Here is a 54,372-nt window from a genome sequence, read left to right as displayed (position 1 = left end):
CGCGGTGGGCATGGCGAGCAACGCGTCCCGGCCCGCCGTGCAGGCGATGATGGCGGACATCGTCCGGCCCGAGGACCGGGTCAGAGCCTTCTCGCTCAACTACTGGGCGATAAACCTGGGGTTCGCGATCTCGTCGGCGGGCGCCGGGTTCATCGCCTCGTACAGCTATCGGGCCGGGTTCCTCATCGAGGCCGCCATGACGATGGCCTGCGCGATCGTCGTCTTCGCGAAGCTGCCGGAGTCGCGGCCCGTCCGGACGGCGCTGGAGAAGGCGGCGGAGCCGGAGGTGGGCCTCGGGACCGTGCTGCGGGACGGCCGGTTCATGGGCGTGGTCGGGCTGTCCTTCCTCGTCGCGCTGATCTTCCAGCAGGGGTCCGTGGGGCTGCCGATCGCGATGGGCGACGCGGGGTTCACGCCCGCCGACTACGGCGTCGCCATCGCCGTGAACGGCGTGTTGATCGTGGCGTTGCAGATCCCCGTCACGCGGTTCATCGAACACCGGGACCCGCGGCGGCTGTTGGTGATCTCCTCGGTTCTCGCCGGGTACGGCTTCGGGCTCACCGCGTTCGCCGGGTCGGTCGGGATCTTCGCGCTGACGGTGTGCGTGTGGACGCTCGCCGAGATCGTCAACGCGCCGACCCAGACGGGTCTGGTCGTGCGGCTCTCCCCCACCCACGGACGCGGCCGCTACCAGGGCATGTACACGATGTCGTGGTCCGTGGCCGCGCTGGTCGCTCCGCTGATGGCCGGCTCCATGATCGACCGGTTCGGGGCGGAGTGGCTGTGGGGGACGTGCGCGGTGCTCGGGACGGGGGCGGCGCTGGGGTACTGGGGCCTGATGCGGAACCTGCCGGAGGAGACGCCGTTCGGGGAGACCACCCCGGGCCCCGCCCTGGATGACCCCGGTGCTGCTCTCGGCACCTCTGAAGTCATCGCCGTAGAGAACGTTGCGCCTCGTGCAGATTCCGCGGCCGCACCACGTCCGTAGTGCCGTACAGCTCCAGGCGCGAGTGCAGGTCGCCGGTGAAGTCGGGAACGTCGGTCTGGTCGAACTCGCGGACCGTGTTGAGGCCGACCGTCGCGCTGTGCGGCGCGAGTCCGTCGATCTTCATCAGGCCCGCGCGTTCATTGGTGACGCGGATGTTCCAGTGCGTGAAGCGGGCTCCGAAGAGGGGGCCCGCGCTCGCGTCGCCGCCGTGCCGGCCGTTGTTGTCGACGGTGATGTCCGTACGTACGTTCGCGAAGGGCATTCCGCGGTGGCTGTCGAACGTACCCATCTCCATGTGGCCGCGTGACCAGACGTTGTAGGAGGAGAGGCCTTCGACGTTGATGCCGTGCAGCTGGGTGCCGGGCGGGGCCGGGGTCGTGCGGGCATCGATGCGGAAGTCCTCGATGAGGTTGTCGTGCGAGCCCTCCCGGCAGAAGTACGGGTGGTGGGAGCCGCGGCCCGTCACGCGCGTGCGGCGCAGCGTGCAGGCGGATGCGCCGACGAGCCCGAAGCCGTTGTCCACGTGGCGTACGACGATGTCGTCGGCCCAACAGTCGTACGCGCACTGGAACGTCACGCCGTTGTAGCCCTTGTCCAGGAGGTGCGGGGACTGCGGGGCCTCTGTCGCTTCGAGGGTGAGGGCCTCGACGCCGGAGCCCGTCAGCGCGGTGACATGGGTGGTGAGACGGGGGTCCCACTCCGGGCGTACGTCGAGGGGGAGCGGGCGTTCGAAGGTGACCCGGCGCTTGTCGGGGGCAAGGGCCGCGATCCGTACGGGCCACTCGTAGGGGACGTACGAGGTGAGCTTCGTCTTGTCGTCCCAGGTGTACGACTTCGCGCCCGCGCCGTCGCCCGCCATGTGCTCCAGGAGGGTGTGCTCCGGGTCATCCGCGAGGCGGAGGAGGACGAGGTCTCCTTTGCGGAGGCGGGAGGTGTCGGCGACCGTCACCGACCAGGAGCCGCGCAGGGCGGGGCGGACGGTGGTGAGGGTCTCCCATTCGTCGCGCTTGTTGCCGGTCCAGCCCTCGAAGGGCCAGTCCCTGGCCTTGATCGCGGACGTGAGTGACTCCCAACGCCGCTGCGGGCAGAGCCAGATCAGGCCGCCGGCCCAGGACCAGCTGGACTTGTCGCCGCCGTAGCGGGAGCCGTAGGGGCCGATCAGCTCGGTGAGGTTCTTCGTGGCGAGGAGGGTGGTGCGGGTGCTGCCGGCGCCGCGGAGGGTGACGTTGTCGTGGGTGATGCGGATGAGGTCTTCCAGGCGGTAGGTGCCCGGCTGGAGCAGCACGGTGCCGCCCCCTCTTCGGCCCGCCTCGGCCAGGGCCCGGTTGATCGCCGGCGCGGCGTCGAACTTGCCGTCCGGGCGGGCTCCGTAGCGGCGGGCGTCGATGAGGGGACGCCGCTTGGGGGTGGGTTTCCTTCCCGTGCGGCAACCTGCCCGGCCGATGTAGGGGATCTGGGGGTGGGTGTAGGGGCTCGCGATGAACTCACGCCAGAGGGCCGGGGTTTGGCGGTCGGGGGAGGTGGCGTGGGCTGTGGGGACGGTGGCGTGGGCTGTGGGGACGGTGGCGTGAGCTGTGGGGACGGCGGCGTGGGCTGTGCCGGTGCTGGTGCCGGTGCCGGTCGCGGCGGCAGTCACGACCGCGATCGCGCCGCCGAGCAGGGCTCGCCTGGTGAGGGACGCAGGGGCCACGCGTGGGACCTCGGAGGGAATGTGTGCGGCCACGCGTGGGACCTCGCGCGGATCGTGTGCGACCTCGCGGGGTGCGTGTGCGGTGGCCACTCCGTGCGGGGCGTGAACGTCAAGGGCGGCGCGCGATTCATGGACGGCGTGCGCATCGCGGGCGGCGTGCGCATCGCGGGCGGCGTGCGCATCGCGGGCGGCGCGCGCATCGCGGGCGGCGCGCGCATCGCGGGCGGCGCGCACATCGCGAGCGGCGTGCACCCCGTACGCCTCCTGGAGCGCCTCCCGCACGCACGCCTCGTGAGCACCCTCGCGCCCTTCGTGCTCCCCTCGTCCCGCGTTCGCCACATCCGCCACGCCCGCCACCTCTCGGCCACATATCTGAACGATGTCTATGTCCGCGATGGCGGGGAGCATGCCATGGCGTGGCGTCGGGCGGAAGGGGGCGGGGCGGTGCGGTCAGCGGAGGTGGGCGGGATGTATCGCCCGCGCCCGCCCCGAGGTGGTCGACGGTCTGTACGCGCTCGCCGGCCCCGTCAGCGGGCGCCCTCACCCGCCCCCGCCGACCGGGTCAGATGCGTGAACGCGTCGAGGTTGCGCGTCGACTCGCCCCGGGCGACCCGCCATTCGTACTCCTTGCGGATCGCCGACGCGAAGCCCAGTTCGAGGAGCGTGTTGAAGGAGTCGTCGGAGGCCGAGAGGACCGAGCCGAGGAGGCGGTCCAGTTCGGCGGGGGTGACGGCGGAGAGCGGCAGCTTGCCGGCGAGGTAGATGTCGCCGAGGGAGTCAATCGCGTAACTGACGCCGTAGAGGCGGAGGTTCCGCTCGAGGAGCCAGCGGTGCACCGCTTCGTGGTTCTCGTCCGGGTGGCGGATCACGAAGGCGTTCAGGGAGAGGGAGTGGTTGCCGACCCGCAGTGACAGCGTCGTGGAGAGCTTCCGGGTGCCGGGCAGCTTCACCACGTACGAGCCGGGCTCGACGGTCTCCCACTCGAGCTCGGCGTCGTCCAGGGTCCGCTCGATGATCGCCGCAGTGTCCGCCTGATCAGCCATGGTGCGAGCGTACGTGACGGCGGGACGTGCGGAAATCGTGCATCGCCGCGGTGTAGACGTCCGCCGTGGCGGACGCCGCCGTGTCCCAGCCGAAGGACTGCGCGTGCCGGGCCGCGGCCTCGCCCATGCTGTCCACAAGGTGTGGACGGTCGGCGAAATCGCGCAGCACGCGCGCGTAGAGGGCCGGTTCGTGACCGGGGATCAGGAATCCGGTCTCCCCGTCGCGCACGGCGACGGGCAGGCCGCCGACCGCGGCCGCGAGGACCGGCGTGCCCGCCGCCTGCGCCTCGATGGCGACGAGGCCGAAGGACTCGCTGTACGAGGGCATCACAAGGACCGACGCAGCCCTGAACCAGTCCGCCAACTGCTCCTGGCCGACCGGCGGCTGGAAGCGGACGACATCCGCGATCCCCAGCTTCGCGGCCAGTTTCTGCAGCCCCTCGGGCTTCGCGAGGCCGCTGCCGCTCGGGCCGCCGACGATGGGCACGACGATGTTCGCGCGCAGCGCGGGACGCTCGTCCAGGAGCACGGCGACCGCGCGGAGCAGCAGGTCCGGGGCCTTGAGGGGCTGGATGCGGCCCGCGAAGACCGGCACGAGGGCGTTCTGCGGCAGGCCCAGACGGTGCCGGGCGGCGGCGCGTCCGTCGGCGGGGCGGAACCGTTCGAGGTTGACGCCGGGGTGGACGACGGCGACCTTCCCGGGCTCGGCTTCGTAGTGACGTACGAGCTCGTCGGCCTCTTCGGAGGTGTTGGCGATGAGACGGTCGGCGGCGCGGACGATCTGCGTCTCGCCGATGACGCGGGCGGCGGGCTCGGGGGTGTCACCCTCGGCGAGTGCCGCGTTCTTGACCTTGGCCATGGTGTGCATGGCGTGGACGAGGGGGACGCCCCAGCGTTCGGCCGCGAGCCAGCCGACGTGGCCCGAGAGCCAGTAGTGGGAGTGGACGAGGTCGTAGTAGCCGGGCCGGTGGCCCGCCCAGGCCTGCATCACGCCATGGGTGAAGGCGCAGAGCTGGGCCGGCAGCTCTTCCTTGGCGAGCCCTTCGTAGGGACCCGCGTCCACGTGCCGGACAAGGACGCCGGGCGCCAGTTCCACGGAGGGCGGGAGTCCGCCGGTGGTGGCGCGCGTGAAGATCTCGACCTCGATGTTGATCGCGGCGAGGCGCTTGGCGAGCTCCACGATGTAGACGTTCATGCCGCCCGCGTCGCCCGTGCCGGGCTGGTGCAGCGGCGAGGTGTGCACGCTCAGCATCGCCACGCGGCGCGGACGCCGCTGGGTGCCGGGGATACGGAGCCGTGGGGGTGCCGCCGGGGAGCGACGCCCGAGCCTGGACACGTACTGGCTCACGTGGCGGTCCTCCTTGCGTACGGGCATGACTACGGGCATGACTACGGGCATGACTACGAGGAGGGCGTACGTACCTCCAGAGGCACAACACCGGAGTCGGCTGCTCCATTTCCGCCTGGCCCCCACGCGACCGGTTTTTACCAAAGCATTACGCTGCGTCCTCAACTCCGCGTGCTCGACCGTCGTCCCCGCATACCCTTGGTCCATGGCCCCACGCACCTCTTCCCGCCCCGTGGGAACGGTGACGCGCGGGACCACGAACCCGAACCGGCTGCGCCGCATGGACCGCTGGATCGCCGCCGTCCACGGCGCCGCGCTGCGCCGCTCCCCGGACCCCGTCGCCGTCGACCTCGGTTACGGCGCCTCCCCCTGGACCGCCGTCGAGCTGCTGCTCAGGCTGCGTACCGTCGCGCCACGCGCGCGGGTGGTCGGTATCGAGATCGATCCGGCACGGGTCGCGGCCGCCGCCCCGTACGAGCGCGAGGGGCTCACCTTCCGGCACGGCGGCTTCGAGGTCCCGCTGCCGGAGCCGGCGGGCACGGGGCCCGTCCTGATCCGGGCGGCAAACGTCCTGCGGCAGTACGACGAGGAACAGGTCGCCGCGGTCTGGGAGCGGCTCCGGGGCCACCTCTCCCCCGGCGGGCTGCTCGTCGAGGGGACCTGCGACGAGATCGGGCGGCGGCACGTGTGGGTCGCGCTCGGGCCCGAGGGGCCGCGCACGGTGACCTTTGCGACGCGGCTCGGCTCCCTGGAGCAGCCCTCCGACCTCGCCGAGCGGCTGCCGAAGGCGCTGATCCACCGGAACGTGCAGGGTGAGCCGGTGCACGCGTTCCTGCGGGACTTCGACCGTGCCTGGGCGGCCGCAGCGCCGTACGCCTCGTACGGGGCGCGCCAGCGGTGGATCAGGGCGGTGCGGGATCTGTCCGCCGACTGGCCGGTGACCGACGGGACTTCGCGGTGGCGGCAGGGGGAAGTGACGGTCCGCTGGGAGGCGTTGGCGCCTCGATCGGGGTGAACCCTGAGGTCCCCCCAGGTCACCCCCCAGGTCACTCTGACGCCACCCGGACGTCACCCGGACGTCACCCGGAGATGCTCCGGTACACGGACCAGCGGGGAACGATCTCCGCGTGCCGCACGTCACATGGGGCGTGTGGGGGATCGGAGTTGCTGCCGGGCTCTGTCGGATCGGGCGTCGGCATGGCACCATCCCGTTGGCGACCGTAAGTTACTGGCGGTAAATCAGTTTTGGGGGTGGCGGAGCGTGACCGGGAAGCGATACTCGACGGCGACGGCCGTGGCGCTGATCTGCGCGGCGACGGTGCTGGCCGCACCGGGGACGGCCTTCGCGAGTCCGGCGAAGCCCTCCAGTCCCACGAAGCCCACCGATCCGGCCCCCCGGACGGACAAGTCCCTCGAACAGGTCCGCAAGGACATCGACGAGCTCTACCACGACGCGGGCGTGGCGACGGATGCGTACAACGCGGCCGAGGAGAAGGCCGACAAGCAGTCCGAGCAGATCGTGAAGCTGGCGAAGGACATCTCCAAGGGCCAGGCGAAGCTGAAGAAGCTCAAGGCCCGCGCGGGCGCGGCGGCCCGCGCGCAGTACCGCGATGGCGGCATGCCGGACGAGGCCCAGCTCATGCTCAGCGACGACCCGGGCCAGTTCCTGGACGGCGCCGGACGCATGCGGCAGGGCCAGAAGGCGGCCAAGGGCATGCTGACCGAGCTGGAGCGGACGCAGGAGGACCTGCGGATATACGCGGAGGACGCCACCGCCCGCTGGAAGAAGCTGGAAGCCAACCGCAAGGCGAAGGCCGCCTCGAAGAAGAAGATAAAGAAGAAGATCGCGGCCGCCGAGAAGCTCAAGTCGACGCTGGAGACGAAGGAGCGGGAGCGGCTGCGCAAGCTGGAGGAGGCGGCCGCCCTCAAGAAGCAGTCCGCGTGGGTGAGTTCGGGTGCCCTGAAGGACGTCGACGGCAAGGCGTCGCCCCAGGGCAGGAAGGCCATCGAGTTCGCCACCGCCCAGATCGGCAAGCCATACGTGTGGGGCGCCGAGGGCCCGGGTTCGTACGACTGCTCGGGGCTCACCTCGAAGGCCTGGTCGTCCGCCGGGCGCGGCATACCGCGGACCTCGCAGGAGCAGTGGAAGCAGCTGCCGCGCGTCGACGTCAAGAACATGCGCCCCGGAGACCTGATCATCTACCACTCGGACGCGAGCCACGTCGGGATGTATCTGGGCGACGGCGCGATCGTGCACGCACCGCGTCCGGGCCGGGACGTGACGATCGCGGGCGCGGGCTCGATGAAGATCCTCGGGGTCGTGCGCCCGGACAAGTAGGCGGGCGCGGCGGCGGGCGTGGTGGGCGTCGGGTCATGTGACCCAGCGCACCCGGCGCCCGGTTGCTCAACCCTCCCGGCGTGATGTTCGTCATCCCTGGCGGGACCCCGCCGTGCCCAAGTGCGTTCCTGGATGCGGCATATGACGGTGGCCGTTTGCCGCGCGCCATTCCGCTGGAGGCACGGCTACCGCTATCGTCCCGTCGGTGCCGCGTCGACCTGCGTGGCGCCATGCCCTCGGGGGGAGGGAAGGAAGCAAACGATGCCCGTACCCATACCGCGGCAGAGAGCGATCCCGGCCGCGGAAGGCGGTCAGGCTCATGCGGCGCCCCCGCACGACACGACGGCGCCCGCCCACGCCCCGACAGCGAACAACAACAGCAATAACAGCAACAGCGGCGGCAACGGCCACAGCGCCGGCACCGGCACCGGCACCGGGCTGAGCCTGTTGGTGATCGAGGACGACCCGGCGGGCTCGCTGAGCGTTCCCGAGCTCCTCGACTCCGCGGGCAAGCCCATCCGTATCCGTACCGCCCGCAACCTCACCGAGGCCGAGCGGCTGCTCACGGACGACGTGCACTGCATCCTGCTCGACCTCGCCCTGCCCGCGCCCGGCGCAGCCGAGGCGGACGAGGACGAGCTCGTCGCCCTCAAGCACGTGCTGCGCCTCGCGCCCCGGCACGCCGTCCTCGCGCTCACCGCGAACGACGACTCCGAGCGCGGCGCCGAGGCCGTCCGCGTCGGCGCCCAGGACTACCTCTTCCGCGAGGAGCTGGACGGACGACTGCTGAGCCGCGCCATCCGGTACGCGGTGGAGCGCAAGCGCGCCGACGCCGCTCAGCGCCAGCTGACCGAGTCCCGCCTGCGCGCACAGGAGAACGCCCGCCTGGAGCGTGGCCTGCTGCCCACGCCGCTCCTGGAGGGCTCACCGCTGCGCTTCGCCGCCCGCTACCGGCCCGGCCGCTCCCGCGCGCTACTCGGCGGCGACTTCTACGACACCGTGCGCACCCCCGACGGCTCCGTGCACGTCATGATCGGCGACGTCTGCGGCCACGGCCCCGACGAGGCGGCGCTCGGCGTGGAGCTGCGGATCGCCTGGCGCGCGCTGACCTTCGCGGGGCTCTGCGGTGACGAGCTGCTCTCCACGCTCCAGAAGGTCCTCGAGCACGAGCGCTCGGACGACGAGATCTTCGCGACGCTCTGCACGGTCGACATCGCCCCGGACGGCCGCAGGGCCGGTCTCTGCCTCGCCGGGCATCCGTCGCCGCTGATCGCGCGCGAGGGGCGCCCCGCGGAACTCCTCCCGTACGAGGACGGCGGCCCGGCGCTCGGACTGCTGCCGCGCGCCCGCTGGCCGCGCCGTCAGGTGGAGCTCGGCGGCAAATGGAGTCTGATGCTCTACACGGACGGCCTGATCGAGGGCCGGATCGGCGAGGGCAACCAGCGTCTGGGGCAGGACGGCATGGTGGAGATGATCCGCCGCCAGATCGCCGCGGGACTCCAGGGCGACGGGCTGCTGGAGGCCGCCGTGAACGAGGTGCGCGATCTCAACGGCGGGGACCTGACGGACGACGTGGCGGTGCTGCTCCTGGACCGGGCGCCCGGTCCGCGGTGACGGCGCCGTAGGAGCTGTCGGCCCCCACGCCGTCAGGAGAGCTACCGGCCGCCGTTGTACGGGCCGTACGGGCCGTCGCTGCTTGAGCCGCCGCGACGGCCGCCGCGGCCACCGCCGGTGATCTGCTGGATCGCCGGGCGCACGTCGACCATGTACACGATCGTGGCGACGAGGCCGATGATCGGCAGGAACGACAGGATCGGGAAGAGCAGGTTCACCACGAAGGCGAGGCCGAGGATGATCAGCCAGAACGGCTTGGTCTTCTTGTCCGCCGCACGGTAGGCGTCCTCGCGCCGGATGGCGGCGTCGATGAGCGCGAATCCGCTGAAGACGATCAGGGCCAGCGACAGCAGCCACATGAAGTTCGCGAACCCTTGCATCAGCACAACGTCCACCACCAGTCTCGGCTCATCGATTACGCGGCCACCGTACCCGCTACCCCGTCAACGGGGCGGGCACGCGGTGAGTGCCCGCCCCTTACACACGCCGAAGGCGTGTCGAAGCCCTACTTGGCAGGCGGCGTGGTCTTCTTCGCCGTCGTCTTGCGGGCCGGGGCCTTCTTCGCGACCGGCTTCTTCGCCGGGGCGGGGGCCGCGCTCCTGGGCTCGGCGACCACAGCCGCACCGGGCGCGGAGGCCTCCGTCGCCGTGGACTCCGTGCCGTCGTCGGGCTCGACCGTCTCGGCCAGGTCGAGGATCTCCTCGGCGGCCTCACCGCGCCACGACTTCACGGCCTGCTCGCCGTGCTCGGCGACCTCGTCGTACTTCTCGCGCGCCTTGACCGCGAGCTCGGCGGCCACGCCGACACCGCGCAGCGCGAAGTCCTGAGCGGTCTCGCCGAGCTTCTTCAGGTCGGTGTCGAGCGTGCCGAGCACCTCGGTGACCTTGGCCTGGAGGGTCTCCTGCGCCTCCTTGGCGCGGGCGGCGGCCTTGTCCTGGACGGTCTTGGGGTCGGTGTTGCGCACCGCGTCGATACGCGTCGGTGCTTCGGCGATCAGCTGCTCGACGAGACCCGGGACCTTCTTCGCCTGCTGGAAGGCGAGGTCCGCGGACCCGGCGACGAAGTACGCGGGGGTGGGGTTGCTGAGGGTCTTGCGCAGGTCATCGGTGATGGCCATGACGATTGGTCCTCCCGGATTCGCGTCGGCTTGTCAGCCTGGTCAGCTGTGCTTGGCTTGTCAGCTCGAGGGTGGGTGCTCTGGGTGCTCTGGGTGCTCTGGGCCGGCATCACTGTCGTCGTCCGCGTACGACGCCGCGTCGAAGCCGTTCTCCTTGCGGAACGACTCGTAGATCTGCAACAGCACCTGTTTCTGGCGCTCGTTGAGGGACGGGTCGGCGAGGATGACGGCGCGCGTCTCCAGCTCGTCCCGCTCCTTCTCGTCGAGGATCCCGGCCCGCACGTACAGCGTCTCGGCGGAGATCCGCAGGGCCTTGGCGACCTGCTGCAGAACCTCGGCGCTCGGCTTGCGCAGGCCGCGCTCGATCTGGCTCAGATACGGATTGGACACTCCGGCGGCGTCGGCGAGCTGCCGCAACGACAGCTGCGCGGAGCGCCGCTGCTCGCGCAGATACTCGCCGAGATTGCCGACGTTGAGTGATGCCATGCCTCGATGGTGCAGCACCCTTGCTAACTATTGCAAGCGCCCGCTTGCAAAAGTGCGCCACGCCACGTCGTTTCTCTCGCCCGCCACTTGTCCTGTTTGTCGTGTCTCTGTGTAGCTGAGGCAGTCTCGGTCGTCGTGAGGCATCTGGTTGCACGTCTCGCTCAATCTCGGGCATCTGGTGCGGTGTCTCGGTCAACCTGAGGCAGCGGCCCCTTCCGCTCTCTACGGTCGTTGGAGCTGTTCAGCGCACCGAGTTGAGGGTGGCTGGTGGAGGCGGAGGACTTCTGGCTTGAGTACGTCGACGCCGGGGGTGAACTGCGTGGCGGGCCGCTTGAGGTGATGTGGCCGGTCCGATTCGAGTCGGCTGGGCAGGTGCGGGTTTTCCCGTCGTACCGGGGGCAGCGCAACTTCCCGGGTTGGTATTGGGCTGCGACCAGCACGGAATTGGTGGGTTACGAGTCGTGGGTGGAGCTGAGCCACCTGATGCGGCTGGATGCTGAGCCGGAGGTGTGCGGGCTGATCTCGCAGCCGTTTCGGTTGTCGTGGCGGTGTGACGGCCGGAGTCGGCGGATCAGTCACACGCCGGATTACTTCGTGCGCCGCCGGGACGGCAGGGTCGTGGTGCTGGATGTGCGTCCGGATGAGCTGGTCGAGCCGGAGGACGCGGCGAAGTTCGCGGCCACGGCGGTGGCCTGCGCTCGGGTCGGCTGGGATTACGAGCGGGTCGGGGTACTCGGCCCGGTGCTGGCGGCGAATCTGCGCTGGCTGTCGGGTTACCGGCATCCGAGGGTGCGGCGTGGGCCGGTGGCGGATCGTCTGCGAGGAGTGTTTGTCCAGCATCAGGGCCTGCTCGCGGGGGCCCGGACGGTCGGAGACCCGATCGCAGTACTGCCGGTGCTCTTCCATCTGCTGTGGTGCCGGGAGCTGGCCGTGGATCTGGTCGGTGAGCGGTTGTCGGCGGCGACGGTGGTGGGACTGGCGCCTGCGGCTACGGGGGAGGTGGGGAGCGATGCCGACGCGTCCGCGGCTTCTGTCGCTGGGTGACCGGGTCCGCTACGAAGGGTGCGAGCACAGCGTCGTCGCGTTGCATGGAACGGCGGTGCGACTGGTCGACGATGCCCAGGCCGCGAGCGTGGTGCTGCTGGGTCACTTGCTGGCCTCTGAGGGATTTGCCGTGCTCGGCACGGGCCCGTCCCGCCCGCCGCTGCCGGAGGAGGGGGTACTGGAAGGACTGCCCGAGGAGGAAGCGGAACGGGTCCGGTGGTGGCAGCGGCACTTGACCGAGCTGATGACTGGCCGCCCGGATGCTGATCCCGGCAAGCCGGTGAAGGCCGAGTACGACCCGGAAGTGCGCTCGGTGCGCCAGCGGGAGCTGGCCAAACTCGCCGAGCTGCGGGAGGCCGGTGAGGAGGTGGCCCTGAGCACCTTGCAGAGGCTGCGCACCCGTTTCGAGTGCGAGGGGGTCGCGGGGCTGGTGGACCGGCGCCTGGTCAGGCCCGTCACGGGGACGGGCAGGGCCGATCCGCGGGTGGTGGCGGCGATCGAAAAGGTCGTGAACGGCCGAACTGATGAGGCGACGGTGTCCGCGCAGGTGCTGCGGCGCCAGGTCGAACGCCTGCTGGCGGACGAGCACGGCGCCGGGACGGTGGCGATGCCGTCGCGGGCCGCGTTCTACCGGCTGCTTCAGGCTGTCTCGACGGGACGGCATCTGCTGGGCTCGGCCCGCACCCGCCGCTCGCTGGGCAAACAGCCGAAGCGGATGTTCGGACAGCTCACGGCAGCACGGCCGGGCGAGGTGATGGAGATCGACTCCACGCCGCTGGACGTGATGGTCGTCCACGACGACGGGACGGTGGACCGCTGCGAACTGACCGGGCTGGTGGACCTGGCGACCAGGACGCTGGCGGCAGTGGTGCTGCGGCCGTCGACGAAGGCGGTCGACGCCGCACTGCTGCTGGCACGGGCGATGACACCGGAACCGGTCCGGCCCGGCTGGCCGGACGCACTGCGCATGTTCCGGTCGGTGTTGCCCTACACCTCGCTGCTGCCGCTGGACGAGCGGCTGGCCCAGGCCGCCGCGAAGCCGGTGATCGTCCCAGAGACAGTGGTCAGCGACCGTGGGAAGGCATACTTCTCGGACAACTTCCGCAACGCCTGCCGTCACTTGGGGATCTCGTTCCAGCCCGCTCACCCCGACACTCCGACCGACAAGCCGCACATCGAGCGGACGCTGGGCTCGGTTTCGACGATGTTCGCCCAGTACGTTGCCGGTTACACCGGCCGCAGCGCCGAGATGCGGGGCAAGGACCCTGCCGCGCAAGCGGCCTGGTCCATCCACGAACTCCAGGAACTCTTGCAGGAGTGGGCCGTCGCCGTCTGGCAGACGAGGCCGCACGACGGTCTGCGGGACCCGCTGATGCCGGACCGTCCGCTGAGTCCGAACGAGAAGTACGCCGCGCTGGTCGCGGCGGCCGGATACGTGCCGGTCGCCCTGGTCCAGGAGGAGTACATCCAGCTCATGCCCCGCGAGCGACGGGTCATAGGCCCCGGCGGGGTGCGGATCAACAACCGCACCTACGACGCCCGCGCGCTTGGGCCCTACCGGCGCCAGCCCTCCGGCGCCGGTCCGGACGGCAGGCTCTGGGAGGTCCACTACGACCCCTACGACATCTCCCGCGTCTGGGTACGCAACCACCGCGAAGGCGGCTGGATCACCGCGACCTGGCGCCACCTGCGCACCTCGCCCGTCCCCATGGGTGAGCTGATCTTCGACCGGGCCCACCAGGTACTGGCCGAACGTGAACAGCGCAGGCCGGACGAGGAAGCCGTCGCCCGCGCCGCGGTCGAGCTGCTGGACCGGGCAACCGACGGCCCCGACGACCATCCCGTCCGGCGGCAGAAGGGGAAAACCCGAGCAGACGAGCGGCGCGACCGCAAAGCGGCAGCCCGCACCCGGGCAACCAGCACCGCTGCCTGGCCCCGGCCCGAACCGCCCGGACGCGAGGAGCCGCTGCCGGACGAAACGGTCCGCGATTCCGAAGAATCCGAGGAGACCGAGGAGTTGGCCAAGGTGGTGCCGCTGGGCATCTTCGACGCACGCGAGGAGGCGAAGCGATGGTGGTGAACCCTTCCGACGACGGCATGACACCCACAGACGAGGAGCGCATCGAGCCGCCGACGACACTGGCCGGGTGGCGGCACTTCATCGACAGGGACGCGGCCACCTTCCAACTCGCCTCCGTCCGAAGCTGGGAGGTGATGGACGACCGGGTCCGCAACTCCTACAACGAGCGGCGCATCGACTACCACTCCGAACTGCAAGTCGTGCGGACGTCCACGGTCAACGAAGTCGCCCACCAGAGAAGACTGCTTACGCTGCTCAACCGCCGGAAGCACGGCGCCCGGAGGGGCCTGATCATCTCGGGTGAACGCACCACAGGGAAGACCACCGCTCTGCGGCAGCTCGGCAGACTGCACGAGTTGCGAACCCGGCAGCGCTACCCGGACAGCAGGCGGGTCCCGTCGTCTACGTCACCGCCCCGCCCAAGGGATCACCCCGCAAACTCGCCATCGAGTTAGCCCGGTTCCTCGGGCTGCCAGCGATCTCTCCCCGGCACAACACGGTCGACATCACCAGCGCCGTCTGCCAGGTTCTCATCGAGGCCCGCACCGACCTGGTCCTGGTCGACGAGATCCACCTGATGAACCTGGCGACCACCGCCGGTGAAGAACTGTCCGACCACCTCAAGTACTTCACGGAGCACCTGCCCGCGACCTTCGTCTATGCGGGCATCGACGTCGAGCACTCCGGACTGTTCACCGGTATCCGCGGCGACCAGATCGCCGGCCGCTGCACACTCCTGCACACCGGACCCTTCCCGCTCAACTCCCAATGGGAGGCGCTGGTGGTGACGATGGAGGCCACGCTCCGGCTTCACCACCACACGGCCGACATCCTCGCCAGCCTGCACCCCTACCTCCACCAGCGCACCGGAGGCATGATCGGAAGTCTCTCCCACCTGATCCGGGCCGCCGCGATCTCCGCAATTCTCGACGGCAGCGAACGCATCACCCGCCGCCGGCTCGACGGCATCCACGTCGACCACGCCAGTGAAAGGGCCTTCCGGGGCGAAGCCCGACGCGGCAGGGCAGCCGGATGAACGGCCGCCAGAGAGGTCCTGCTCCCGTCACCTCACTGCCCTTCACTCCCGTCCTGCTCCGTCCGCTGCCCCATACGGTCACCCCGTTCGCGAACGAGACGCTCAACTCCTACCGTCGGCGCCTGGCTGCCGCGAACCAGACCGAGTTCCGCACCATGCGCAACCCGTCACGCTGGCTCCAGTGCCCGCTCAACGAACTGGAGCGGCTGGAGCTCATCAGCGGCCAGCCCCGCACCACACTGCTCTGGGCGCTGCCAGAACTGCGGCACCAGGCTCCTGACATCGTCCCGCCACCCGAGACCTTCATCGTCAACCACCGGCCCGCCTGCGACCTCTGCGCCTGGCGCTCCGGCAGCAACGGCCAGCCCATCCACGTCTACATCCGAGGGTTCCATGACAACGTCTGCATCCGCCATCAGCGCTGGCTGAGCTACGGACACCCGAACGACTCCAAACAGATCGACCTGTCACAGGCTCCGGAAATCGTGCAGGCTCAGATTCTGCTGGACCGGCTCGAACGCCGACACGGCGCCTCCATTCTTTTTGAGTGTTACCGCCGGTGCGAAAAGTTCTGGACGGAAGTAGACAATCGGGCACTGGTGCACCGAGACAGAGAAGCCGTGCTCCAGCGCATCTACCGACCCAGCAACGGGGCTCTCCCGGACCGTTTCGCAGTCCATCGAACACCACGGCTCAAACGAGCCGCCAACTATCCTCAAGCCGCCAGGTTCACGAAGCTGATCATTTCCCTGGCACAGCGGCCGGAGGTCGAACGCAGAGTCGGACACCTCTCCGGCACCACCCAGATCGAGTTCGAGCAAGCCTTCCACCTGGACGACCGCCCCCGAGGCATCACACTCCCCTGGCTCCGCAACGGCCTTGTCGGCTTGGTGGAAGTCGTCGCAGATCTGACTCACGACGGTGAACACGAAGACGCCTCATCTTGACTGACCATCACGAAGCATCCGCATCGTGATCCATGAGGGACATCCCGGATGCCAGAGCGCGGGCAACGTCGGCGAAGTACTGCTCGTCGGCACCAGGGGCAAGACCGAGGGGGACTCCCTGGCTGAGGCCGACGAACAGTGCCCTGAGCGCCGTGGTCAGACGTTGTGCCTGATGCGACGTCACAACGCTTCCGTTGTGCGACCTTCCGGTGAACAGCGCGATCAGATGGTTCTCCTGCGCCCGGATGGACGTGGCGAGCTGGGACCCCAGCTTTGGGTCATGCAGGGCCATGTCCAGCAAGGTGATCTGAAGCGACAGGCGGGGCAACGCGTCCGGCGCGTCACAACTGCGCCGGTAGTACCGGGCAAAGGCGTCGACCGCCTCAAGCAGATCAAGTCCAGCGGGAACCGCCTGCTCGATCTCCTCGTAGTACGGCCGCAGGTAGTCGGCGACCAGGGCAACCACCAGGCCGTTCTTGCTCCCGAACAGTGAGTAGACGGCACCGGTGGTCAGGTCGGCACGCTCGGCGATCTCCTCAACCTTGGCCCGGTACCCGTCGCGGGAAACGACCTGGAACGCAGCGTCCAGCAAGGCCCGGCGGTTACGTTCCTTGGCCTCCGCTCTCGTCATTCTCATAGTTTGATTATTACCGTAATCTCGTTACGGAACCAATCGGGAAGACCTTCAAGGAGGACGCTCATGGCCCAGGTCGTGGCACCGCGCGTGACCCGCCAGACGGTGGGAGCCATCGCCGATGGCGCCTTCAAGGTGTTGCTCGCCGCTGTCTACATCGCTGGCGCTGCCCCGCTCGGCCGGTTACTCGGCACGCCGGCCTGGCTGATGGTCGTCTCAGGCGTGGCTCTGCTGATCGGCGGCGGCATCGAGATCGGATACACGCGCAGCCGGTCGATGCGCACTTACACGCAGCTCATGATCGCCTATGACAGCGGCTGGGGGTTGGCGGCCCTGGCTGGCCTCCTGATGGCGTGGCAGGGCAGCAGCGCCGGAGGTGAAGTCTGGATGGGATACCAGACAGCCGCCCCCATCATGTTCGCCGCACTGCTGGTCGCCGCCGCCCCTATGCAGATGACCTCGGACACTCAGCGCGACACCTCGGATTGAGCGAGACAGCCAAGCCGCCACCGTCTCACTCAAACTGAGGCACCCCCGGTCAGACACTCACGCTGCCTCACCTTGAGCGAGACCGGACATGTCCTGTCTCTGTGATGTCCGTGCAGTCTCAGTCACCTCCGGGCAAGTGAGCTGACGTCTCAGTCATCTCCGGGCATTTGGTGGGGTGTCTCGGTCTTCTCCGGGTACGTCATCGCTGCTCTCCGTACGGTCGTCGTGTCTGGTCGACGACGTACCGGAGACCTGGGTGGATGCGAGCGTGTTGTCGGCGGAGGACTTCGAGCTGGAGTACGTCAGCGCCGCCGGAGTCCGTGAGCGTGGTGCGCTAGGGCAGTTGTGGCCGGTGACGTTCGAGTCGGTACGGCCCGAGCGCCGATTCCCGGCTTTCCGGGGGCAGGGCAACTGGTGCGGTTGGTACTGGTCGGCGACCTGCGGCGGGCACGTGGGCTACGAGTCGTGGCTGGAGCGAGACCGGCTGGTGCTGCTCGACTTCGATCCGTCGGTGACGGGCATGGCCTCGCAGCCGTTCCGACTGTCGTGGACGGGATCGGAGGGGAAGCGGATCCGGCACACGCCGGACTTCTTCGCACGTCGCGCGGACGGCACTGCCCTGGTTGTTGATGTCCGCCCCGATGACCGGATCGAGCCGCTCGATGCGGTGAAGTTCACCGCGACGGCGATGGCGTGTTCGCTGGTGGGCTGGGATTTCACTCGGGTGGGGGTGCCGGATGCGGTGCTGATGGCGAACGTCCGCTGGCTGGCGGGGTATCGGCATCCGCGAGTGCACCGCGCCGGGGTCGCAGCCCGGCTGATGACGGTTTTCACCGAGGGCGGCGGACTGCTGCACGGGGTTCGCCGCGTGGGCGATCCGATCGCGGTGCTTCCGGTGCTGTTTCACCTGCTCTGGCGGCAGGCCCTGACTACGGACCTGGAGGCCGGATTGTTGGCCGCTGACACGGAGGTCCGGCTCGGCACAGTGCGGGAAGGGGGCCAGGATGCCGTTGCGTCCACGGCTGTCGAACCGGTGACCTGGTCCGCTTCGACGGCCGCTTCCAGACGGTGGCGGCGCTAGAGGGGACTGCGGTCCGGCTGGTCGACGAGGCACAGTCGGCGAGCGTGGTGATGCTCGCCCATCTGCTGGCCGATGAGGACTTCGAGGTGCTCACACCGGGACCGGTGCGCACAGTGGTTCCGGCGGCCGGGGTGCTGGAGGGACTTCCCGCCAAGGCGGTTGAGCGGGCCGAGTGGTGGCAGCGGCACCTGGTGGAGATGCTGACCGGCTGCCCAGCCGAGGACCCGCACGGACCGATGCGAGGCGAGTACGACCCGGCCACCCGCTCCTTACGGCAGCGGGAGTTGGCCAAGGTCACCGAACTGGAAGCGGCGGGGACGACAGTGTCGTTGACCGTGCTGCAAGACATGCGGGCCCGGTTCGAGCGGGAGGGTGTACTCGGTCTGGTCGATCCGCGGCTGCGGTCCGTCCCGGACGGCACGGGCCGCGCCGACAGGCGGGTGGTGGCAGCTCTGCGGAAGGTCGTGGAGGAGCAGACTGCCCGGTCCACGGTTCCTGCACAGGTGCTGCGGCGCCGGATGGAACGCCGCCTGGAGGGCGAGCACGGGGCCGGGGTGGTGCCGTTGCCGTCACGGGCGACGTTCTACCGGCTGCTCAAGGCGGTCTCCTCCGGCCGGCACACGCTGGGCTCGGCCCGCACCCGCCGCTCGCTGGCCAAGCAGCCCGACGGCATGTTCGGCCAGCTGACCGCGTCCCGGCCGGGCGAGGCGATGGAGATCGACTCAACTCCGCTGGATGTGCTGGTCGTTCACGATGACGGCACGGTGGACACCGTGGAGCTGACTGGCATCGTCGACATCGCGACCCGCACGTTGTCCGCTGCGGTGCTGCGGCCCTCGACGAAGGCGGTGGACGCCGCCCTGCTGCTGGCGAGGGCGATGACGCCGGAGCCGATGCGTCCGGGCTGGTCGGACGCGCTGCGAATGTCCCGCTCGGTGCTGCCGCACGCCTCCCTCACAGCGCTGGACGAACGGCTTGCCCAGGCAGCGGCGATCCCGGTGATCACACCGGAGATGATCGTCTGTGACCGGGGCAAGGCTTACATCTCCAACACGTTCCGCTCGGCCTGCCAGTCGCTGGGCATCTCCTTCCAGCCCGCCCACCCCGAAACCCCGACGGACAAGCCGCACATCGAGACGACGCTGGGCTCGGTGGCCACGATGTTCGTCTCGCACCTGGCCGGCATAAGGGCCGCAGCGCCGAACACCGCGGCACCGATCCCGCAGCACAGGCGGTCTGGTCGATCCACCAGCTCCAGGAACTGCTCCAGGAATGGATCGTGATCTGGCAGAACCGTCCGCACGACGGCTTGCGCGACCCGCTGATGCCGGGCAAAGCACTGAGCCCGAACGAGAAGTACGCGGCCCTGGTCGCCGCGGCCGGGCACGTCTTGGTTGCCCTCACTTCGGAGGAGTACATCGAGCTGCTGCCCCGCTGCCGCCGGACGATCAACTCCTACGGCATCCGGCTGGGCCACCGCACCTACGACAGCGTGGAGCTGACTCCGTTCCGCCGCCAGCCGTCCGGCACCGGAACAGACGGGAAGGGGTGGGAGGTCCACTATGACCCTTACGACATCTCGCGCATCTGGGTACGCAATCACCGTGAGGACGGTTGGATCACCGCGATCTGGCGTCATCTGCGCACCGCTCCGATGCCGATGGGTGAACTGGCCTGGGACCACGCTCGTCGCGTTCTTGCCGAGCGGGGTGCCGATCCGGTGACCGAGGGGGAGATCGCGCAGGCTGCGGTCGCGCTCCTGGACCGGGCCGCTGACGGTCCCCAGAGCACAGCGGGCAAGCCCTCTGGTCGCACCCGCAAGGACCGCAAGGTCGCCGCCCGCACTCGCTCGACCAGCGTTCCTTCATGGCCTCGGCCAACTCCTGCCGAGCCTGTTGAGCCACCGCCTTCTGTCGCGGAGGAACCGGATGGAGACGAGGGTGTCCTCGCCGATGTCGTCCCGCTCGGAATCTTCGACGCCCGCAAGGAGGCTGAGAAGTGGTGGTGAACACACCGGAGCCGGACACGGCCGGCACCGCAGGCCTGTTGGAGACACGTCGTGATCCCACCACGCAGCTCACCGGCTGGCGCCAGTTCGTCGAGGCCGACCAGGCGGCCTTCGAGTTGCTGCCCGAAAGCCGGTGGCGTTCGCTGGGCCCTGCCGATCAGGAGCTCTACGACGATGCTCGCGTCCTCTATCACTCCGAGCTTCAGGTCGTACGCACTGCGGCGGTCCGGGAGATCGCCCACCTAGGACGCCTGTTGACCCTGCTCAACCAGCGTGAATCCGGCGCCCGGCGGGGTTTGATCGTCTCCGGCCAGCAGACGACGGGCAAGACCACCGCTCTCAAGCAGCTCGGCCGCCTCCACGAACTGCGCGTCCGGCAGCGCTACCCGGACAGCGACCGGATCCCCGTCGTCTATCTGACCGCCCCACCCAAAGGGTCACCTCGCAAGCTCGCCATCGAGTTCGCCCGCTTCCTCGGCCTGCCCTCCGTCTCAGCCCGGCACAACACGATCGACATCACCAACGTCGTCTGCCAGGTGATGATCGAGGCCTGCACGGATCTTGTTCTCGTTGACGAAATCCACCTGCTGAACCACGGCACGACCGCCGGTGAGGACCTGTCAGACCACCTGAAGTACTTCACTGAGCACCTGCCCGCGACCTTCGTCTATGCAGGTATCGACGTCGAGCAGTCCGGCGTGTTCACCGGGATCCGCGGCCGACAGATGGGCGGACGTTGCGTTCTGGTCCGCACCGGGCCCTTCCCTCGTAGCGCGGAGTGGCGATCACTGATCGCCACTCTGGAAAACACTCTGCGTCTGCACCGCCATCGGCCGAACACCCTGGTGGATCTCTCCGACTACCTGCACCAACGCACCGGCGGCGTGATCGGAAGCCTCTCCCACCTGATCCGTGTTGCGGCCATCTCCGCGATCCTCGACCAGAGCGAGCGCATCACCCTGGGCCAGCTGAAGAAGACCCGGATCGACCACAACAGCGAGAGCTCCTCCCAGCAGAGGGCCGGATGAGCGAGCCGACCGACTACTGGCTGATCCGTCTGCTTCCTCGCCCCGTTACGCCGTTCCCGCAGGAGAGCGAGACGTCCTACCTGCACCGGCTGGCCGAGGCGAACGGGATCCGTCCTCAAAGGGCCCTCGCGCAGAGCTACTGGCTGGAGTCACGGCAGAGCTACATCGACCGGCTCAGCGTGGCCAGCGGGCAGCCCCCGGAAAGCCTGATGAGGGCGATCCCCAATCTCGGCCAGAAGTCGATGACGAACCATCCCCAGCGCCCGGACTTCTTCCCTGGCGTTCCCTGCCGTCTTTGCGTTGCGCGGCGCACCGGAAGCTACGACCGCAACCGCCAGGTCACCGCCTGGCGCTCGCGTTTCCACGACCAGGTCTGTCTCCGCCACCGGCTCTGGATCGGCCAGCCCGCGGGCCACTACCTGATCCAGGCTGATCTCTCCGACCTCCCCGACGTGCTCCACGCCCAGCAACGCCACCACCGCCTTCTCCACGAGCACGGTCCCGCCGTCCTCAGCAAGTGTTACGAGTACGGAGCCGCCCTCTGGACCGAACTCGCCGGCCGGAGCTTCCGCCAGGAGGACACGGCGCGACGCGTTCGGGCCCTTCCCCTGCTCCAGTACGGCAGCAACCGCAACCACCGACGTCTCATAGCCCATTACCCGGAGACCGTCACGACGACCGCTCTCTACGCCTCCCCTTACTGGCGATCACTCGCCCTCGCTGAAGGGCGCGGCTTCCACCAGCTCGTCGACGAATTCAACAACCGCCTGCAGGTCGAGCTGATCCCCAGATTCGACGGGACCATGTGGTTCGACAACCTGCTGAAAGGGACCGCCGACCGGGTCGAAAGGTCTCTCACGGCATACGCCGAAAGGGCAGCCACTCGGAGAACCTGAGACGTCCCTAGGATCGGCCGTCTCCGAGATTTCCGGGCGCCCCAGGCCAGAGGGACCGGGGCACCCGGACCTAGCTGCTGAGAACGCATAGCTACCGCGTCAGGTTTCTCCTGACACTAAGAACCGTCAGGCTTTACTTGACACACCTTATTTGTCGTGAAAACCCTGACGATTCGATAGCGTCAGGCCTACATTGACGTGGTGACCACTTCACCCGACGCCTCGTCCGAGGCCGCCCGCAGTCTGCCGCCCCTGCTTTCCCCTCGCGACGAGTCCCGTCTCCACCTCGCCGCCACCGCCCTGCACGTCGCCCAGACGGGAGCTGACCTCGTCCCAGTCGACCCGCATGCGCCCGCCGGCGCACTCCTGAGCCAGGCCCTCCACCTGGCACGGGTCGCCTCCACTGCCGTCGAGGCGGCCGTCGTTGCCGAGCGCGAGCGCGGCACCACCTGGGAGGAACTTGCCACCGTCGCCGGCACCACCAAACAGTCCGCCCACCAGCGCTGGAACCAGGCCGTCAAGTCCTGGTCCCACCTGGGGCGCAGCGCCGCCATGGGCATGAAGGAGTACTCCGCCAGCGACCGGGCGCACTCCCTGGACACGTCCTTCGCCCACATCGACCCGAAGAGCCGTACCGATGCGGTGTCCGCAGGGCTCGATGCGGTACGTCACCCGCATTCCGCGGGAGCGCAGGAGGCCCGCCGCGCCCGGGCCCGGGAACTCCACGCCCGGTGCCAGGATCTGGAACGCGACATCACCCGCAACAAGGAGCACTACATCAAGGCTCCGGCCGACCGCCTGGAGCACCTCAAGCGCGCCGCCAATTCCACGGCCGCGGCCGACCTGTACGAGCAACTGGCCCTCGTGTACGACGCATTGGTCATCGCGGAGCCGGAACTCGCTGTTGAACACCGCGAGAACGCCGACCAGCGACGCAGCTACGCCGCCGTGAACCGCAAGGACACCGAGTACCGCTTGGAGGATGCCGCGAAGGACCTGCCTGCCTCCGCACCTGTTGGCTGGGGCGACGAGGACGCCCCGTCGGGGTTGGCTCCGTCCGGCTGGGCCGCCGAGGACGACGTTCCCCGTGTGCTGGCCTCCACGGACAAAGAGGCCTAACGAGACGAGGGTTGCGCAGCTAACCCCCGCATCAGGCCTAGTGGGTGACGCCCGTCAGAGCGGCGGGCGTCACCCACTTCTGCGAGGTTCTCGTGTCCCTGCTCTCCCTGCTCTCCCTGCTCACCAATGCACTGTCCGACACGACGGACGCACTCGTCGCAGCCCTGGTCCTGAGTGGACTACGCGGGGGCGGCGCAGCAGCACGCCGCCTGCTGTCCCGGGGCCAGCGAGCCACCGAAGGGGTGGTCAGCCCCCTGCCGGAAGGACCGCCCGTGCTCCGCTGCTACACCCTGCTCTCTACCACGGATCCCGACGGCCGCCCAGCCCAGCGTCTCAGCGCCCACCCGTCGGGCCATTCCGTCATCTTCCTCGTCGACGGCCGCCCGCAGCGCTATCTGCTGACGGAGACCCCGCTGCACGATGGATCCTTCATCGCCGTCCGGGCGCGGTAGCCATCCGCGCTGGTCGCGGGCGTCGCCGTCTCTCCGGTCGGACGCCCGCACCGGAAGTTGCCCGGAGTTCTTCGAGACGCCGGGCACGCTGGGCGTCTCACCCCAAGCCCGGGCACTGCAGGTCGGAGGGACGCCGTACCCGGAGATATCTGCGACCGGACAACTGATGTCCTGTTTCCGCGATGTGTAGGCAGTCCCGCTCTTCTGTAGTCATGAAAGCGGGTGCGGCATACGCCGGACTTCTTCGTCCGCCGCGCCGACGGCACGGGCTTGGTGGTGGACGTGCTGCCGGACGAGCGGATCGGGCCGGATGACGCGGCGAAGTTCACGGTGACGGCGGCGTCCTGCCGGTCGGTGGGCTGGGGCTTCGTGCGGGTGGGGCCTCCGGAGACGGTGCTGATGGTGAACGTGCGGTGGCCGGCCGGCTACCGCCATCCGCGGGTGCTCCGCCCGGAGGTCGCTGCCCGGGCACCCCTGCGAGGCACCAGCCGCACATGGCTCAGCACCACCACCTCGCAGCTCCGGGCGGTCAGTTCAGCAGGGCGGCCGTGAACATCTCGCGGCGCTCCGCCAGCCAGGTCTGCATGCGGTCCCAGCGTTCCCACCCACCACGTTCGGCCAGTGCCTGGAGATATACGGGGTCGCCGTCAGCCACGCGGCGGGCGACGAAGGCCCGGCAGACGTCGGTGGCCTGCTCGATGACGCCGAACAGCTCGGCGCGGTCCTGCGGCGAAAGGCCGTAGCTGTCGGCAAGGACCCGCAGCCGCGCGGGTGCATCCAACCCGGAGGGGTAGAAGGCGGCTGCGGATGCGGGATCGACCAGGGGCACCCAGTAGCGGGCGGTCATGGCGACGTCCCAGAGGGGACGGCCCGGAGCTGCCAGGTCGAAATCGATCAGGGCAGCGGCACGGCCGTCACGGAAGACGACGTTGTCCGGGCACACGTCGTTGTGGCACAGCATCATTCCCCCCTCCGGATCGGCCAGGTCCCCCGGCCACCCGGCACGGGTGTCGACCTCGATGGCCGCGCTGGTTTCATGCAGGCGCCGCAGCAGGCTCCCCACCGATTCCAGGGCGGTCTTCGTCATCGCCCAGTCCGCGAACGGTGGCAGAGCCACGTCTCCGGGTATGAAGGTGAGCTGTTCACGGCCGTCCTCGGTAAGACCGACAGGCGTCGGCGCCGCGTCGAAGCCGTGCTCCTTCAGGGCAAGGAGGTACTCGTGCAGGGCGCGCGCGTTGCGCGGCGCCGGGCGCTCCACCAGCGCACCACGGCGGAAGACCGCCCCTGCGTTCACCATGCCGCCGACCAGCTCCTCGCCCTCAGCCGTCATGACGATCACGCTACCGCCGCATCGATCCCAGGCGTGCCAGGCCCCCGGCCCCCACACTTAACTGAGACAGGGCACCCGCCACTGACCTGTTGTCCTGTCTCCCTCTCCTCCCGAGCCGCTGCCGCGCTCGGCTGGCTACGGTTGTGCGACTGATGACTGGGCGACGGGGGCAACGATGCGTATCGCGGTGACGGGGGCGGCGGGCAGTCTGGGGCGACGGGTGGTGCAGTTGCTCGCGGGCCGGGCCGACGTGGACGTGGTCGCGATGACCCGGCGGAAGCTGCCTGCCGAGGCGATGCCGCCGCAGGTGGAGGTCGCCGTCGCCGATTACGCCGATCCACCCGCTCTGCGTGCGGCGTTGAAGGGCGTGGACACTCTCGTCTTCGTCTCCAGTGACGGGCCCGACGCGAGGGCGCTGCTGCACCACCGCAACGTCGTCGCCGCCGTGGCGGCCGAGCGCGTCGGCCATGTCGCGGCGCTGAGCAGCGTGGACGCCGACACGGCGTCCCCGTTCTGCTACGCCGTGGTCAACGGGCTCACCGAAGAGCTGCTGCTGGCCTCCGGAGTCCCGTGCTCGTTCGCCAGGGCTTCGCTGTACGTGGAGTTCTTCCGGGCCTGGCTCGACGAGGCACGAGCGACGGGGCGGCTGAGGCTCCCCGCAGCGGATGGCCGGATCTCCCTGGTGGCGCGCGAGGACGTGGCCCGCGCCCTCGCCGCACTCGCGATGGGTGAGCCGACCGGCCGTCACCATGACATCACGGGGCCCGAGTCGGTGGACCTGGCGGGCATCGCCGCGATCGCGGCGGATGCGTGGGAGACGCCTGTCGCCTACGTGGACATCCCGGCCGACACGTACTGTGCCGAGACTGCGGCGACCGGCCTGGACCCCTGGTGGCTCTACGCCTTTTCGTCCATGTTCGCCTCGGTGCGCGAGCAGCGCTGGGATCGCGTCGGAAACGACTACGCCCAGCTGACCGGCCGCTCCCCTCTCGCTCTCCGCGACGTCCTGTCAGCACAGGAGTGAGAGAACCGGACGCCTCGTCGTCACCCGCCCTGCCCCTCACCGAACCACTCCGGCAGCCGGCGGAGGAGGTCCTGCTGGTCGTCGCCGGCCCACACCACGTGGCCGTCGGGGCGCAGCAGCACCGCCGGGGCGTCCAGTTCCTCGCTGACGTCGACGACGTGGTCGATCCGGTCCGACCAGCCCTCCACCGAGAGGCGTCCTGTCTGGTCGAGCAGCAGGCCGCGGCCGTCGTGCGTCAGGTCGTAGAGACGGCCCCGCTTCAGCTGTACGTCCCGCAGCCTGCGGCCGAGGAGTTCGTGGCCCTCGCCGAAGTCGTAGCGGACGCCGATCGCGGTGATCTTCTCGATGAGGTACCGGTTCACCTCCTCGAAGTCCATCAGTTCCGCGAGGAGCCTGCGCACCGACTGAGGGCCCGGCTCCGGGGACATCAGCTGCATCTGCGCGCGGGTGTTGTCCAGGACGTCGGCGGCCACCGGGTGCCGCTCGTCGTGGTAGCTGTCCAACAGCCCTTCCGGCGCCCAGCCGTTGACCGCGGCGGCCAGCTTCCAGCCGAGGTTGAACGCGTCCTGGATGCCGAGGTTGAGCCCCTGCCCGCCGGTCGGCGGGTGGATGTGCGCGGCGTCGCCCGCCAGGAACACCCGGCCCACCCGGTAGCGCTCGGCCTGCCGGGTGGCGTCGCCGAAGCGGGAGAGCCAGCGCGGGGAGTGCACGCCGAAGTCGGTGCCCGCGAACGCCCGCAACTGCTGCCGGAAGTCGTCCAGGGTCGGCGGCGTCGCCCGGTCCTCGCAGACGCCGGCCGCGGGCACGATGACGCGGTACGTCCCCTCCCCCAGAGGCATGGCGCCGAACCGCAGCTGGGTCTTGCGGACTTCGGCCACCACCTCCGCCAGCTCCTCCGGCGAGACAGTCACCTCCATCTCGCCGAGCAGCGTCTCGGCCCTGCTCGGCTCACCGGGGAAGCCGACGCCGAGCAGCTTGCGCACCGTGCTGCGGCCGCCGTCGCAGCCGACGACGTAGCGCGAGCGCAGCCGGGTGCCGTCGGCCAGTTCGACGGTCGCCCCGTCGTCGTCCTGGCTCAGCCCCGTCACTTGGCAGCCGCGCCGGACCTCGATGCCGAGCTCGGCGGCGCGCTCGGCGAGCAGGCGCTCGGTGATCTCCTGCGGGACGGCGAGGACGTACGAATGCGCGGTGTCGAGGCGGTCGGGCCAGGTCTTGCCCAGGCCCGCGAAGAAGCCGCCGACCGTGAACTGCCTGCCGAGCGGGAGGAAGCGCTCCAGCAGGCCGCGCTGGGCCATCACTTCGATGCTGCGCACGTGCAGCCCCTGCGCACGGGACTGCTTGGTCGGTTCCGTCTCCTTCTCCAGCACGAGGACGCGCACGCCCTGCAACCGCAGTTCGGCGGCCAGCATCAGACCGGTCGGGCCGCCGCCGGCGACGATCACGTCGACCATGTAATCCCCCATTTGTCGTTCTCCTTGCGGCCTTGTCGTGGCCACGAGTTGCGGCCTTGTCGTGGCCACGAGCGGAGATTCTGCAGGACGACCGGGGCCTTGCCGCAAGGCCCCCTGTGCGCTATAAATTGAGAGTGGCAAGGAGTGCGTATCCCTCTTTGCCCTTCTTTTTTGCTCCGGTTTGCCTTTCTTTTTTGCTCCGGAGCTTTCTGCTCCGGTCCTTTGCTTCAGCTGTCGTCAGGAATCGAGAAGCGTCCGTCCCGCGCCGCGGATAGCGTGAGCTCGCACGACGCCGCGTGCCGGACCTCGATGGAGACGACCACGATGAGCAAGGCAAGACAGACGGAACCGCAGACCCACGCCGCCGACAGTCACGATCTGATCCGCGTGCACGGCGCCCGGGAGAACAACCTCAAGGACGTCAGCATCGAGATCCCGAAGCGCCGTCTCACGGTGTTCACCGGTGTCTCTGGTTCCGGCAAGAGCTCGTTGGTGTTCGACACGATCGCAGCGGAGTCGCAGCGGCTGATCAACGAGACGTACAGCGCCTTCGTCCAGGGCTTCATGCCGACCCTCGCGCGGCCCGAGGTCGACGTGCTCGACGGTCTCACCACCGCCATCACCGTCGGCCAGCAGCGGATGGGCGGCGACCCCCGCTCCACGGTCGGCACGGCCACCGACGCCAACGCGATGCTCCGCATCCTCTTCAGCCGGCTCGGCGAGCCGCACATCGGCCCGCCCAGCGCCTACTCCTTCAACACCGCCTCGGTCCGGGCGAGCGGCGCGATCACCGTGGAGCGCGGCGACAAGACCAAGGCGCAGAAGGCGACGTTCCAGCGCACCGGCGGCATGTGCACGCGCTGCGAGGGCCGCGGCACGGTCTCCGACATCGACCTCACCCAGCTCTACGACGACTCCAAGTCGCTGGCGGAGGGCGCGTTCACCATCCCCGGCTGGAAGTCGGACAGCCAGTGGACGGTGCAGGTGTACGCGCAGTCTGGCTTCGTCGACCCGGACAAGCCGATCCGCGAGTACACCGAGAAGGAGCTGGAGTCCTTCCTGTACGGCGAGCCGGTCAAGGTGAAGGTCAACGGCGTCAACCTCACCTACGAAGGGCTCATCCCCAAGATCCAGAAGTCGTTCCTGTCCAAGGACAAGGAGTCGATGCAGCCGCACATCCGGGCCTTCGTGGAGCGCGCGGTCACCTTCACCGCCTGCCCCGGGTGCGACGGCACGCGCCTCAGCGAGGGCGCCCGCTCGTCGAAGATCCAGCGGAAGAGCATCGCCGACGTCTGCGCGATGGAGATCAGGGACCTGGCCGAGTGGGTCCGCGGCCTCACGGCCTCGTCCGCGGGGTCCTCGAAGGGCGCGTACGAGACCGTGGCGCCGCTGCTCACCGCGCTGCAGCAGACCCTCGACTCGTTCGTGGAGATCGGGCTCGGGTATCTGTCGCTGGACCGCCCCTCGGGCACCCTGTCGGGCGGTGAGGCACAGCGCGTCAAGATGATCCGCCACCTCGGCTCCTCGCTCACCGACGTCACGTACGTCTTCGACGAACCCACCATCGGCCTGCACCCCCACGACATCCAGCGGATGAACGGCCTGCTGCTGCGGCTGCGGGACAAGGGCAACACCGTCCTCGTCGTGGAGCACAAGCCGGAGACCATCTCGATCGCCGACCACGTCGTCGACCTCGGTCCCGGCGCCGGCACGGGCGGCGGCACCGTCTGCTTCGAGGGCACGGTCGACGGCCTGCGGGGCTCCGACACCGTCACAGGACGACACTTCGACGACCGGTCCTCGCTGAAGGACAGCGTGCGCGAGCCCACCGGGGCGCTGGAGATCCGCGGCGCGAGCGCGCACAACCTGCGCGGTGTCGACGTCGACATCCCGCTCGGCGTGCTCACCGTCGTCACCGGCGTCGCCGGGTCCGGCAAGAGCTCGCTCGTGCACGGGTCGATCCCGGCCGACGCGGGCGTGGTGGCGGTCGACCAGACCCCGATCCGCGGCTCGCGGCGCAGCAACCCCGCGACGTACACCGGGCTGCTCGACCCGATCCGCAAGGCGTTCGCGAAGGTCAACGGCGTGAAGCCGGCCCTGTTCAGCGCGAACTCGGAGGGCGCCTGCCCTACGTGCAACGGCGCCGGCGTCATCTACACCGACCTGGCGATGATGGCGAGCGTCGCGACCCCTTGCGAGGACTGCGAGGGCAGGCGGTACCAGGCGTCGGTGCTGGAGTACCGGCTCGGCGGCCGCGACATCAGCGAGGTTCTCGCGATGTCGGTGGCCGAGGCGGAGGAGTTCTTCGGCCCCGGCTCCGGCTCGGGGTCGGGGTCGGGGTCGAGCTCGGGGTCCGGCTCGGGGTCAGGTTCCGGCTCGGGGTCGGGTTCCGGCTCGGGGTCGGGTTCCGGCTCGGGGTCAGGTTCCGGCTCCGGGTCCGGGTCGGGCGAGGCGCACACCCCCGCGGCCCACCGCATCCTGCGGCGCCTCGCCGACGTCGGACTCGGCTACCTCAGCCTCGGCCAGCCGCTCACCACGCTGTCCGGCGGCGAGCGGCAGCGGCTGAAGCTGGCGACGCACATGGGCGACAAGGGCGGTGTCTACGTATTGGACGAGCCGACCACCGGCCTCCACCTCGCCGACGTCGAGCAGCTGCTCGGCCTCCTGGACCGGCTCGTCGACTCGGGCAAGTCGGTCATCGTCGTCGAGCACCACCAGGCGGTCATGGCGCACGCCGACTGGATCATCGACCTCGGTCCCGGCGCGGGGCACGACGGCGGAAAGATCGTCTTCGAGGGCACGCCCGCCGATCTCGTCGCCTCCCGCTCGACCCTCACGGGCGAGCACCTCGCGGGGTACGTGGGCAGCTGACCTGCCCGGCCTGACTGACCGGCCTGACTGACCGGTCTAACTGACCGGTCTAACTGACCGGTCTGACCGGCGGGCTTCACCGGCGCCCCGGCACAGCCACAGACGGCTGCCCGGGGCGCCGGGCTGTCTGTACCGTGGGCCACGTGCCCCGTGTACCCCTCTCCGACCTCGTCCGACTGCGCCAGGCCCGCGACCGGATGGACCGCGACTACGCGCAGCCCCTGGACGTCCCGGCGCTGGCACGGGGTGCCCTCATGTCGGCGGGCCACTTCTCCCGCAGCTTCCGCGCGGCCTACGGCGAGACGCCGTACAGCTACCTCATGACCCGCCGGATCGAGCGGGCCAAGGCGCTGCTGCGGCGCGGCGACCTCAGCGTCACCGAGGTCTGTTTCGAGGTGGGCTGTACGTCGCTGGGCTCGTTCAGTTCGCGCTTCACGGAGCTGGTCGGCGAGAGCCCGAGCGCCTACCGTGCCCGCGACCACGGCGACATCGCCGCCGTCACGCCCTGCATCGCGAAACTCCGCACCAGGCCGGTCAGGAACGGAGAAGCGAAGCCCGACGAGAGTGCCTAGCGTGGTCCGCATGAACATCGAACTCGCACAGTGCTTCATCGCCGTCGACGACCACGACAAGGCTCTCGCCTTCTACCGCGACGTACTCGGTTTCGAGGTGCGCAACGACGTCGGTTTCGAGGGGATGCGGTGGGTGACCGTCGCGTCGCCCTCGCAGCCGGGCGTCGAGATCGTCCTCGAACCGCCGCTCGCGGACCCGAACGCCCCGGAGGCCGACCGGCTGGCGGTCGCCGAGCTGATGGCCAAGGGCATGCTCCGCGGCGTCAACTTCCGCACCGACGACTGCGACGCCGCCTTCGAACGCATCCGTGCCGCGGGCGGCGAGGTCCTCCAGGAGCCGATGGACCAGCCGTACGGGGTGCGCGACTGCGCCTTCCGCGACCCGGCGGGCAACATGCTCCGCTTCAACCAGGCGCGTACGAGCGCCAAGTAGGCGGTTAGGCGTTTGGGCGGTCAGGCGGTTGACCTTCACCTTGGGGGAAGCCACAGCATCGGTGGGGCCGGGCGAACCGCCCGGACGAGGAAGGGGGCGGGCCGCCATGGGCATGGAAACGGGAACGGGAACGGGAACGGGAATGCTGACCATCGGGGCGTTCGCGAAGGCTTCCCGGCTGTCGCCGAAGGCACTGCGTCTCTACGACGAGCTCGGCCTGCTGCCCCCGGCCCGCGTCGACCCCGTGACCGGCTACCGCCTGTACTCCCCGGACCAGCTCGACCGGGCCCGGCTCGTCGCCTGGCTCCGCCGCCTGGGCATGCCGCTCGCCCGCATCCAGCACGTCTGCACGCTGGACGCGGGCGACGGCACCGGCGTCGGCGCGGCTGCCCAGGAGGTACGGGCGTACTGGGCACAGGTCGAGGCCGAGACCGCCGCCCGGCGGGACCTGGCCGCCTTCCTCGTCGATCACTTGTCCTGGAAGGACCCCGCCATGTCTGCCACCCATCCCTTCACCCATCCCCTCACCCACTCCTCCACCACGTCCCCCGCTCCCCGCGGCCTGCGCATCCGCTACGCCGCGCTGTCCGACACCGGCCTCGTCCGCGAGAGCAACCAGGACACCGCGTACGCCGGTGACCGGCTGCTCGCCGTCGCCGACGGGTTCGGCCGCGGCGGGGCGCCCGCGAGTGCCGCGGCCGTCGACACGCTCAAGCGCCTGGAGACCGAGACGATCCCCGCGGGCAGCCTCCTCAACGTCCTGGAGGACGCGATCGAGCAGGCCCGGCGTGCCGTGGACGGTGTCACCGGTTCTCCGCAGGAGGACGGTACGACGCCCACCGACGGTACGACGCTCACCGCGATGCTCTGGACCGGATCGCAGCTCGCCCTCGTCCACATCGGTGACTCCCGCGCCTGCCTCCTGCGCGACGGGGAGTTCTTCCAGATCACCCACGACCACACGCTGGTGCAGTCCCTGCTCGACGAAGGCCGCATCACGCCGGAGGAAGCCTCCTCCCACCCCCAGCGTTCGCTGCTGCTCCGGGCCCTCACGCAGGGCACCGACGCCGCCCCCGAACTGCGCCTGCACGACGCCCGCCCCGGCGACCGCTACCTGCTCTGCTCCGACGGACTCTCCACGGTCGTCCCGGACGCGGAGGTGCGGCGGGTGGTCACCACGGCCGACGACCCCGAGCAGGCCGTACGGGAACTCGTCGAGCTGGCCAACGGCCTGGGCGGCCCCGACAACGTCAGCTGCGTGATCGCCGACGTGGTGGAGCTACAGGACTGAGCCGGCGCCGCTGAGGGGGGCCGGGGCGGCGGAGCCCGCCTCCGCCTCCGCCTCCCGCAGCGTCGGGTAGTCCGTGTAGCCCGCGGCCCCTCCCACGTACATCTGGCCCTTGTCCTGTACGGGGTTCAGCGGCGCCCCGATCCGCATCCGCTCGACCAGGTCGGGGTTGGCGAGGAAGGCGCGGCCCAGCGACACCAGGTCGGCCCCGGCCGCGAGCAGCCGCTCGCCCGCGCGCCTGCCGCCGTCGGCGGGGAGCGGTCCGCCCCAGCCCAGGACCGGATTGGCGATGAGCGTGCCCGGCCAGCTCGCGCGGATGCGGCGGAAGAGGGCGCTGTCCGGGTCGGCGAAGACGACGTGCAGGTAGGCGAGTTCGCCGATGTCCTTGAGCGCGTCGACGAGCGCCGGGTAGATGTCCTCGGTGTCGCCCTCCTCGATGCCGTTCACGGTGATGCCGGGCGCGATGCGCACCCCGACCCGCCCGGCGCCGATCTCCGCGACGACGGCCCGCACGACCTCGGCGACGAAGCGGACGCGGTGTGCGACGGGACCGCCGTAGGCGTCGGTGCGGTGGTTGGTGTTGCGGGCGAGGAACTGCTGGAGGAGGTAGCCGTTGGCCGCGTGCACCTCGACACCGGCGAAGCCCGCGTCGACGGCGCGGCGGGCGGCGGACGCGAAGTCCGCGACGGTCCCGCGGATGTCCTCGGCCGTCATCTCCCGCGGTACGACGGCCGGTTGGTGCCCGCTGGGCGTGTGGATGGTGTCGGGCAGCGGGACGGGCGAGGGCGCGACCGGCGTGAGCCCGCTGTTGTCCGGGTGCCCGACGCAGCCGCCGTGCTGGATCTGCAGGAACATCCGGCCGCCCGCGTCGCGCACCGCGTCGGTGACCCGCCGCCACCCGGCGACGTGCGCGTCGTCGTGGATCGCCGTGATGTTCGCGTACGTCTGGCCGACCGCGTTCGGCGTGGACGCCTCGGCGATGATCAGGCCCGCGGAGGCGCGCTGGGCGTAGTACGTGGCCATCACCGGCAGCGGGACACCGTCGGCGGAGGCACGGTTGCGGGTCATCGGCGCCATGACGAGGCGGTTGGGGAGGGGGAGGCCGCCGAGGCGGGTGGGCTGGAGGAGCGGGGTGCCGATGGCGGTGGCGCCGATGGCGGTGGTGCCGATGGCGGTGGTGCCGGGGCCGTTGCTGGTGCGGCCGGTGCTGGTGCGGCCGGCGCTGGTGCGGCCGGCGCTGGTGCGGCCGGCGCTGGTGCGGCCGGCGCTGGTGCGGCCGGCGCTGGTGAAGGTGGCGCCGGTGAGGGTGGTCATCGTGTGCTCCCTGTCGCGTGTGCGCGCCGCGTCGTTCCGTCGGCCGCTGAACAGGAACGACTGTGCTCCGAGCCGCTTCGGGAAGCCTGACGGTCCGCTGACGGACACGGGAACGGAAGCGGGAACGGGAACGGGCACAGGAACGGGCACAGGCACAGGCACAGGCACAGGAACGGAAGCGGGCACGGCTTTCCCGCGCCTGCGGGCACCCTCCCCGGCCACCCACCCCGCCCCGCCCCGCCCCGCGCTCCCGTGGCGCCGCCCCACACCCCCCGCCCCCACGGAGTGGCCCCCGCCCACCTCGCCGCCCCCGCCCCGAGCCTCCAGGATGACGGCTTCCACCCCCTCCCCCGGAGGCACTCATGACGACGTACCGGACGACGTACTGCACGACGTACAGGACGACGTACTGGACGACGTACAGAAAGACGCCCCGGCCGCCCCGGCCACTCCGCACCCTTCTCACCGTGGCCTCCGCCGCCTTCGCCCTCGTGCTCGGCGGCACGACCGTCGCCACGGCCGCCGTCCCCGCTCCCACCCCCGGTGAACTGCGCCCGCACACGATCGAGGCGGCGTACGTGTCCGGCGTCTCGTCCGGCGGATATCTCGCCGACCAGCTGCACGTCGCGCACTCCGCCCTCTTCGAGGGTGCCGGGATCTTCAGCGCCGGCGCCTACGACTGCGCCCAGGGCAGCGTCAACACCGCCCTCTACGCCTGCATGGGCACGTTCATGCCGCGCAGGACCCCGGCGCAGCTGGAGCAGTCGACCAGGGAGCGCGCGGCGGCCGGCCGTGTCGACCCGGTGGCGAACCTGTCCGGCGACCCGGTCTGGCTGTACCACGGCGGCAACGACCGGACCGTCGACCGCCCGGTCAACGACGATCTGGCCGCCTACCACCGGGACTTCGGCGCGGACGTCGCGTACGACACGTCCTCGGCGGCGGGCCACGCCTGGGTCTCCCCGCTCGGCAAGGTGTCCTGCACGAGCACCGCCTCGCCCTACGTGAACAATTGCGGCACCGATCCCCAACGCGCCATGCTCACGCACCTCTTCGGCGCCCCGGTGAACCCCGCCACCACCGCGCCGCTCGACGGCACCCTCGTCCGCTTCGACCAGAACCGCCACGTTCCGGGTGGCAGCGCGGCCGCGGTCAGCATGGGCAGGGACGGCTTCGCGTACGTCCCGAAGGCGTGCGCTGCCGGGTCCGGCGGCCCGTGCCGCCTGATGGTCGCGCTGCACGGCTGCCAGCAGACGTACGGCCAGATCGGCGACACGTTCATGGGCCAGGCCCATCTGAACGAGTACGCCGACACCAACCGCATGATCGTCCTGTACCCGCAGGCCACCACCTCCCTCGACAATCCGCGCGGCTGCTGGAACTGGTGGGGCTACGGCGGCGACACCAAGTACGCGGAGAAGGGCGGCAGGCAGATCACCGCGATCACGAACATGGTCAGGCAGCTCGGCGGGTGATCAAGCGGCCGGGCGGGTGATCAGGCGGCCGGGCGGGCGAAGAAGGAGCGCCGGTAGTCGCCGGGTGACACCCCGACCTGCTTGAGGAAGTGGTGGCGGAGGTTGTTCGCCGTGCCGAGGCCGCTCAGCTCGCCCACCTTCTCGACCGGCAGGTCCGTGGTCTCCAGGAGGCTCTGGGCGCGTGCGAGGCGCTGGTTGAGCAGCCACTGGAGCGGCGTCGTGCCGGTGGCCGCCTGGAGGCGGCGGTAGAAGGTGCGGGGGCTCATCGCCGCCCGCCGCGCCAGGTCGTCGACGGTCAGGGGTCGGTCCAGGTGCGCGCGGGCCCACTCCAGGACGGGGCCGAGGCCCTCGTCGTCCGTCTCCGGCACGGACAGGTCGATGAACTGGGCCTGTCCGCCCGGCCGGTGGGCGGGCACGACCATGCGCCGTGCCAGCTGGTTGGCGACGTGCGCCCCGAGGTCGCGGCGGACCAGGTGGAGGCAGAGGTCGAGCCCGGCGGTGAGGCCCGCGCTGGTCAGGACGTCGCCGTCGTCCACGTAGAGGACGGAGTCGTCGACGGTCACCTTCGGGTGGCGGGCCGCCAGTTGGGCGGTGTGCATCCAGTGGGCGGTGGCCCTGCGGCCGTCGAGGATGCCCGCATCGGCGAGCGCGAAGGCGCCGGTGCAGAGGGAGACCATGCGGGCGCCGCCCGCGTGGGCCGCGCGCAGGGCGTCGCAGAGCCCGTCCGGCATCGGCTCGCCCTCCTCGACGCAGGCGTCGGGCACGGAGGTCACGATGACGGTGTCGGCACCCACGAGCCCTTCCAGCCCGTACGGGGTGCGGAGCGCGATGCCGAAGTCACCGCTCCCGGAGCCCGGTTCACGTGTCGCGCACAGCCGCAGGTCGTACCAGTGGTCGGCGAGGTCGGGCTGCGGCTTGCCGAACACCGTGATCGGGATGCTCAGTTCGTACAGGTCCCAGGACGGGATGCCGATCTCATCGGCCACGACGACCGCGACGGAACCAGCGCTCATGTCCGGAGCGTACGACGATCCGGGCCGTCCGCGGGGCCTGGCAGGAATTTGGTGACCGCCGTCACCACTGTCACTGTCGGGCCCGACGCCGTCCTGCGAGCGTGATCCCCATGAACGCACAGACCACAAGCACAAGCGCCGACGCCGGCGCCGGCACCACCCCCGCCCCCGCACCCAGCCCCGCCCCCGTGACCGTCATCGGTCTGGGCAACATGGGTTCCGCGCTCGCCGCCGCCCTCCGGGACCGCGGTCACCCCACCACCGTCTGGAACCGTTCCCCGGAGAAGGCGAAGCCGCTGGCCGACCGCGGTGCGCACGTGGCCTCGACCCCGGAGGAGGCCGTCGCCGCGAGCGGGCTCGTACTCGCCTGCGTACTCGACTACGACGCCCTGCACACCGTCCTCGACCCGCTGGCCGAAGCGGGCGGCCTGGCAGGGAAGTCCCTGGTCAACCTCACCTCCGGATCACCGGAGCAGGCCGACGCGATGGCCGCCTGGGCGGACGCGCACGGCGCGGGCTATCTCGACGGCGGCATCATGACGACCCCGCCGGGCGTCGGGAACCCCGAGATGATGTTCCTCTACAGCGGCTCGGAGGACGTGCTGGACGCCCACCGCCCCGTCCTCGCCGCGCTCGGCGACCCGCTCTACCTGGGCGCGCGGCCGGGCCTCGCCTCGCTGTACGACTCCGCGCTGCTCGGCCTGATGTGGGCGACGTTCACCGGCTGGCTGCACGGCACCGCCATGGTGACCGCCGACGGGCCCTCGGCCACGGAGTTCACCCGTGTCGCCCTGCGCTGGCTGACCGGCGCGGTCTCCGGGTTCATGACGACGTACGCGCCCCAGGTGGACGCCGGGCGCTATCCGGGGGACGACGCCACCGTCGACGTACAGATCGCGACGATCGACCACCTCGTCCACGCCGCGCGGGCGCGGGGCGTCGACGACACGCTGCCCGGACTCCTGAAGTCGACGATGGAGCGGGCGGCCGCCAAGGGCCACGGACAGGACAGCTACGCGAGCGTGATCGAGGTGCTGCGGAACCCTGTAGCGCGATAGTTACGCGTGTTCCACCCCCGTGCCGGGGCGCGAGAGGTCAGGATGGAACGGAAGGGTTCGATCACCGGCACCGGGGGAAGCCACCCATGAATCGTCCGCTGCGGCACATAGCCATCTTCTGCGGGATCCTCACGCTCGCCCTGCTGCTGCGGGCGACATGGGTGCAGTTCGCGGAGAACGACGACCTGGCCAACCACGACAAGAACCGCCGTGTGCAGATCGAGGCGTTCTCCCACCCCCGGGGCGACATCATCGTCGGCGGCAAGTCCATCACCGGCTCGACGAAGACGTCGGGCACCGACTTCGCGTACAAGCGGACCTTCAAGGAGGGCCCGATGTACGCGCCGGTGACGGGCTACTTCTCGCAGGCGCAGGGCGCCACCTTCCTGGAGGGCGTCCACAACGGCATCCTCAGCGGCAACGACGACCGGCTCTTCATCAAGCGCACCCTGGACATGCTGACCGGCAAGAAGCAGCAGGGCGGCGACGTCGTCACGACCATCGACGCCAAGGCGCAGAAGGCCGCGTACGACGGTCTGGTGAAGCTGAACGCCAAGGGTGCCGTCGTCGCCCTCGACCCCCGCACCGGCAAGGTGCTCGCCCTGGCCAGCACTCCTTCGTACGACCCCTCCGTCTTCGCGGGCATCTCGCAGGCGGAGGGCAAGAAGTTCAAGGAGCTCGAGAAGCGCAAGGACAAGCCGCTGAGCAACCGCGCGCTGCGCGAGATCTATCCGCCAGGCTCCACCTTCAAGATCCTCACCGCGGCCGCCGTCCTGGAGCACGGCACGGTGACGGACATCGACAAACCGACGGGCGCCGAGACCCCGTACAAGCTGCCCCTCAGCTCCACCCGCATCGGCAACGACGTGCCCGACGCCAACTGCGACAAGGTGTCGTTGAAGACGGGCATGCAGTGGTCCTGCAACAACGTCTTCCTCGACGTGGCGGACAAGCTCGGCAAGGACAAGATGCGCGAGACGGCGGAGAAGTTCGGGTTCAACAAAGAGCAGTTCGTGCCCGTGCGCGCGGTCGCCAGCAGCTATCCGAAGGAGCTCGACAAGCCGCAGACCGCGCTGACCGGCATGGGCCAGGGCAGCCTGACCAGCACCCCGATGCAGATGGCGATGGTCACCGCGGGCCTCGCCAACGACGGCCGGGTCATGAAGCCGTACATGGTCGAGGAGCTGCGCGGCCCGGACCTCTCGGCGATCGAGAAGGGCGAGCCGCACGAGCTGAACCAGGCCGTCTCGGAGAAGACCGCGAAGACGGTGCAGGAGATGATGGAGAACACCGTCGAGAACGGCACCGCGAACAAGGCGCGGATCGACGGCGTCACGGTCGGCGGCAAGACCGGCACGGCCCAGCACGGCGCGGACGTCAACGACGAGCGCCCGTACGCGTGGTTCGTCTCCTATGCCAAGAACAGCGAGGGCGAGTCGCCCGTCGCGGTCGCCGTCTTCGTCGACCCGTCCAACATGGACATCCCGCGCTCGGAGATCGCCGGCGGCAAGCTGGGGGCGCCGATCGCGAAGGCCGTCATGGAGGCGGTCCTGGACCGCTGACGCAGCGCCCGGCCGGTGGTGCGGTTCGGTGGTGCGGTTCGGTGGTGCTGTTCCTACGCCTCCCAGGGCAGCGGCCGGCTGTGCAGCACGTCGAGGCGGGAGACCGCCCTGGTCAGGACGACGTACAGCCGGTGCAGGCCGCGCGGTTCGGCGTCCGCGATGTCGGCGGGTTCGACGGCGACGACGTGGTCGTACTCCAGTCCCTTGGCGACCGACGCGGGCAGCACCGTCACCCGGGCGCCCGGCTCGTCGGGTCCCGCGGCCCCGACGCCCGCCGCGTCCAGGGCGGCGCGCACCCGCTCGACGCGACGGTCCGCGGCGATCACCCCGACGGACCCCTCCCGCCGGAGCGCGTCCCGCACCGCCCCGACGACGGCGACCTCCACCTCCGCCGAGTCCGCCACCTCCCGCACCCTCAACTCACCGTCGGCCCGCAGCGACCGGGCGGGCGGTACGTCCACGTCGAGCCGTCCGAGCAGCCGGTTGGCGAGCCCGACGACGGCGCGCGGCACGCGGAACCCGGTGGTCAGGGCCGTCACCTCGGCATCGGGCTTGCCGAGGTGCGCGAGCAGCTCGGGCCAGCCGCGGGCCGCCCAGGGGGTGGTGGCCTGCGCGAGATCGCCGAGGACGGTCAGCGAGCCGAAACCGGCGCGGCGCGCGATGGCCCTGCACTCCATGGGCGACAGGTCCTGGGCCTCGTCGACGACGATGTGCCCGTATCCCGCGGGCCGTTCGAGCAGACCCTCGATCTCGTCCAGCAGCACCAGGTCGGCGGCGCTCCACTTGGCGGACTTGTACGAGCGCGGGGGCCCGGCCCACAGGATCGCCCGCTGCTCCTCACCGTCGAGGACGCCGTCGGCCGCCGCGGCGAGCGCGCCGGCGTCACCGAGCAGACCGGCGAGCACCTCGTCGGCCCGGACCCGGGGCCAGGCGCCGTCCACGAAGGCGCTGACGGGCCGGGCCCTGCCGATCTTCTGCACCCAGGTGTTGTTCCGCGGCCCGGCCCGGCGCTCGGCCTGCTCCTGAAGGGCGCGGACGGCCCGGTTCCGCACGCGTTCCCGCCCGACGGCGTAGGGCGGCTCCTCGCCCCGCACGTCCTCGATGATCCGCTCCAATTCGCCGAGGGGCACCCGCCAGCGGTACGAACCGTCCGGCACCGCGAGGGGCTCCGTGGGCGGCACGACGCGGGAGTACAGGGCGCGGCGCAGCACCTCGGCCATCCGGGCGTCGTGCTTCACGAGGGCGGCGGGCCCGTCGTCGTGGGCGCGCACGGGGTGCCGCCCGATCTCGTCCTGGACGGTGGACTGCCGTACGCCGGTCTCGCCGAGTGAGGGCAGCACTTCGGCGATGTAGCGCAGGAAGGTGCGGTTGGGCCCGAGGATGAGGAGCCCGGAGCGCTGCACGCGCTGGGGGTGCGTATAGAGCAGGTACGCGGCGCGGTGCAGCCCGACGGCGGTCTTTCCCGTGCCGGGGGCGCCCTGCACACAGACGGAGCCGGCGAGTTCACCGCGTACGAGGTCGTCCTGCTCGGGCTGGATGGTGGCGGCGATGTCGCGCATGGGCCCGACGCGGGGCCGCTCGATCTCCCCGGCGAGGATGCGGCTCTCCTGTCGGCCGCTGCTCTCCCCCACGCCTTCTCCCAGGGGCTCGTCCTCCATCCCGGTGAGGTCGGCGGAGTCGCCCTTGCTGCCGGGTGCCCAGCCGAACCGGCGGCGGACGGCGACGCCCCGCGGGTCGCTGACCCCTGCCTGGTAGAAGGCGCGGGAGACGGGGGCGCGCCAGTCGACGACGAGGGGCGGGGCCGAGGGGTGCTCGGTGATGCGCAGCCGCCCGATGTAGTAGCGCTGCCCGCGGTGATCACCGGCGTCGCGGTCGGCGCCGAAGTCCAGCCGCCCGAAGAAGAGCGGCGCTTCGGGGAGCTCGCGCATGGCTTTGGCGAGGCTGCGGAACTGGTAGCCGAGCACTTCGGCATCGGCGCCGGACGCGGAGACGTCGGCTCCCGCGACCACTTGTTCCCCGGCGCCTTCGACCATGCCGGCGAGGGCGGCGCGGCAGGCGTCGTGGTAGCGGCGTTCCTGGGCGAGGGCATCGGAGACGGTCGTCATGGACAACAGGATAGAGGAAAACGTAACCGAGTTAAATTTCTAACCCCATCTCACTTCCGCTAGACTCGTCCCATGCCCAGCGACAGCACGAAGCCCGCCGCGCCAGGCCTGCGCGAACGCAAGAAGCAGCGCAGGTACGAGGCGATCTCCGAGACAGCGATCGCCCTCTTCCTGGAGCGGGGCTTCGAGAAGGTGTCCGTCGCGGAGGTGGCGGCGGCGGCCGAGGTCTCCAAGCCGACGCTGTTCCGCTACTTCCCCTCCAAGGAGGACCTGGTCCTCCACCGCTTCGCCGACCACGAGGACGAGGCGGCCCGCGTGGTCACCGCCCGTGGCGCGGCCACGGCGATCGACGCCCTGCACCACCACTTCCTCGACGGCCTGGAACACCACGACCCGGTCACCGGCCTCTGCGACGCCCCCGCCGTCCTGGCCTTCCACCGCCTCCTCTACGGCACCCCGTCCCTGGTGGCCCGCCTCCACGGCTACCAGGACCGCTCCGAACAGGCCCTGGCCGCGGCGCTCCTGGCCGCCCACGGCGGCAACCCCCTCGAAACCCGCCTCGCCGCCGCCCAGATCATCGCCGTCCAGCGCGTCCTCGCCGAGGAGAACTGGCGCCGCATCGCCTCGGGCGAGCCCGCGTCCGAGATCCACCCGTCCGCGATCACCTCCGCGAACAACGCGTACACCCAACTCCGCACCGGGCTGACGCGCTACGCGTGAGCGGACTCGGTAGAGCCCCTCCGCGGGACCGCGTTCAGCGGGCCCCGGGCAGCGCGCGCCCGAACGGACCCGCGTACCACTCGCGCAGAGCCTCCTCCGCGCGGTCCTCGTCGGGTACCGCGGTCAGCCTCAGGGGTTCGGCCGCCCGCCGCACCGCCCGGCAGACCCGGACGGCCGCGCCCGCGAAGTCGGCGCGGTCCGGCTCGTCCGGCAGCACGGTGAGATCGAGCGCGGCCCGCATCACGTCGGGGAAGACGGACTGGGCGTACTCGAAGTCCAGGTAGACGGGCAGGTCAGTGGTCATTCCTGCCGTCATGTCGACATGGCCCGCACGGCACATCGCGTCCTCCCACAGCTCCTTCATCCGGATCTGCTCGTCCTTCTCGTAGTCCATGCGTACGAGATGGGTCGCGAGGTCGTGCAGGGGGTCGCCGTACATGGCCAGCTCCCAGTCGATCACCGCCAGCTGCTTGCGGTCGACGACGACGTTGGCGCGGTGGACGTCGGTGTGCAGGAGGCAGAAGGGGCGGGGAGTCAGCCGCGGGCGGTCCGGGTCGTCGCGGAAGGCCGCCATGGCGTCGGGGCGGACACCCACGGCCGAGAAGAGGCGGTCGAACCGCGCGCGGTTCGGTCCGTGGACCCGGTCCTCGGTGAAGCCGATCAGCCAGTGCAGGAACTCCTGGCTCTGCCCGGACTCCGGCCAGCCGTCGGGCCTCGGCGGCAGTTCCTCGTCCGGCACCGCCGCCGTCCTGGCGAAGAACTCGGCGAAGGAACGCATCATCGGCTCCCCGATGGGCCCCTCGGGCTGCACTTCGGAGAGCGCCCGCCCCGCCCGGTAGGAGTGCAGCGACCAGTCGCCGAAGTCCCGCAGGCAGCGCGGGACTTCCTTCAGGTGCCTGCTCACCACGGCGAGAAGCTCCGGCTCGCTCCGCCAGATGCGCGGCACCACCTCCACGGCCTCGCGTGGCATCCGGCACTTGACCCGGGCCCGGAAGGGCATCGTGTGCAGCAGCAGGGCGAGGGACCAGCCGAGCGGCACGACGTAGTTGATGTTGTGGTGACCGGCCACGACCTGGCGGTCCGGGTGATCCCGGTGCGCGTCGGCGAGGCGTCGGATCCACGACTCGCGGCGACCGCTCTTCGGCGCCTCGTGGGGGGTGCGAGGCGGAGGTGACGGCATGAGCGCAGAGGTTATCCCGTGCACCGAACCGTTCCTGCCACTTGCCACATAGTGGACTTCGGCGTGGCGCCCAACTGCCCCTGCCGGCCTCTTTACGGCGCCCTCGTGTCCCCTGCGGCGTATACGACCTCGGAGAGCAGTTCGAGGGAGTCGACCAGGTGTTCCGCGCCGGCCTCGCGCAGCAGTCCCGCCTTGCGCTCGTTCCGCGCGAAGCCGAGGAAGCGCACGCCCGCCCGCCGCGCCGCCACGCAGTCCGAGGGCGCGTCGCCGATCATGAGAGTGGCGGCCGGGTCCGCGCCCATGGCGGTCAGGGCCCGGTTCACGCAGTGCGGGTCGGGCTTGAGCAGGCGGAGGTTCTGGGTGCGGCCGTAGATGTGGGGCGCGAAGCACTGCAGGAGGTCGCGCGTTCCGAGGTAACTCTCGACCGGCCACGGCGCGTTGTTGGTCGTCACGGCGAGCCGGACGCCCACCGCCGTCCACGTGCGGATCAACTTGTCCGCGTACGCGGTGGGCCAGGCGGAGGCCACGGCGTTCAGCTCCTGCCGGGTGAGCCACTCCTCCAGCTCGTCGACCAGGTCGCTCCGGGGGTGGCGCCGGTCCACGGCACGCAGCACGACGTACGGGTCGGCCAGCTGCCGCTCGTCGTCGGTGAGGAGGCCGTGCAGCCCTCTCTCCTCCAGCCACAGGACCAGGTCCTTGGCCACCCGCTCGGCCGAGTGGCCGGCGAAGAGGCGGCAGATGGGTCCGTCGAAGTCGAAGAGCACGAAGCGGACAGGGCCGGTCAGACCGCGGAGCATTCCGATCTCTCTGTCGCCCGTCTCGGACCAGGTCGCGTCAGGTTGCGTCGATTCAGGAGTCACCTAAGAGAGTGTCAGGTCAGTCGTGATGGTTGCCCAGAGTGCGTCGAACCACTTCTGCGACTCTTCGACGAACATCGCGTCACGCGATGCCGCCACGGCCTTGTCGAAGGAGAAGACGGGCGCCTTGATACCCCCCACGTCATAGAGGTGCACCACCTCGCTCTCGCCGCCGTCCGCCGCGTCCAGCTCCAGCTTCTGCTGGTGGGGCGAGTAGAAGGCGAACAGGGCCTCGCTCCCGTTCAGCAGGTAGATCTTGACCGGCGTGGTGAACGGCAGCGCGCGGAACGTCACGTGGACGTCGATGCCGTGCGAGGAGCGCAGGGCGCGGAGGTTGTGCCGCAGCACCTGGCCCTGGGTGTTGCGCTGGGCGAGCCAGCGCCGGTGCAGCCGCTGCCGGTTCTCCGCGTCGGTCTCGACCGGCACCGGAAAAGCCAACTTGATGTCGCTGCTCGGCAGCAGGATGCGTACGTCGATCGACTCCGGCCGGATGCGGCCCTCGTGGATCAGCCGGACCGGCTCGCCGAGCGCGACCATCAGCGTCTCGGCGGTGTAGGAGACGACGTCGATCCGGACGTGGGGCTCCGCGAACGCCTCCGCCAGCCGCGGCGCCAACGCCACCATCGAAGGCTGCGGCTCCCTGCTCGCCGGAGCGGGTCCCGCGTCGGCCACCCGGGGCGGGCTTCCCTTGCTGACGTTGGACAGGAGACCCTCGCCCTGGAGCAGCTTCAGCGCCTGGCGCACCGTGCCGCGTTCCACGCCGAACTCGCCGGCCAGCTCGGCCTGGGTCGGCAGGCGTTCTCCCGCTTTGAGGTCGCCCGCCCGGATGCGGTCGCGGAGGGTGTCGGCGATGTCCTGAGGTGTGAGTCTTCTGCTGCCGTTCACTGCAACGTTCTCCTGGGTCACGACCAGACGATACAACTGACCGCCATCTCTGGGGAGTTGATGGGAAGTTGTTTATGGAGTCATGCCAAGTGGGGACAACCTAAGCAGAGTTGGTTGCCAACTCACCCAAGATGGCAGAAGGAGGAACCACCATGCCGGCCATTGCCCTCCTCGCAGCCGTGATCGCTGTCACCGTCGAGCAGCTCGTGCAGTGGAAGTACGGCCCGATGGGCATCATCGGTCTCCTTCTGCTGACCGTGGGCGTCAAGGCACGGAACCCCACGTGCAGCTCCATCGGCGCCGTCGTCCTCGCCCTGATGGTGACGGGTCCCGCCGGCTGAGGAGCCCGGCCTAGCCCGCCGCCAGCTCCAGGTCCCGGCTGATCGTGTTCCAGAGGGCGTTGAACCACAGATGGGACTGCTCCACGAACGTCGTGTCCCGCAGCCCGTCACCCTCCTTGAACGGGAAGAGCATCGACTGCGTTCCCTGCGCGTCGTACATCTCCAGGGACTCCTCGCCGATCTCCTCGTCCCGCTTGGCGAGCGTGTAGTACGCGAAGAGCGCCTCCGAGCCGTTGATCAGGTACAGCTTCACCGGCGGCGTGAACGGCAGCGCGCGGAACTGCACCGATACGTCGATGCCGTGCGAGGACCGCAGCGCCAGGAGGTTGTGGCGCAGCACCTGCCCCTGCGCGTTGCGCTGGTCGAGCCAGCGCCGGTGGACCTGACCGCCCTCGTCGTCCCCTCCGTCGACCGGCGCCGGGAAGGCGAGGTCGATGTCGCGGCTCGGCAGCAGCACCCGGACGTCGACCTTGGCCGGTTTCCGCCGCCCGGCGTGGATCTGCCGCAGCGGTTCGCCGATGGCCATGGTGAGGGAGATGGACGTGAGGCAGAGCGCGTCTATCTCCACGTGCGGCACGTCGAAGGCGGCCGCGATGCGCGGGGCGAGGCCGACCATCGTGGGCTGCGGCCGTGTCTCGCCGGGATCGGCCGCGGCACGCTCCGAAGCCTCCGCGACGGTGGCGGGGCTCCCCTTGGACACATTGGACAGCAGATGCTCACGGTGCAGGACGCGCAGCGCCTCGCGCACCGCGCCGCGCTCCACACCGAACTCGTCCGCCAGCTCGGCCTGCGTCGGCATGCGCTGCCCCGGCCGCAGCGCCCCGGACCTGATCCGGTCGCGCAGCACGTCGGCAACCTCGCGATGGGACCGCTGCGATCGCTTGCGCCCGTTGACGGAGGCAGGTTCGGTGCTCACAACCAAACAGTACAACTTCGCGCCATCTTAGGGGAGTTGCGGGAAAGGTGGTTATGAGTCGACTCCTAGCGGAGATAAGTCAGTTGAAGTTGGTAGCCAACTTCGGCGACATGGTCCGACCCTCCCGGGGTTGGCCACCAGCTGAACGGGGTTCGCCGCCCCGATCCCGAAGGAGGGAACGTCATGCCGCTCATCGCCCTCGTCGTCGCCGCCCTCGTCATCGGTTTCGAGCAACTCGTCCAGTGGAAGTACGGACCGCTCGGCATCGTCGCCTTCGTCCTGCTGACCATCGGCATCAAGGCGAAGAACGTGAAGCTCAGCGGCGTCGGAGCCGGACTCCTCGTCCTGCTCCTCGCCCAGTCGGGCTGAGGCGCCGCACAGACCCGGCAGACCGGGCTCCCATCCGGAGGGGAGCCGGGAGTCCGGCCAGCCGTCATGGGGCTGAGCCCCGGCCCACCGCTACGGACGGGCCGGGGCTCAGACGTGTCCCACCACAGCGGACGTCACGCCAGCAGGTCGTCGACCTGCGCCTCCCCCACCCGGTACCGCCGCGCGATCTCCGCGCTGCACTCGTCCGTCGTCCGCTGCAGCCGCTGCCGGCGCCGGGACACCTGCTGCTCGTACCGCACGAGGCGGCCCATGGCCGTGTGCAGCTCGTCGTCCGTGCGCGCCGCCAGGTCGGACAGCTCGACCTCCGCGAGCATCTCCGTGGCCAGGAGGCGGTACTCCTCGCCGTGCGGCGTGCCGAGCGTGACGTGCCGGGCGGAGGAGCGGTGACGGGCCGGGGCGTCCCTGAGGATGTCCGCCAGCCGGTCCATGACCGTCGCCTCCGGCTCCGGCGTCTGCGGATGCGGTTCCCTGCGGCGCGCGAGCTCGGCCCGCAGGATGTCGATCCGCCCCTGGAGGAGCCGCCGCACATAGCTGAGGTCGGCCTCGTCCTGCTGCGCCGCCCTGCGCAGTTCACGGAGCTCCGGCAGGCGCAGCCCGCCCAGGTCGTGCTCGGGCACGTCGGTCAGCAGCCGGCCGCCGGTGCGCTGCGTGGGCGGCCTCGGAACCTGTGTGCGCCGCAGTGAGATGCGGCCGGGCGACTGCCCGGTACTTGGTGTGCTCATCTGCCTCTACCCGTCCCCTCGACCGGCCGACGCGGTGCACCGCGTGTGAAGCATGGTGCCACCCCGAGTGGCCGCTATGTGAGCGAGTGCCCGGAATCGGCCCCAGATGGGGGGATCGGGGACATGTCCCGGGCGCCGCCCCCGGCACGGCATGATGGCCGTATGCGAGCAGTGGTGCAGAGGGTCGACGGCGCGAGCGTCGTGGTCGAGGGCGAGAACGGCCCCGAGACGGTGGGCGAGATCGACGGCGAGGGCCTGTGCGTCCTCGTCGGCGTCACGCACGACGACACCAAGGAGAAGGCGGACCGGCTCGCCCGGAAACTCTGGTCGCTGCGCATGCTGTCCGACGAGAGGTCGTGCAGCGACATCGACGCCCCGCTCCTGGTCATCAGCCAGTTCACGCTCTACGGAGACGCGCGTAAGGGCCGCCGCCCCACGTGGAACGCGGCGGCCCCCGGCGAGGTCGCCGAGCCCCTGGTCGAGGAGGTCGTCTCACGGCTCCGCGCCCTGGGGGCGACGGTGGCGACGGGCCGCTTCGGCGCGCAGATGCGGGTGGGCCTGACGAACGACGGCCCGTTCACCGTGCTCCTGGAGATGTGACCGCGGGGGCTCCCCCTACGGCTCGACCACGACCTCCTGCGCGGCGGCCGTGTCACCGGCCACCAGCCCCGCGTCCAGCGGCACGTTCCGCTTGACCAGCGCGAGGGCGATCGGGCCCAACTCGTGGTGGCGTACGGCCGTCGTGATGAACCCGAGCTTGCGCCCATCGGCCCCTTCACTGGCAAGGTGCAGCGACGTACCCGGCACCGGGAGGTGCACCTCGCTGCCGTCCAGGTGCAGGAAGACCAGGCGGCGCGGGGGCTTCCCCAGGTTCTGGACGCGGGCGACCGTCTCCTGGCCGCGGTAGCAGCCCTTCTCCAGGTGCACGGCTGAGCCGATCCAGCCCAGCTCGTGCGGGATGGTGCGGTGGTCCGTCTCGAAGCCGAGGCGCGGCCGGTGGGCCTCCACCCGCAGCGCCTCGTACGCGAGGAGGCCGGCCGCGGGGCCGTGGGACGCGGCGAACGTCTCCAGATCCGTGCGCGGCAGGAACAGATCGCGGCCGTACGCGGTCTCGCGGACGGCGGCGCCTTCCGGGACCGCGGCGATGGAACCGGCGGGCAGGTGGACGACGGCGAACTCGTCGGTGCGGTCGGCGACTTCGACGCGGTAGAAGAACTTCATGCTCTCCAGGTACGCGATGAGCGCGTCCTGGGTGCCGGGCTCGACGTGCGCCCAGGTGGTCTCGCCGTCGTCGACGAGGGAGAGGTGGTGTTCGATGTGGCCGTTGGCGGAGAGGATCAGCGCTTCGGTGGCCCGGCCCGCCGGGAGCTCGCTGACGTGCTGGGTGATCAGCAGGTGCAGCCAGCTCAGCCGGTCGGAGCCGGTGACGGTGACCACCCCGCGGTGCGAGAGGTCGACGAAGCCGGTGCCGTCGGCGAGGGCGCGCTGCTCACGGAACAGTTCGCCGTAGTGGGCGGCGACGCCTTCGTCCACGCCCTCGGCGGGAACGGCGCCGGGCAGGGACAACAGGGGGCTCTTCATGTTCACAAAGACTACGACCAGTGGGGCGCCGCTTTTATTTCTGGTCGGGGGTCGCCTTCCGGCACTTCGCGCACTGGCCGAAGATCGCGAAGTGCTTGAGGTCGGTGTCGAAGCCGAAGGTGTCCCGCAGCTTGGCGGTGAACTCCGCCGCGATGTCCGTGTCCGCCTCGATGACGTCCGTGCAGTCCCGGCAGACGAGGTGGATGTGGTGGTGGCGGTCCGCGAGGTGGTACGTCGGCGCGCCGTGGCCGAGGTGGGCGTGGCTGACCAGGCCCAGCTCCTCCAGGAGCTCCAGGGTGCGGTAGACCGTGGAGATGTTGACCCCCGACGCCGTCTTGCGCACTTCGCAGAGGATGTCGTCGGGGGTCGCGTGTTCCAGGGTGTCGACGGCTTCGAGGACCAGCTGTCGCTGCGGCGTCAGCCGGTAGCCGCGCTGACGCAGGTCGCTCTTCCAGTCGGAATCGGTGCTCGCCACACCGTGAAGTCTAGGTCTACTTGAAGAAAGCGATGCCGTCGTCGGGCAGATCACCGAGGTTGCGGGCCATGTCGGCGACCTCTTCGGGGGTGACGACCTTCTTCAGCTGGGCCGACATGTAGGGCCGCAGCGGGACCTCGGGGGTCTGCTTCTCGCCGACCCACATGAGGTCGCCCTTCACATAGCCGTAGAGGCGCTTGCCGCCGGTGTAGGGGCCGGAGGCGGCGGTGCGCGCGACGGCGTCCGTGGCCAGGTCGATCTGCGGCTTCTTGTCGGCCAGCTCGCCGTACCAGACCTCGACGACGCCGTCGTCGCGGACCATCACGACCTCGACCTTGCGGTCCTTGTCGATGCGCCAGAAGCCGGACTCGGTCTCCAGCGGCTTCACCTTGTTGCCCTCGGCGTCCAGCACCCAGGTGTACGAGCGGTACTCGATGAAGTCCCGGCCGTCATGGGTGAAGGAGACCTCCTGGCCGAAGTTCGCCTTCTCGGCGCCGGGGAAGTCGGTGACGCCCGCGCCCGCCCAGTTGCCGAGGAGCCAGGCGAGGGGGACGAGGTCGGGGTTCAGGTCGGACGGAATCTCGATCATGGGAAGCTCAGGCGATCTGTGGAGGTGGAGGCGGGGGAGGTCAGCGCTGGCCCTGGTACAGCTTCTTCACGGTCAGCCCGGCGAAGGCGAGAACGCCGACGCAGACAAGAACCAGCAGGGCGGAGAAGAAGGCCTCAAGCACGGGGTGCTCCTCGGTGAGCGGTCGGGGCAGGTATCAGAGCCGGTCCCACTGTAGTCGGGCGGCGCCCGTCCCTCTCTGTGAGGTCCCTCGGGACGTACGCTGGGTGTATGTACGCGCGAAGGCGCCATGTGTACTTCGCCATGATGGGGACCTGCGTCGGGCTGTTCGTCCTGGCCTGGGGTGTCGTGCGGCTGTGGTCGGTCCCCGTGGCCGTGGGGATGTGCGTCGTGGCGATGGTGATTCCGCCGCTGGCCGCGATCACGGCGAACCGGCGAGGCCCCGAGGACCGCTGGTGGGACGATCCCAGCGGGGACGCGAAGTCCGACGAGTGGTGGGACGAGCTGGACGGCAGACGCAAGGGATAGCCGGCACAGGAGGCAGCCGAAGGGCCGCACCCCGTTCCAGTGGCGTCCAACCCCCTGGGGTGCGGCCCTTCAGCCGTTCTCGGCGCGGTGTGCGGACCGCGAGGCGATCAGACCGCGATCGCGACCTCCGCGAGACCGCCCGTCTGGGCGACGACCGTACGGTCCGCCGTGCCGCCGGGGATCAGCGCCCGGACGGTCCACGTGCCCTCGGCGGCGTAGAAGCGGAACTGTCCGGTGGCCGAGGTGGGGACCTCGGCGGTGAACTCGCCGGTCGAGTCGAGCAGGCGCACGTAACCGGTGACGGGCTCGCCGTCGCGGGTCACCTGGCCCTGGATCGTCGTCTCACCGGGCTTGATCGTCGAAGCGTCGGGGCCGCCGGCCTTTGCTCCACACATGTGTACTCCTGAGGGGAAGGGAAGGTCGGGAGGGATTACTTGTTGGCGCCGAGCTCGATCGGCACGCCGACGAGCGAGCCGTACTCGGTCCAGGAGCCGTCGTAGTTCTTGACGTTGGTCTGGCCGAGCAGCTCGTGCAGGACGAACCAGGTCAGGGCCGAACGCTCACCGATGCGGCAGTAGGCGATCGTGTCCTTCGCCAGGTCGACCTGCTCGTCCTCGTAGAGCGCCTTCAGCTCGTCGTCGGACTTGAAGGTGCCGTCGTCGTTGGCGTTCTTCGACCACGGGATGTTGCGGGCGCTCGGCACGTGGCCGGGGCGCTGCGACTGCTCCTGCGGGAGGTGGGCCGGGGCGAGCAGCTTGCCGCTGAACTCGTCGGGCGAGCGCACGTCGACCAGGTTCTGCGAGCCGATCGCCTTGACGACGTCGTCGCGGAAGGCGCGGATCGAGGTGTCCTGGGCCTTGGCCTTGTACTCGGTGGCGGGGCGGCTGGGGACCTCGGCGCCGTCGACCAGGTCGCGGGAGTCGAGCTCCCACTTCTTGCGGCCGCCGTCGAGGAGCTTCACGTCCTGGTGGCCGTAGAGCTTGAAGTACCAGAAGGCGTACGACGCGAACCAGTTGTTGTTGCCGCCGTAGAGGACGACGGTGGAGTCGTTCGCGATGCCCTTCTTCGAGAGGAGCTTCTCGAAGCCCTCCTGGTCGATGAAGTCGCGGCGGACCGGGTCCTGGAGGTCCTTGGTCCAGTCGATGCGGATCGCGTTCTTGATGTGGTTCTTGTCGTACGCGGAGGTGTCCTCGTCGACCTCGACGATGACGACCTTCGGGTCGTCGATGTGGGCCTCGACCCAGTCGGCGTCTACCAGGACGTCGCTGCGGCTCATGCTTTTCTCCTCCGGGGCAGTTGCGGCGGTGCATAGGGGCGTGCGCGGTACGGGTGGTGCGGGGAGGCACGGCGCGTACGTACGGCACGGGGAGGCCCTGACGGATGACGTCAACAGGCCTGGGGGAATGCGGGAAACGGACGTCCCGCTAGAAGGTGCGACAGAGCATGGCGGCGACGCGGCACAGGTCCACTGCCCGCCGCTTCGTGAGGTCCGCCTGTCGGTGCATGGGTCCGATCGTAGGGACGGAGAGGCCGCCGTGTCACCGGTGCTCCGCATAGTGAGACACGATCGTCCACGATGCGGGAATCGTTGAAGCCCGCGGCCGCCCCGGCGGGGCCGCGGGCCTCGTGTCGTCCCTCTCACATCCGCCCGCCGGACGCCTCCGTCTCGTACTGCGGACGAGGTATCCGGGCAGGTCCTCCGGGCGGGTCCTCCGGCAGGGTCCTCCGGGCGGGGCGGGTTCAGCCCGCCAGGCGCACGTGGGAGCCGGTCACGGACATGTCCACGCCGTCCGGTGCCGCCTCGACCTTCTCCAGCTCGACGCCGGCCGGCAGGTCCTCGATCTTCTGGTCGAAGTCGGTGACGTCGCGTGCCGTGCCCTCGGGGAGCGGGATGGAGACGCCGAGGACGTCGATGCTCTTGGGGATCCGGTCGGCGTGCACCTTGATGTGGTCGCCCTCGACGCGGACCGAGCTGAGCACGTGGACGGGCTTCGGCAGCTTCGCGCCGCCCTTGCTGACCTCGACCTCGACCTTGATCTTGCCGTTGCCTCCGTCGGACAGGCCGATCACCTTGCCGGTGGCACCGAGCGGCAGCTCGACCGGCTCGGACTTGCTGGCCTTCAGGAGCTCGTCGTACGAGACGCGGGCGGTGCCGGTGGCGGTCGCGGCGGTCGCCGAGCTGTAGTCGCCGGAGAACTCGACGCCCTTCATGTGGGCCGTGAGGTCGGCGATGCGGATGGAGTCGGACCCGGACTTGGCGTCGTAGTTCTTGATGCCGACCTCCACGTCGTCGAGCTCACCGCCCATCACCTGGGTCAGGAAGGGGAAGCCCTTGATGGAGACGTCGGGCGTCTCGCTGAGCCCCTCGCTGGTCCGCATCCTGTCCGCCGCCTCGCTCTCGGCGAAGTTCACGGCGAGCCGGTCGGCCGCCACGAAGAGGCCCCCGAGGATCACGACGACGATCAGAAGTATGCGTACGGCTCGCTTGCTCATGTCCGGTGTTCCCCCACTTGTCCCCCGCCTCAACTGTCGTTGCCGCGAGCCTAAAGGACAGGTCCCCGGCCGCAGAGATCGGCCGGGGACCTGTCGAACAGCTGTGACGATCAGCTCACGGGTCAGCCGATGGCCCGGCCGAGGACGTAGACGGCCGGGGCGGCGGCCGCCAGCGGCAGCGCGACGCCCGCCGTCATGTGCACGAAGCGCGACGGGTAGTCGTAGGCGGCGACCCGGTGCCCGATCAGCGCGCACACCCCGGCGCCGACGGCGAGCAGCGCGCCCTTGCTGCCGTAGTCGGTGGTCCCGCCGACGGCGATCCCCGCGCCGGCGGCCGCGAGCAGGGCGACGACCACGGAGGCGGGGGTGGGCAGCGGCAGCGCGCGGGCGAGGACGGCGGCGGCGACGGCGATGCCGCCCACGGTCACGGCGTCGGAGGCGGCCGCGAGGTGCCCGGCCGCGACGATCGCGAGCGCGGCGGAGACGACGGTGGCCATCAGCCCGTACATCCGCTCGTCGGCACCGGCACGGCTGCGCAGCTGCAGCACCAGCACGAGCAGCACCCACACGCCGAGGGTGCCGAGGATGGCGGCGGGTCCGTGCTCCTTGCCGACGCCGAGCAGCACGACGTCCGCGACGACGCCGCCGAGGAAGGCGAGCGCGATGCCCTGCCGCGCCGGCCACATGCCGTTGAGCCGGAACCACCCGGCGGCGGTCACGGCCTGGAGGAGCACCAGCGGTACGAGGAGCGCGTACTGCCCGACGGCGGCACCCGCGGCGAGCAGCAGCCCGAGCACGGCGGTCAGCGCGGCGGGCTGCATCCCCGGCTCGATGATCGGCGAGCGGCCCTCGGCCCGAGCCCGCTGGGCGTCGGTGACGCGGGGGTTGCCGGTGGTGGTGGCGGGGCCGTAGGTGGGGCCGTCGCCGGAGACCGCGGCGGGCTCATCGGCACGAGCCGCGTCAGCGGGTGCGGACACGGGTGCGGGTGCGGGTGCGGGTGCCGGCGTGGGCATCGGCTGCATCTGCTGCATCGGCGGCTGCATCTGCTGTCCGTACGCGGCGTTCGCCCCCTGCGCGGGCAGGTACGCCGTCTCCGTCACGTCCACGGCCATGGGCGGCTGCACCTGCGTCTCCCAGGTCTGCCCCTCCCACTGCTGGGTGTGCTGCTCCTGGCCGTACTGCTGCTGCGGCTGCTGCGGGTCGGCGTAGTACTGCTGCTGGGGGTCCGGGTAGTACTGCTGCTGAGGGTCGGCGTAGTACTGCTGCTGCTGAGGCTCCGCGTAGTACTGCTGCTGCTCCGGATACGGCTGCTGCTGTTCCGGATACGGCTGCGGCGGGTGCTGCTGCGCGGGGTACTGCTGCGGATACGGGTCGTAGCCCTCGTACCCCTCGTACCCCTCGCGTCCCGCGTACTCATCGTGTCCCGCGTACCCCTCGTAGGGCTGATCGGACATGGCGCTCATCCTCCTGCGAACGGCGGGAGCACCTCGACCGTGCCGCCCTCGGCCAGCCGTACGGTCTCATGCCCGCGGGTCCCGACGGGGTCTCCGTCGACCAGGAAGGAGCAGCGCTGCAGGACCCGGACCAGTTCACCGGGATGCCGCTCGCGGGCGGCGTCCAGTGCGTCGGCGAGCGTGGCCGCCGCGTACGGCTCCTCGGCGACGCCCGCGGCCGCCTTGGCAGCGGCCCAGTAACGAATGGTGCCGTTCACCATGCGACTCCCCTTTCAGTCGGCGGTCGCCGATGTCTCGTCGGCGGTTGCCGACGTCCATGATGCCGTGG

Annotated in this window: 57 protein-coding genes and 1 pseudogene (2 of these 58 running past the window's edge); 31 read left to right on the top strand and 27 right to left on the bottom strand. The window is 70.2% G+C overall.

What is annotated here, in order from left to right:
• Positions 1–988, top strand: partial view of an MFS transporter gene (locus AB0N81_RS02785; RefSeq protein ID WP_365355030.1) — the 3' portion only. Its footprint begins 344 nt before the window's first position; the window shows 988 of its 1,332 coding nt (coding positions 345–1,332); its start codon lies beyond the left edge, outside the window; the stop codon is at positions 986–988.
• On the opposite strand, the gene AB0N81_RS02780 is transcribed toward AB0N81_RS02785, so the two are convergent.
• The 3 genes from AB0N81_RS02780 to mshA all read right to left on the bottom strand — a co-directional run bounded on the left by AB0N81_RS02780 (position 930) and on the right by mshA (position 5,069).
• On the bottom strand, positions 930–2,678 hold the full coding sequence (locus AB0N81_RS02780) for a glycosyl hydrolase family 28-related protein (protein WP_365355653.1): 1,749 nt from the start codon (positions 2,676–2,678) through the stop codon (positions 930–932). The genes AB0N81_RS02785 and AB0N81_RS02780 overlap by 59 nt on opposite strands.
• 527 nt (positions 2,679–3,205) lie before the next feature.
• Complete coding sequence (locus tag AB0N81_RS02775; RefSeq protein ID WP_365355028.1) at positions 3,206–3,721, bottom strand: YbjN domain-containing protein; 516 nt, start codon at positions 3,719–3,721, stop codon at positions 3,206–3,208.
• Entirely contained in the window at positions 3,714–5,069 is a 1,356-nt protein-coding gene (gene mshA, locus AB0N81_RS02770; RefSeq protein WP_365355651.1) for a D-inositol-3-phosphate glycosyltransferase, read from the bottom strand. The genes AB0N81_RS02775 and mshA overlap by 8 nt, the downstream gene beginning before the upstream one ends.
• Before the next feature lie 205 nt (positions 5,070–5,274).
• On the opposite strand from mshA, the gene AB0N81_RS02765 reads away from it, so the two are divergent.
• From AB0N81_RS02765 to AB0N81_RS02755, 3 genes are all read left to right on the top strand, one after another.
• Positions 5,275–6,084, top strand: a complete 810-nt coding sequence (locus AB0N81_RS02765; RefSeq protein WP_365355026.1) for a class I SAM-dependent methyltransferase — start codon at positions 5,275–5,277, stop codon at positions 6,082–6,084.
• Between the two features lie 246 nt (positions 6,085–6,330).
• Complete coding sequence (locus tag AB0N81_RS02760) at positions 6,331–7,407, top strand: C40 family peptidase (RefSeq protein ID WP_365355024.1); 1,077 nt, start codon at positions 6,331–6,333, stop codon at positions 7,405–7,407.
• 261 nt (positions 7,408–7,668) lie between these two features.
• Positions 7,669–9,021, top strand: coding sequence for a SpoIIE family protein phosphatase (locus AB0N81_RS02755; protein ID WP_365355022.1), 1,353 nt, complete (start codon positions 7,669–7,671; stop codon positions 9,019–9,021).
• Positions 9,022–9,062: 41 nt separating this feature from the next.
• Here AB0N81_RS02755 and AB0N81_RS02750 read toward each other — a convergent pair whose 3' ends face one another.
• The 3 genes from AB0N81_RS02750 to AB0N81_RS02740 all read right to left on the bottom strand — a co-directional run bounded on the left by AB0N81_RS02750 (position 9,063) and on the right by AB0N81_RS02740 (position 10,624).
• Positions 9,063–9,401 (bottom strand): DUF2516 family protein, encoded by a 339-nt coding sequence (locus tag AB0N81_RS02750; RefSeq protein ID WP_365355020.1) that lies wholly within the window; start codon positions 9,399–9,401, stop codon positions 9,063–9,065.
• A 125-nt stretch (positions 9,402–9,526) separates the two neighbouring features.
• Entirely contained in the window at positions 9,527–10,138 is a 612-nt protein-coding gene (locus AB0N81_RS02745) for a hypothetical protein (protein WP_365355018.1), read from the bottom strand.
• A 60-nt stretch (positions 10,139–10,198) separates the two neighbouring features.
• A complete protein-coding gene (locus AB0N81_RS02740; RefSeq protein WP_365355016.1) occupies positions 10,199–10,624 on the bottom strand; it encodes a helix-turn-helix domain-containing protein in 426 nt (141 codons plus the stop codon).
• 267 nt (positions 10,625–10,891) lie between these two features.
• On the opposite strand from AB0N81_RS02740, the gene AB0N81_RS02735 reads away from it, so the two are divergent.
• The 5 genes and pseudogenes from AB0N81_RS02735 to AB0N81_RS02715 all read left to right on the top strand — a co-directional run bounded on the left by AB0N81_RS02735 (position 10,892) and on the right by AB0N81_RS02715 (position 15,731).
• Entirely contained in the window at positions 10,892–11,668 is a 777-nt protein-coding gene (locus AB0N81_RS02735; RefSeq protein WP_365355014.1) for a TnsA-like heteromeric transposase endonuclease subunit, read from the top strand.
• Positions 11,634–13,748: a Mu transposase C-terminal domain-containing protein gene (locus tag AB0N81_RS02730; RefSeq protein ID WP_365355012.1), complete on the top strand. Its 2,115-nt coding sequence runs from the start codon at positions 11,634–11,636 to the stop codon at positions 13,746–13,748. Before AB0N81_RS02735 ends, AB0N81_RS02730 begins: the two co-directional genes overlap by 35 nt.
• On the top strand, positions 13,739–14,203 hold the full coding sequence (locus AB0N81_RS02725; RefSeq protein WP_365355010.1) for a hypothetical protein: 465 nt from the start codon (positions 13,739–13,741) through the stop codon (positions 14,201–14,203). The genes AB0N81_RS02730 and AB0N81_RS02725 overlap by 10 nt, the downstream gene beginning before the upstream one ends.
• Positions 14,158–14,784 (top strand): annotated as a pseudogene (locus tag AB0N81_RS02720) (TniB family NTP-binding protein); the annotation flags it as partial. The gene AB0N81_RS02725 and the pseudogene AB0N81_RS02720, both read left to right, overlap by 46 nt.
• Complete coding sequence (locus AB0N81_RS02715; RefSeq protein ID WP_365355008.1) at positions 14,781–15,731, top strand: hypothetical protein; 951 nt, start codon at positions 14,781–14,783, stop codon at positions 15,729–15,731. The pseudogene AB0N81_RS02720 and the gene AB0N81_RS02715, both read left to right, overlap by 4 nt.
• Before the next feature lie 7 nt (positions 15,732–15,738).
• On the opposite strand, the gene AB0N81_RS02710 is transcribed toward AB0N81_RS02715, so the two are convergent.
• Positions 15,739–16,362, bottom strand: a complete 624-nt coding sequence (locus AB0N81_RS02710) for a TetR/AcrR family transcriptional regulator (protein ID WP_365355006.1) — start codon at positions 16,360–16,362, stop codon at positions 15,739–15,741.
• 69 nt (positions 16,363–16,431) lie between these two features.
• Between AB0N81_RS02710 and AB0N81_RS02705 the strand changes: the two genes are divergently transcribed.
• From AB0N81_RS02705 to AB0N81_RS02665, 9 genes are all read left to right on the top strand, one after another.
• Complete coding sequence (locus AB0N81_RS02705; protein ID WP_365355004.1) at positions 16,432–16,854, top strand: hypothetical protein; 423 nt, start codon at positions 16,432–16,434, stop codon at positions 16,852–16,854.
• Positions 16,855–17,110: 256 nt separating this feature from the next.
• Positions 17,111–17,935 carry a TnsA-like heteromeric transposase endonuclease subunit gene (locus AB0N81_RS02700; protein WP_365355002.1) on the top strand — a complete coding sequence of 275 codons (825 nt, stop codon included), beginning with the start codon at positions 17,111–17,113 and terminating at the stop codon, positions 17,933–17,935.
• Positions 17,923–19,218 (top strand): hypothetical protein, encoded by a 1,296-nt coding sequence (locus AB0N81_RS02695; RefSeq protein WP_365355000.1) that lies wholly within the window; start codon positions 17,923–17,925, stop codon positions 19,216–19,218. The genes AB0N81_RS02700 and AB0N81_RS02695 overlap by 13 nt, the downstream gene beginning before the upstream one ends.
• Positions 19,215–19,943: a Mu transposase C-terminal domain-containing protein gene (locus tag AB0N81_RS02690; RefSeq protein WP_365354998.1), complete on the top strand. Its 729-nt coding sequence runs from the start codon at positions 19,215–19,217 to the stop codon at positions 19,941–19,943. Before AB0N81_RS02695 ends, AB0N81_RS02690 begins: the two co-directional genes overlap by 4 nt.
• Complete coding sequence (locus AB0N81_RS02685; RefSeq protein WP_365354996.1) at positions 19,934–20,971, top strand: TniB family NTP-binding protein; 1,038 nt, start codon at positions 19,934–19,936, stop codon at positions 20,969–20,971. The genes AB0N81_RS02690 and AB0N81_RS02685 overlap by 10 nt, the downstream gene beginning before the upstream one ends.
• A complete protein-coding gene (locus AB0N81_RS02680) occupies positions 20,968–21,867 on the top strand; it encodes a TniQ family protein (protein WP_365354994.1) in 900 nt (299 codons plus the stop codon). The genes AB0N81_RS02685 and AB0N81_RS02680 overlap by 4 nt, the downstream gene beginning before the upstream one ends.
• A 201-nt stretch (positions 21,868–22,068) precedes the next feature.
• On the top strand, positions 22,069–22,986 hold the full coding sequence (locus AB0N81_RS02675) for a hypothetical protein (protein WP_365354992.1): 918 nt from the start codon (positions 22,069–22,071) through the stop codon (positions 22,984–22,986).
• A 44-nt stretch (positions 22,987–23,030) separates the two neighbouring features.
• Entirely contained in the window at positions 23,031–23,438 is a 408-nt protein-coding gene (locus AB0N81_RS02670; protein ID WP_365354990.1) for a hypothetical protein, read from the top strand.
• A 222-nt stretch (positions 23,439–23,660) separates the two neighbouring features.
• A complete protein-coding gene (locus AB0N81_RS02665; RefSeq protein ID WP_365354988.1) occupies positions 23,661–23,990 on the top strand; it encodes a hypothetical protein in 330 nt (109 codons plus the stop codon).
• Here AB0N81_RS02665 and AB0N81_RS02660 read toward each other — a convergent pair.
• Positions 23,968–24,768, bottom strand: coding sequence for a phosphotransferase (locus AB0N81_RS02660; protein WP_365354986.1), 801 nt, complete (start codon positions 24,766–24,768; stop codon positions 23,968–23,970). The genes AB0N81_RS02665 and AB0N81_RS02660 overlap by 23 nt on opposite strands.
• A gap of 175 nt (positions 24,769–24,943) precedes the next feature.
• Between AB0N81_RS02660 and AB0N81_RS02655 the strand changes: the two genes are divergently transcribed.
• Positions 24,944–25,792 (top strand): NAD(P)H-binding protein, encoded by an 849-nt coding sequence (locus AB0N81_RS02655; protein WP_365354984.1) that lies wholly within the window; start codon positions 24,944–24,946, stop codon positions 25,790–25,792.
• Between the two features lie 20 nt (positions 25,793–25,812).
• Here AB0N81_RS02655 and rox read toward each other — a convergent pair whose 3' ends face one another.
• On the bottom strand, positions 25,813–27,243 hold the full coding sequence (gene rox / locus AB0N81_RS02650) for a rifampin monooxygenase (protein ID WP_365355650.1): 1,431 nt from the start codon (positions 27,241–27,243) through the stop codon (positions 25,813–25,815).
• 324 nt (positions 27,244–27,567) lie between these two features.
• On the opposite strand from rox, the gene AB0N81_RS02645 reads away from it, so the two are divergent.
• From AB0N81_RS02645 to AB0N81_RS02630, 4 genes are all read left to right on the top strand, one after another.
• On the top strand, positions 27,568–30,114 hold the full coding sequence (locus AB0N81_RS02645) for an excinuclease ABC subunit UvrA (RefSeq protein WP_365354982.1): 2,547 nt from the start codon (positions 27,568–27,570) through the stop codon (positions 30,112–30,114).
• 197 nt (positions 30,115–30,311) lie between these two features.
• The gene (locus AB0N81_RS02640) at positions 30,312–30,686 is read left to right on the top strand and encodes a helix-turn-helix transcriptional regulator (RefSeq protein ID WP_365355649.1); all 375 of its coding nucleotides are present in this window, start codon (positions 30,312–30,314) and stop codon (positions 30,684–30,686) included.
• A gap of 10 nt (positions 30,687–30,696) precedes the next feature.
• Positions 30,697–31,119: a VOC family protein gene (locus tag AB0N81_RS02635; RefSeq protein ID WP_365354980.1), complete on the top strand. Its 423-nt coding sequence runs from the start codon at positions 30,697–30,699 to the stop codon at positions 31,117–31,119.
• Between the two features lie 106 nt (positions 31,120–31,225).
• A complete protein-coding gene (locus tag AB0N81_RS02630; protein WP_365354978.1) occupies positions 31,226–32,410 on the top strand; it encodes a MerR family transcriptional regulator in 1,185 nt (394 codons plus the stop codon).
• Here the strand turns inward: AB0N81_RS02630 and AB0N81_RS02625 are convergent.
• Positions 32,399–33,562, bottom strand: coding sequence for an alkene reductase (locus tag AB0N81_RS02625; RefSeq protein ID WP_365355647.1), 1,164 nt, complete (start codon positions 33,560–33,562; stop codon positions 32,399–32,401). The genes AB0N81_RS02630 and AB0N81_RS02625 overlap by 12 nt on opposite strands.
• Positions 33,563–34,083: 521 nt before the next feature.
• On the opposite strand from AB0N81_RS02625, the gene AB0N81_RS02620 reads away from it, so the two are divergent.
• The gene (locus tag AB0N81_RS02620) at positions 34,084–35,196 is read left to right on the top strand and encodes a PHB depolymerase family esterase (RefSeq protein WP_365354976.1); all 1,113 of its coding nucleotides are present in this window, start codon (positions 34,084–34,086) and stop codon (positions 35,194–35,196) included.
• Between the two features lie 20 nt (positions 35,197–35,216).
• Here the strand turns inward: AB0N81_RS02620 and AB0N81_RS02615 are convergent, their stop codons facing one another.
• Positions 35,217–36,209 (bottom strand): helix-turn-helix domain-containing protein, encoded by a 993-nt coding sequence (locus AB0N81_RS02615; RefSeq protein WP_365354974.1) that lies wholly within the window; start codon positions 36,207–36,209, stop codon positions 35,217–35,219.
• Between the two features lie 110 nt (positions 36,210–36,319).
• Here AB0N81_RS02615 and AB0N81_RS02610 point away from each other — a divergent pair, with 110 nt between their 5' ends.
• Entirely contained in the window at positions 36,320–37,267 is a 948-nt protein-coding gene (locus tag AB0N81_RS02610) for an NAD(P)-binding domain-containing protein (protein WP_365354972.1), read from the top strand.
• Between the two features lie 86 nt (positions 37,268–37,353).
• A complete protein-coding gene (locus tag AB0N81_RS02605) occupies positions 37,354–38,829 on the top strand; it encodes a penicillin-binding protein 2 (protein WP_365354970.1) in 1,476 nt (491 codons plus the stop codon).
• Positions 38,830–38,882: 53 nt separating this feature from the next.
• Here AB0N81_RS02605 and AB0N81_RS02600 read toward each other — a convergent pair whose 3' ends face one another.
• The gene (locus AB0N81_RS02600; protein ID WP_365354968.1) at positions 38,883–40,934 is read right to left on the bottom strand and encodes an AAA family ATPase; all 2,052 of its coding nucleotides are present in this window, start codon (positions 40,932–40,934) and stop codon (positions 38,883–38,885) included.
• A 72-nt stretch (positions 40,935–41,006) separates the two neighbouring features.
• On the opposite strand from AB0N81_RS02600, the gene AB0N81_RS02595 reads away from it, so the two are divergent.
• A complete protein-coding gene (locus AB0N81_RS02595) occupies positions 41,007–41,654 on the top strand; it encodes a TetR/AcrR family transcriptional regulator (RefSeq protein WP_365354966.1) in 648 nt (215 codons plus the stop codon).
• 34 nt (positions 41,655–41,688) lie between these two features.
• Here AB0N81_RS02595 and AB0N81_RS02590 read toward each other — a convergent pair whose 3' ends face one another.
• The 3 genes from AB0N81_RS02590 to AB0N81_RS02580 form a co-directional block, all read right to left on the bottom strand.
• Positions 41,689–42,834, bottom strand: a complete 1,146-nt coding sequence (locus AB0N81_RS02590) for an aminoglycoside phosphotransferase family protein (protein ID WP_365354964.1) — start codon at positions 42,832–42,834, stop codon at positions 41,689–41,691.
• 92 nt (positions 42,835–42,926) lie between these two features.
• Complete coding sequence (locus AB0N81_RS02585; protein ID WP_365355645.1) at positions 42,927–43,631, bottom strand: HAD family hydrolase; 705 nt, start codon at positions 43,629–43,631, stop codon at positions 42,927–42,929.
• 63 nt (positions 43,632–43,694) lie between these two features.
• Positions 43,695–44,603 carry a winged helix-turn-helix domain-containing protein gene (locus tag AB0N81_RS02580; protein ID WP_365355643.1) on the bottom strand — a complete coding sequence of 303 codons (909 nt, stop codon included), beginning with the start codon at positions 44,601–44,603 and terminating at the stop codon, positions 43,695–43,697.
• Between the two features lie 125 nt (positions 44,604–44,728).
• Here AB0N81_RS02580 and AB0N81_RS02575 point away from each other — a divergent pair, with 125 nt between their 5' ends.
• Positions 44,729–44,917 (top strand): hypothetical protein, encoded by a 189-nt coding sequence (locus tag AB0N81_RS02575; protein WP_365354961.1) that lies wholly within the window; start codon positions 44,729–44,731, stop codon positions 44,915–44,917.
• 10 nt (positions 44,918–44,927) lie between these two features.
• Here AB0N81_RS02575 and AB0N81_RS02570 read toward each other — a convergent pair whose 3' ends face one another.
• Positions 44,928–45,839: a GntR family transcriptional regulator gene (locus AB0N81_RS02570; RefSeq protein WP_365354959.1), complete on the bottom strand. Its 912-nt coding sequence runs from the start codon at positions 45,837–45,839 to the stop codon at positions 44,928–44,930.
• Between the two features lie 177 nt (positions 45,840–46,016).
• On the opposite strand from AB0N81_RS02570, the gene AB0N81_RS02565 reads away from it, so the two are divergent.
• Entirely contained in the window at positions 46,017–46,202 is a 186-nt protein-coding gene (locus tag AB0N81_RS02565) for a hypothetical protein (protein WP_365354957.1), read from the top strand.
• A gap of 134 nt (positions 46,203–46,336) precedes the next feature.
• Here the strand turns inward: AB0N81_RS02565 and AB0N81_RS02560 are convergent, their stop codons facing one another.
• Positions 46,337–46,945, bottom strand: coding sequence for an ABC transporter substrate-binding protein (locus tag AB0N81_RS02560; protein ID WP_365354955.1), 609 nt, complete (start codon positions 46,943–46,945; stop codon positions 46,337–46,339).
• A gap of 162 nt (positions 46,946–47,107) precedes the next feature.
• On the opposite strand from AB0N81_RS02560, the gene dtd reads away from it, so the two are divergent.
• Positions 47,108–47,545, top strand: coding sequence for a D-aminoacyl-tRNA deacylase (gene dtd / locus AB0N81_RS02555; RefSeq protein WP_365354953.1), 438 nt, complete (start codon positions 47,108–47,110; stop codon positions 47,543–47,545).
• A 15-nt stretch (positions 47,546–47,560) separates the two neighbouring features.
• On the opposite strand, the gene AB0N81_RS02550 is transcribed toward dtd, so the two are convergent.
• The 3 genes from AB0N81_RS02550 to AB0N81_RS02540 are packed head-to-tail and all read right to left on the bottom strand — an operon-like array spanning position 47,561 to position 49,590.
• Positions 47,561–48,526, bottom strand: coding sequence for a folate-binding protein (locus tag AB0N81_RS02550; protein WP_365354952.1), 966 nt, complete (start codon positions 48,524–48,526; stop codon positions 47,561–47,563).
• A gap of 34 nt (positions 48,527–48,560) precedes the next feature.
• Positions 48,561–49,001: a transcriptional repressor gene (locus tag AB0N81_RS02545; protein WP_365354950.1), complete on the bottom strand. Its 441-nt coding sequence runs from the start codon at positions 48,999–49,001 to the stop codon at positions 48,561–48,563.
• Between the two features lie 16 nt (positions 49,002–49,017).
• Positions 49,018–49,590 carry an FABP family protein gene (locus AB0N81_RS02540; protein WP_365354948.1) on the bottom strand — a complete coding sequence of 191 codons (573 nt, stop codon included), beginning with the start codon at positions 49,588–49,590 and terminating at the stop codon, positions 49,018–49,020.
• A 249-nt stretch (positions 49,591–49,839) separates the two neighbouring features.
• Here AB0N81_RS02540 and AB0N81_RS02535 point away from each other — a divergent pair, with 249 nt between their 5' ends.
• Positions 49,840–50,097 (top strand): DUF3099 domain-containing protein, encoded by a 258-nt coding sequence (locus AB0N81_RS02535; RefSeq protein WP_365354946.1) that lies wholly within the window; start codon positions 49,840–49,842, stop codon positions 50,095–50,097.
• Between the two features lie 107 nt (positions 50,098–50,204).
• On the opposite strand, the gene AB0N81_RS02530 is transcribed toward AB0N81_RS02535, so the two are convergent.
• The 7 genes from AB0N81_RS02530 to AB0N81_RS02500 all read right to left on the bottom strand — a co-directional run.
• Positions 50,205–50,492: a DUF1416 domain-containing protein gene (locus AB0N81_RS02530; protein ID WP_030784848.1), complete on the bottom strand. Its 288-nt coding sequence runs from the start codon at positions 50,490–50,492 to the stop codon at positions 50,205–50,207.
• Positions 50,493–50,527: 35 nt separating this feature from the next.
• Positions 50,528–51,373: a sulfurtransferase gene (locus AB0N81_RS02525; RefSeq protein ID WP_365354944.1), complete on the bottom strand. Its 846-nt coding sequence runs from the start codon at positions 51,371–51,373 to the stop codon at positions 50,528–50,530.
• Positions 51,374–51,521: 148 nt separating this feature from the next.
• Positions 51,522–51,602: a putative leader peptide gene (locus AB0N81_RS02520; RefSeq protein WP_350893136.1), complete on the bottom strand. Its 81-nt coding sequence runs from the start codon at positions 51,600–51,602 to the stop codon at positions 51,522–51,524.
• Positions 51,603–51,837: 235 nt separating this feature from the next.
• Positions 51,838–52,590, bottom strand: a complete 753-nt coding sequence (locus tag AB0N81_RS02515; protein ID WP_365354942.1) for a DUF2993 domain-containing protein — start codon at positions 52,588–52,590, stop codon at positions 51,838–51,840.
• A gap of 122 nt (positions 52,591–52,712) precedes the next feature.
• Positions 52,713–54,044, bottom strand: coding sequence for a hypothetical protein (locus AB0N81_RS02510; RefSeq protein ID WP_365354940.1), 1,332 nt, complete (start codon positions 54,042–54,044; stop codon positions 52,713–52,715).
• A gap of 5 nt (positions 54,045–54,049) precedes the next feature.
• On the bottom strand, positions 54,050–54,304 hold the full coding sequence (locus AB0N81_RS02505; protein WP_362372089.1) for a MoaD/ThiS family protein: 255 nt from the start codon (positions 54,302–54,304) through the stop codon (positions 54,050–54,052).
• A 12-nt stretch (positions 54,305–54,316) separates the two neighbouring features.
• Positions 54,317–54,372 carry the end of an alpha/beta fold hydrolase gene (locus AB0N81_RS02500; protein ID WP_365354939.1) on the bottom strand. The gene runs 811 nt beyond the window's last position, so 56 of the gene's 867 nt are visible here — the last part of the coding sequence; its start codon lies beyond the right edge, outside the window — the gene reads right to left on this strand; it ends in the stop codon at positions 54,317–54,319.

It is taken from the genome of Streptomyces sp. NPDC093510, from assembly GCF_040683555.1.
In the GTDB taxonomy this organism is placed as follows: Bacteria; Actinomycetota; Actinomycetes; order Streptomycetales; family Streptomycetaceae; genus Streptomyces.
The sequence above is the reverse complement of the archived record's forward strand: the minus strand, read 5'-3'. Positions and strand labels throughout refer to the sequence as shown.

What these genes read in the sequence shown, in the direction of transcription:
- AB0N81_RS02775 (WP_365355028.1), bottom strand. Translation starts at nt 3,721, where the DNA reads ATGGCTGATCAGGCGGACACTGCGGCGATCATCGAGCGGACCCTGGAC.
- AB0N81_RS02765 (WP_365355026.1), top strand. Translation starts at nt 5,275, where the DNA reads ATGGCCCCACGCACCTCTTCCCGCCCCGTGGGAACGGTGACGCGCGGG.
- AB0N81_RS02755 (WP_365355022.1), top strand. Translation starts at nt 7,669, where the DNA reads ATGCCCGTACCCATACCGCGGCAGAGAGCGATCCCGGCCGCGGAAGGC.
- AB0N81_RS02750 (WP_365355020.1), bottom strand. Translation starts at nt 9,401, where the DNA reads ATGCAAGGGTTCGCGAACTTCATGTGGCTGCTGTCGCTGGCCCTGATC.
- AB0N81_RS02745 (WP_365355018.1), bottom strand. Translation starts at nt 10,138, where the DNA reads ATGGCCATCACCGATGACCTGCGCAAGACCCTCAGCAACCCCACCCCC.
- AB0N81_RS02740 (WP_365355016.1), bottom strand. Translation starts at nt 10,624, where the DNA reads ATGGCATCACTCAACGTCGGCAATCTCGGCGAGTATCTGCGCGAGCAG.
- AB0N81_RS02730 (WP_365355012.1), top strand. Translation starts at nt 11,634, where the DNA reads ATGCCGACGCGTCCGCGGCTTCTGTCGCTGGGTGACCGGGTCCGCTAC.
- AB0N81_RS02725 (WP_365355010.1), top strand. Translation starts at nt 13,739, where the DNA reads ATGGTGGTGAACCCTTCCGACGACGGCATGACACCCACAGACGAGGAG.
- AB0N81_RS02715 (WP_365355008.1), top strand. Translation starts at nt 14,781, where the DNA reads ATGAACGGCCGCCAGAGAGGTCCTGCTCCCGTCACCTCACTGCCCTTC.
- AB0N81_RS02710 (WP_365355006.1), bottom strand. Translation starts at nt 16,362, where the DNA reads ATGACGAGAGCGGAGGCCAAGGAACGTAACCGCCGGGCCTTGCTGGAC.
- AB0N81_RS02705 (WP_365355004.1), top strand. Translation starts at nt 16,432, where the DNA reads ATGGCCCAGGTCGTGGCACCGCGCGTGACCCGCCAGACGGTGGGAGCC.
- AB0N81_RS02680 (WP_365354994.1), top strand. Translation starts at nt 20,968, where the DNA reads ATGAGCGAGCCGACCGACTACTGGCTGATCCGTCTGCTTCCTCGCCCC.
- AB0N81_RS02660 (WP_365354986.1), bottom strand. Translation starts at nt 24,768, where the DNA reads ATGACGGCTGAGGGCGAGGAGCTGGTCGGCGGCATGGTGAACGCAGGG.
- AB0N81_RS02655 (WP_365354984.1), top strand. Translation starts at nt 24,944, where the DNA reads ATGCGTATCGCGGTGACGGGGGCGGCGGGCAGTCTGGGGCGACGGGTG.
- rox (WP_365355650.1), bottom strand. Translation starts at nt 27,243, where the DNA reads ATGGTCGACGTGATCGTCGCCGGCGGCGGCCCGACCGGTCTGATGCTG.
- AB0N81_RS02645 (WP_365354982.1), top strand. Translation starts at nt 27,568, where the DNA reads ATGAGCAAGGCAAGACAGACGGAACCGCAGACCCACGCCGCCGACAGT.
- AB0N81_RS02640 (WP_365355649.1), top strand. Translation starts at nt 30,312, where the DNA reads ATGGACCGCGACTACGCGCAGCCCCTGGACGTCCCGGCGCTGGCACGG.
- AB0N81_RS02635 (WP_365354980.1), top strand. Translation starts at nt 30,697, where the DNA reads ATGAACATCGAACTCGCACAGTGCTTCATCGCCGTCGACGACCACGAC.
- AB0N81_RS02630 (WP_365354978.1), top strand. Translation starts at nt 31,226, where the DNA reads ATGGGCATGGAAACGGGAACGGGAACGGGAACGGGAATGCTGACCATC.
- AB0N81_RS02620 (WP_365354976.1), top strand. Translation starts at nt 34,084, where the DNA reads ATGACGACGTACCGGACGACGTACTGCACGACGTACAGGACGACGTAC.
- AB0N81_RS02615 (WP_365354974.1), bottom strand. Translation starts at nt 36,209, where the DNA reads ATGAGCGCTGGTTCCGTCGCGGTCGTCGTGGCCGATGAGATCGGCATC.
- AB0N81_RS02610 (WP_365354972.1), top strand. Translation starts at nt 36,320, where the DNA reads ATGAACGCACAGACCACAAGCACAAGCGCCGACGCCGGCGCCGGCACC.
- AB0N81_RS02605 (WP_365354970.1), top strand. Translation starts at nt 37,354, where the DNA reads ATGAATCGTCCGCTGCGGCACATAGCCATCTTCTGCGGGATCCTCACG.
- AB0N81_RS02600 (WP_365354968.1), bottom strand. Translation starts at nt 40,934, where the DNA reads ATGACGACCGTCTCCGATGCCCTCGCCCAGGAACGCCGCTACCACGAC.
- AB0N81_RS02595 (WP_365354966.1), top strand. Translation starts at nt 41,007, where the DNA reads ATGCCCAGCGACAGCACGAAGCCCGCCGCGCCAGGCCTGCGCGAACGC.
- AB0N81_RS02590 (WP_365354964.1), bottom strand. Translation starts at nt 42,834, where the DNA reads ATGCCGTCACCTCCGCCTCGCACCCCCCACGAGGCGCCGAAGAGCGGT.
- AB0N81_RS02585 (WP_365355645.1), bottom strand. Translation starts at nt 43,631, where the DNA reads ATGCTCCGCGGTCTGACCGGCCCTGTCCGCTTCGTGCTCTTCGACTTC.
- AB0N81_RS02575 (WP_365354961.1), top strand. Translation starts at nt 44,729, where the DNA reads ATGCCGGCCATTGCCCTCCTCGCAGCCGTGATCGCTGTCACCGTCGAG.
- AB0N81_RS02565 (WP_365354957.1), top strand. Translation starts at nt 46,017, where the DNA reads ATGCCGCTCATCGCCCTCGTCGTCGCCGCCCTCGTCATCGGTTTCGAG.
- AB0N81_RS02560 (WP_365354955.1), bottom strand. Translation starts at nt 46,945, where the DNA reads ATGAGCACACCAAGTACCGGGCAGTCGCCCGGCCGCATCTCACTGCGG.
- dtd (WP_365354953.1), top strand. Translation starts at nt 47,108, where the DNA reads ATGCGAGCAGTGGTGCAGAGGGTCGACGGCGCGAGCGTCGTGGTCGAG.
- AB0N81_RS02550 (WP_365354952.1), bottom strand. Translation starts at nt 48,526, where the DNA reads ATGAAGAGCCCCCTGTTGTCCCTGCCCGGCGCCGTTCCCGCCGAGGGC.
- AB0N81_RS02540 (WP_365354948.1), bottom strand. Translation starts at nt 49,590, where the DNA reads ATGATCGAGATTCCGTCCGACCTGAACCCCGACCTCGTCCCCCTCGCC.
- AB0N81_RS02535 (WP_365354946.1), top strand. Translation starts at nt 49,840, where the DNA reads ATGTACGCGCGAAGGCGCCATGTGTACTTCGCCATGATGGGGACCTGC.
- AB0N81_RS02530 (WP_030784848.1), bottom strand. Translation starts at nt 50,492, where the DNA reads ATGTGTGGAGCAAAGGCCGGCGGCCCCGACGCTTCGACGATCAAGCCC.
- AB0N81_RS02525 (WP_365354944.1), bottom strand. Translation starts at nt 51,373, where the DNA reads ATGAGCCGCAGCGACGTCCTGGTAGACGCCGACTGGGTCGAGGCCCAC.
- AB0N81_RS02520 (WP_350893136.1), bottom strand. Translation starts at nt 51,602, where the DNA reads ATGCACCGACAGGCGGACCTCACGAAGCGGCGGGCAGTGGACCTGTGC.
- AB0N81_RS02515 (WP_365354942.1), bottom strand. Translation starts at nt 52,590, where the DNA reads ATGAGCAAGCGAGCCGTACGCATACTTCTGATCGTCGTCGTGATCCTC.
- AB0N81_RS02510 (WP_365354940.1), bottom strand. Translation starts at nt 54,044, where the DNA reads ATGTCCGATCAGCCCTACGAGGGGTACGCGGGACACGATGAGTACGCG.
- AB0N81_RS02505 (WP_362372089.1), bottom strand. Translation starts at nt 54,304, where the DNA reads ATGGTGAACGGCACCATTCGTTACTGGGCCGCTGCCAAGGCGGCCGCG.